Below are 57,671 nucleotides of genomic sequence, written 5' to 3'. Positions count from 1 at the left end.
CGATCCTCATGAGTGCCATTTCCGGGATCGATCAGGCGCTCTGGGATATCAAGGGGAAGCGCTTCGGCGCGCCGGTCTACGAACTCCTCGGTGGCCGCGCCCGCGATCGGATTCGCGTGTATCAGTGGATCGGCGGCGACCGACCGTCGGAGGTCGGCGACGCGGCGGCCGAAAAAGTCGAGAACGGATTCACTGCGCTGAAAATGAACGCCACCTCGGAACTCCGCCGGGTGGACAATCCGGCGGCGATCGAGAACGCAGTGAATCGCCTCCGCGAGGTTCGAGAGCGCGTCGGGCCCGAAATTGATATCGGCGTCGACTTCCACGGCCGCGTATCCAAACCGATGGCCAAGCGACTCGCCAAAGCGCTCGAGCCGTACGAGCCGATGTTCATCGAGGAGCCGGTTCTATCCGAGCACAATGACGAACTGAAAGATATCGCCGATCACACGACGATCCCGATCGCGACTGGAGAGCGGATGTACTCCCGATGGGATTTCAAGGAAATCTTCGAAAGCGGTGCGGTGGACGTGATCCAACCGGATCTCTCCCACGCGGGTGGAATCACGGAGGTCAAGAAAATCGCGGCGATGGCAGAAGCCTACGACGTCGCGCTTGCCCCACACTGCCCGCTCGGACCCATCGCCCTCGCGTCCTGCGTTCACGTCGACATGATCTCGCCGAACGCGCTGATTCAAGAACAGAGTCTGAACATCCACTACAACGAAACGAGCGACATTCTGGATTACCTCGAGAACCAGAACGTCTTCCAGTACGACGACGGATACATCGAGGTCCCCACCGATCCGGGGTTAGGGATCAGCATCAACGAGGAGTACGTTAAACAGCAGTCGGAAAAGACCGTCAATTGGCACAACCCGGTGTGGCGAAACGAGGACGGTAGCGTCGCGGAGTGGTAAGCGATGACGGAGACGAATCATCCCGCGATAACGGGACCGTGACGAACGGAACACCATCCCGTCTCGTCGACCGGACTGCGATCATCACCGGTTCTACGCGAGGAATCGGAGCGGGAATCGCACGCCGATTCGCCAGCGAAGGGGCGAACGTAGTCATCAACGGTCGAAGCGAAGCCGCGGGTGAAGCGGTTGCTCGGGAGATAACGAACGCGTCGACTCCCGGTGAGGCAGCGTTCATCGAGGCGGATATGGGCGATCCCGAACGGATCACGGAGTTGATTACCAGCGCTGTCGACCGTTTCGGTGAAATCGATATGCTGGTCAACAACGCCGCGGTGCAGCCGGAAACGGGCGTTCGCGACGCGACGCTCAAGGACTGGAACGCCGTCATGGATATCAACTTTCGCGGCTACTGGCTGCTCGTGCGCGACGCGATCGAGTACATGCCGGAGGGAAGCAGTATCGTCAATATTTCCTCGAACCACTCCCGATCGACGCTTCCCGAGACGTTTCCGTATAACGCCGTAAAAGCGGGGATCGACGGAATGACGCGCGCGATGGCGATCGAACTCGGTCCGCTCGGCATCCGGGCCAACACCATCAACCCCGGCTGGATAGAGGTCGATCGGACGCGCGAAGAATTGGCTGACGGCCGGTACGATGAGGTCGAAGCGCTACATCCGGTCGATCGTATCGGGCAACCGGCCGACGTCGCGGGCGTTGCGGCGTTTCTCGCCAGTGACGACGCGGCGTTCGTGACCGGCTCGTCAATCCTCGTCGACGGCGGTCGGTCGGCCGTGATGCAGGACGACAATCTCGTCGCGTACAAAGACGGGATCGAATAGCGAACTCGTTTTCGACGCTTCCGCTCGAGCATCGGCGATACTCAGCGTCACCGATCGGCTGTCGGGTTCCCGCTGAAACGAGAACCCACTGTTACGCTTCCGATAGTTGGTCCAGTAATTTCCTCGTGGGAAAAATACGGGTTTCGGCCATCGATTCCGGTCCACAACGCCGTCAGGAACTCCCGATTATTTCCCATCGGGAAACAATTCGGACTCGCGGCAGTAGTATCGGTTACCGGCGGATCCGCGCTCCAGACGGTACCTGACCTCACAATATATTACACATGTACTATTGTAATTCAGATCTTGTCACTAGCACTCCGATTTCTCAATAAGAAATTATTTTCGGCGACCGAGGCCAGCGGAATGGGAACGCGTATATATCCGCACCAAAAACGAACGAACAGATGTCATCATTGGTCACGTTCGGCGAAACGATGCTTCGCCTCTCTCCGGCGGCCGGCAACCGAATCGAGACGGCGACGCAACTGAACTTCCGCACGGCCGGCGCCGAGAGCAACGTCGCCATCGCCGCCTCGAATCTCGGCTGTGAGGCGACGTGGACTTCGAAACTCCCGGACTCGCCACTCGGTCGGCGCGTCACGCGTGAGATACGGAGTCACGACGTCGAGACGAGCGTCACCTGGACGGACGAGGGACGACAGGGAACCTATTACATCGAGAAGGGAGGCGAACCCCGCGGAACGAACGTCATCTACGACCGCTCCGATGCGGCGATCAGAACTGCGACGCCGGACGAACTGACCGACGGCATCGACCTCGCCGCGACCGACGCCGTCTACACCAGCGGGATCACGCCCGCTCTCTCCGAGCAACTGGCAGAAACCACCACTGCGATGCTCGAGCGTAGCCGAGACGCCGGGGCAACGACGGTCTTCGACCTCAACTACCGCGCCAAACTGTGGTCGCCGGCGGCGGCCAGAGCCCGTTGTACCTCGCTCCTCGAGACGGTCGATATCGCAGTGATCGCCGCACGCGACGCCCGGACCGTCCTCGAGCGGACGGGGAGCGACGAGGCGATCGCTCGCGATATTTCGTCGACGTACGATCCGGCGGTCGTCGTCCTGACCCAGGGCGACGAGGGTGCGATCGCCGTCGATACCGACGGCACGCTGCACGATCAGCGCGCATTCCCCGCGGAAACGACCGATCCCATCGGCACCGGCGACGCCTTCGTCGGCGGCTTCCTCGCGCACTATCTCGAGAACGGCGACGTTTCGGGGGCGCTGGAATACGGATCGGCAACGGCAGCATTGAAACGGACGCTCGAGGGGGATCTCGCCATTCTCACGCCCGGAGAGGTCGAAGCGGTGATCGACGATCCCGACGGCGGGATCGCCAGATAGGAAACGATTCCAGCCCGTTTGCTTTCGTTACTGGGACCGAGCCGATTCGACGGCGTCGACGAACGTAGCGGCCGTCTCGCGGACCTGCGCCATATCGTCAGCCGCGATGGCGTCGTAGTCGACGATCGCGCTTCCGGCACCGACGGCAACGGCGCCGCCCTCGAAGAAGTCACCGACGTTGTCGGACGAAACGCCGCCGGTCGGCATGATATCTATATCACCGAGCGGGCCCTGTAGCGCGCCGATGTGATCGGGCCCGACCGTCGTCGCCGGGAACATCTTGAGCATGTCCGCGCCGGCCTCCATGGCCGTGACGGCCTCCGTCGGCGTCATCACGCCCGGAATCGAGACGACACCCTGTCGGTTACAGGTGCGGACCACCTCGGGATTGCAGTCCGGCGCGAGGACGAACTCCGCACCGGCGTCGATGACCGACTGGGCCGTCGGCGCGTCGAGCACCGTCCCCGCCCCGACGACGGCGTCGGTATCCGCGAGCTCTCGGTCCACCGCGGCGATCTTCTCGCTCGCGCGCTTCCCGTCGGCGGTTACTTCGATCGCGGTGACGCCCGCCTCGTGAATCGCTCGAGCGACCGACGCGATCTGTGCGTCGTCGATTCCGCGGAGGACTGCCACAACACCGCTATCGATGATTCGGTCGTGAACGTCGTTTTCGTTCGCCATACCGTCGTTTAGTGTATCGGTCTCTTTAAGCTACTGGCTTCTTCGACCGACGTGCCGTTCCGGTGACCGTCCCAAGGCAGCGACGTCTTCCTCGTTTCACGTCTGCTGCTGGCACCTCGAGCCTTGTGCGTGGAAGCGATTGGTCAGCGTCTACCCGGGAGCCAAAAGAGACGACGGTAAGTATCGCAGCATCGTGCGAATCGCCGTTCACACCGACAAATACGCCGATTAACGGCAGCGACGAGCTTGTGTTATTGTCCCAGATAGTACATGTTTAACGCACGCTTTTACTGTCGACGGCTTGGTGTGGTAGAGATGATTGGGGACAGAGAGCTGTGATATTTTATCATGTGGAAGTATATTCAGTAGCGTTCTAATTTCCACGTTTTTCGTATCGAAACCGGAGCCCACGTCGACGGGGTGCGGTCTGGACATGTTTTGCTCCATCGGCGAGAAACACGACATCACCGTGATCGTATCTCTCAGAGAGTTCTCGGAAGAATCGCTTCGCTAAAGCGGTCAGGATAGTCGATTACAGCCGCCTACGGAGTATTTTATTCGTTTTTGGATCAACAACAGTGTACAACTAATAGCGAGGCTCGTCAAATTCAATTCCAATTCATCAGACGTGGTTCAATTCGGAATTGTGTCAACTGCCGGCTGTAGATCGTATCTGTAAATCCAGTAGCGGATCGATTTTCAATTCTATTTGACACTGATATCTCTATCTTTCGATTAGTATCTAACGGCGATAGGACGACAAACCACGGTCGAATATCGAGTTCCAGCTATTGGCACGATGTCCGCTTGCATCGACTATCGTACCGAACGCGATTGACGTCAGGCGTGGGCGAGTCAGAGAGGGGGAACTGACTGAATACCGAGCGATTCGAACAATCGACCGTCCCATCCCGCAAATTAGAACCACTACTATCGAACAGCGGACTGCGTTGGCTGTCAACTCGACGGTGCTTGCACAAAAATCGACAGCAGAGGTCCGCAGGCGTCTCAAATAGTATACCGCTTTCATCCCTGATCGACAGCACGGCGACCGGAGAGAGGTTATTTGTGCCTTCACCGCCGGCCTCAGTACGGCGCGGTCACACTACCCAAGCGGCGGCCGTCGATGAATTCGAGTAGCCACCGAACTGTTCTTCTATACCTGTGGCGTAGTCGTCGTTATGGCGACCGACATCCTCGAGACTGTCGTCGAAATAGTCGCGTCCAACACCGATACTCGGATGCAAACCGAGACGGTACCGATTTCCCGAGTCAAACAGATCGCGAAATACGCGAATATTCCATCGGCCGATACTGAGGACGCGATCAAACGGGCGCTCGAGGACGGACGACTAGAGGAGATCGATGGGCAGTTAAAGCTCGTCGATTTCTAACCTTGTCATCCGAAACTGTGCCCAGCGGCGTCGATATGCGATCGCACACTGCAAACGGACTCATCCGTCGTAAGCGCTAGTTGAGTACAGCTACGTTCGTAAAGTCGTCCAATCACGCGCTTCAATTTTCCGTGTTGAATAGCCGCTGAGTCATACGTAGGGTGGTTCACGGAGCGACTCTATGTCGATGATGGCGGGTTTAAGGCGATTTCACGGAACTGGTAGTACCGTTCAACGTTCGCATGGCATCGCCGAGCGAGCGCTTGGTCGTCGAGGAGGATATCCCGGTCGTCCAACGCTGTGAGTAGTCTACGTGGTTCTACCGTTTCCGTAACCTGTCGGAGGTCCGATTATTTCGAGCCACTCACAACCCTTATGCAGATGACCGCCGTGTTTGACGTATGGTTCTCGATGCTGAACCGCCGAGTCCTCCGTCTCTGGCCGTCGAAGACGCCGAAGAATACGAAATCGACCGCTATCAGCACGAGAAGCTCGCCGAGTATCTCGAACAAGGAGCGTGGGAAGAGGGATTCAGCGAATGGATGCCCGGCACGGATCTCACCGCGACCGAGTACGCGATCGTTCGCGACCTCGACCTCGTCGACGACTTCGAGTTTATCTGGAACGACGACATCGACGAAGTCGATCATCTGGCACCAACTATCCCCGACGATTGGACCGACAGAAACGTCCACCCGGATCTCGATTCGACCGTGACGGTAGATCTGATAGAGACCGAGCTCGACGATCTCGGCGAGATCGTCGCCGACGTCCTTACTGACTACTACATCGATTGGGAGGACGAACAAGACGTCTTCGGACCGCAGTTCAATGCGCAAGACGATAGCCTCTCCGAAGCCGAATACAGCGATCGAGACGAGTTCTTCGAATAGCTCGATACACGTACTCTGTCGACGGCACGTCGAGATCGAAGCCCGTCTGTCGGACATCCAGTTTTCTTCGAGTGGCTCCGTTCGCCCACGCTCCGTTCATCGACATAGCACTGATCCGGAGGCTGCGTTCTTCCAAACTTCCGCGAGAAACGATCTTTCGGGTGCTGCGTTTCTCGCGATCAACTCGGCTATTGGATTTATCTCTCGCGAGTTGGGCTGAGTGAGCGGTTAATGATACCGACCGAAACCACATCGAAAAGTGGTTTCGTACCTTCAAAATACGAGTCGACTGCTTCCATAACTCGTGGATGGGAAGTCAGTCGAGTCTGTGAAGCTGTTGGATAACCCACTCATTGCTACAACCGTCACAGACCGTATCACGCTCTCGAGAGAAACACACCAACTGAAGAGTTCAGAACTAGACCGCGCCTACAGATCGATTACAGGACTATCGTTACAGAGACGATCGTTTTTGACAGAGGGCGATACGAAATCGCCCTCTCTCACTGTTCGGCCTTCACTAACCACGATCGATCAGGCTCCTTCTGACTGTGCTCGCTTCACTTCCTAGAAATACCGACAGACAGGCAATATTATTAGCGTCTAAACACGGCCCACGCCTTATATTCCGCACAGCCCCTAGGGCCTGTCATCGGCTGAGGTTTTTAACAGGACAGACCTTCGAAAAAATGAATTGCAGAACTCGCTTACTGGTTCGACTCATTAATGTTCGACTTTCGAATTCCTCGAGGCAGAACGACACCATAACTGACGCGACTACATATATGATTTTAACCTAAACTATGGTCTTTAGCCCGTATTTACATTCAATAGGCTTATAGCACTCTATTTATGGGGCCCGGCGTAGTTTTAGTGACCGAAAATAAACAATGCCTACCGAGGAACGACGCGGCGCAGAGCTCGATCAGGATGCTCAGACATTGCCGGATGAATTAGTGGCAATGGAGGCACCGGATATCAGCTACCTATCTCCTGAACAGGTTTGTGCACTGCTCGGCGATCTCTTTACACCGGATGTTGAGCCTGAACCGGTCGCCAGGGTTGATGAACGTAAAATACGGGCGGATGCACGGGATATCCGAGTACGAGTTTACGATAGTACGGTCTGGCACCGGTTATGCGACAGAACGAAGCCATTGTGCCGAACTCAAACTTTAGAGGAGTGTTAAATACATAGCATAGATAAATTAATTGATTCTACAATAATACTGATGGTAGAGTTATATACCTACACGTTGAGATTGACTTTGGTCAGTATGACTCGTATTGAAGTTGAAGAGGATGTGGAACTGTTCGTTCGAGACTGGGGGTCGGGTACTCCCGTCGTGTTTGTTCATGGTTGGCCATTGAGCCACATGATGTTCGAATACCAATTCACCCAGCTCCCGAGAGAGGATATTCGGTGTATCGGTATCGATCTCCGTGGCTATGGACAGTCGAGCAAACCGTGGGGGGAATACGATGTCGACGTTTTCGCTGACGATATCAAGTCGGTTCTCGACGAATTGGATGTCGACGATGTAACACTCGTGGGCTTTTCAATGGGCGGCGGGGTCGTCACCCGATATATGAGCCGACATAACGAAGATCACGTAGGGAAACTGGCGCTGCTTGGTGCTGCGAGTCCCGTTCTGACAGAACAGCCAGACTTTCCAGAAGGCATTGATAAAGATACATACGCGGACCTTGCAAAGGAATGCTACCACGACCGAGCAAAAGTAACCGGTGAGTTTACCGATTCGATATTTCATTCTGAGCCGAGCCCTGAGCTGAAAAACTGGGTCCAGAATATGTGTATGGAGTCATCGCCACAAGCGATGGCCGTTTCGATCGAATCGGTCGGTAACATGGATCTTCGTTCTGACCTCGAGGACATCTCCGTTCCGACACTCATCTGTCACGGTGTCCACGACGAGTCTTGTCCATTCGAGCTGACAGCGGAAAAACTCGATGAGGGAATTGCAAATACAGAGCTTGTTCGCTTTGATAAGAGTGGTCATGCACTCTTCTACGATGAGAAAGAGAAACTGAACCAGGAGTTGATGGAATTCAGCAATTGACAACCGCCTACAGGACAGCAATAGACTCACAATTTCCGTTTGAGTGCGCCTTGAAGCTCGAGACACCGTCTCGCGGTCGACATTCGTACCAGTTTGACCGAGATCGGCATCTGCGGGGTTGACGTCGTTCTCCCGGAGTTACCCGTTGATACTCTCCCCCTGATGTTGATTTCTCATCATTCATTTTTATTATCAGCTCTAAAAATTTGGAATGAATACTAATACGCTGCTAGCTGATAAGGATCTTGTATGGCAACCGATACCAACATCAGTGTCCAACTCGTCCGACACGCTACCGTTCTCGTGACCATTAACGATACGACAGTCCTCGTTGATCCGATGTTCGCACCACAAGACGAGATGCCGACTGTGACGGATAACCCCGCGGTTCCAGAATTCCTCACGACAGCGAACCAACGCCGGAATCCGCTCGTTCCGATGCCCGACGTCGATCTCTCCCACGACGCAGTCGCCGTCACCCATCGACATGCCGACCATTTCGACGAGGCGGCGAAATCGGAACTCGAGGCGGATGTTCCCCTCTTTTGCCAGCCTGAAGAGACGGAGGCCTTTACTGACGAGGGGTTCACTGACGTGCGGCCTGTCGACGATCAAATCTCTTTCGACGGCGTAACGATCCACCGGACGCCGGGACGTCACGGGCACGGCGAATTAGCCGAGGGAATGGGACCTGTTTCTGGATTCGTCTTCGAAGCGGATACGACGCTGTACACTGCCGGTGACACGATCTGGTACGACGCGGTCGAACGGACGCTCGACCAGTTTGATCCCGATATGGTCGTTCTCAACGGTGGCGAAGCACAGTTTGAGCAAGGCGACCCCATCACGATGGGCGTCGAAGACATCAACGCCGTCCGTAATGCGACTGACGCGACGGTCGCGGTCGTTCACATGGAGGCTATCAACCACTGTCTCCTCTCGCGCGACGAATTGCGATCGGGGACGGAGGACGTTCTCGTTCCCGAGGATGGTGAACAGTTGACCTCCTCCCGCGCCTAAAGTCGCGGGTGTGCGCTCGCACTATGTATCAACGAACGATGAGAACGTTATCGAGTCCTCGCTGATCTCGATGTGAAGTCCTTGCGCATCGCTCTCTCCATCAGACCATTCGTACGTGCTCTCTGGGCCGTCTTCTACACGAAGGCGAACCTCGACTTGGGAGCCACTAACGACTTCCTCGTACTCCTCGGTGTCTCCGGCAGTGATAGTTGCTGTTTCATCAAGCAACCGTGTGCCGGTAGGTAATCGTGCAACTCGAACGCTGGCGAGTACTGTATCCGATGTCTCGTTCGCGATAGTGATGTCCGTCGTCCCACCGGATCTTGTGCCTAAACACCCAGACAGACCGAGTACCGAAAACGAGAAACCGCCGACGAACGTTCGTCTTCCAGGTGCCACTGCCTAGGAATTTTGTCTCTACTGGAAAGTATTTTCGGGAACCTCACCCAATCGGTGTCTGCGTAGACCTACCCTGTGTTTCGTGGATATCCGCGCATGACGCCCATTTCTCAGGGCGTGATTCGAGGTCGGCGAGACGTGACTCGCAACCGGTGCCCGCCGGTTCGAGACACTTACAGCGCCGCGTACGCTCTTCGGGTGTAGCGCACGCGAGTAGATCGAACAGTTCGTGCATTACTACGACCATCAGAGTCCGCATCAATCACTCGGTGGAAGAACGCCACCTGCCGAAACGTTGGATAATAAATCTGAGGTTCAAAAACACAGGACTTGTTATAATATGGATTTGTGTTAGCAACATCGACGAGTCAAATCTCGCGCCGAAGACTGCTCCAGGGGGTAAGCGCAAGCACAGTTGCTGCAACGGGAATCGCTGGCTGTCTCGGTCGAGGTGGGGGATCACTCGATTCAGTGACTGTCGCGTACGTCCCGATTTATCCGAACATGCAACACTACGTGATGAGACAAGAGGGCTACTATGAGGACATCCCCACGGATGTCACTATCGAGCGGTTCAGTTCCGGGCCGAGCGTCGTCAAGGCGTTCGCTAGCGGAGACGTCAACGTTGCGCTGTTCGGAATCACCCCTGCGATGGTACTCATCGACAAGGGCACTGAGGCCGGTATTCTCGCGGCGAATTCGAAAAACGGCTTCAAGATCATGGCTACAACCGAACTCGTCGACCGATACGAACGGGAGGGACCGGCCACGTTCGAACGGTTCGAGCAGGAGCGCGGACGCAAGATACGATTCGGTGTCCCTCCGGACGGGAGCGTCCCCGATATCGTTCTACGGTACTGGATCCAGGAGGACCTCGACGTTGGTGAGATGGACTCCGTCATCAACAAGTCGAAGGTTCCACCGGCGAAGGCGGTCCAGACGATTCAGTCGGGCGATATCGACGCGACAATCATCCAAGAACCGTTCGCGACGATCATCGACCAGAATGACGGTTTCGGCGAACACGCCTGGTCCGGAGATATCCTGGAAAATCACCCCGTCACGGTACTGTTCGCGAACCAGCAGGTGATCGACGACAGTGAAGTCTCGGAATCGCTGGTCGAGCAACATATTGCGGCAACCGAGTTCACGGCAGCTTCGTCGGATGCGGCCGCTGCTCACGCCGCGTCGGTGATCGGCTCCGGGGTAAGCGAGGATCTCGCCGCGGCAGCGATGGACTCGCAGGCGTCGGATTTCCTCTCGGATCCACACGCGATCACCGACCAAGCCGCGACGATGGGTGAGTTCGTCTCGAACGTCAGAAACGTCGAGGAACCGATCGCGGCCGAGAGCCTGTTTGCGTTCGAACCCTACGACACTATCCGGGAATGAGCACGCGTACTGACACCAGTTCCAACACGGTGGTCGCCGGCAACTTCGAGGGTGACCTGCGGCGGTATCTACGCGGGCTGGGCGGGCTCCTCGCGTTCCTTCTCGTCTGGTGGGTCGGCGCGATGATGACTCAGCCGTCGTATCTGGTGCCGGGCCCCCTCGATTCGGTGCGCGCGTTTGTAGACCTGTTCGCAACCTCGACTGCGATTGTGGTCCCAGTTCTGGGATCGAGTCTGGTGCTGCCGACCGGCCTCGCACACCTGGCACAGACGTTGTTCCACTACGTCCCTGGCCTCCTTCTCGGTGCGAGCTGTGGGATCGGTCTCGGACTGGCGATGGGCTGGAACGGAGCCCTTGACGACTGGCTTCGGCCGCTCGTCCGGGTGCTGCGGCCGATCCCACCGCTGGCATGGATCGTCTTTGCAATCGTCTGGTTCGGCATCCATCACGCCGGCGCGGCGTTCATCGTCTTCGTCGGCGCGTTCTGGATCAACTTCTATGGAGCCTACGGTGGCGTCGAAGGCGTCTCGAGCGAGCTGACCGATGCCGCGTCGACGCTCGGGGTGGAACGCGACCTCGCGATGCTGAAGCTCGTCGCGCTCCCAAGCGCGGCTCCCCAGGTGTTGACGGGGTTCCGGACGAGCATCGGGCGGTGCTGGATGATCGTCGTCGGTGCCGAGTTGTTCGGCGCACCCGGCGTTGGCTACGAGATCATCAACGCCTCGAACAACCTCGCGATGGCGACCAGCGTCGCGTACATGTTCCTGATCAGTCTCGCGTTCCTCTGTATGGACGTCGGGTTTCGACTACTCGAACGGAGGGTCCTCGCGTGGCGATGAGTGAAATATCGTCCGACGAACAGGAGTCCAGCGAGAAGATAACGGTTCGAAGCCTCAGCAAGGCGTACGAATCGACGCAAGCGCTCGAAGACGTCTCCTTTTCGGTTGTAGAGGGCGAGTTCTGCTGTGTCGTCGGTCCGTCCGGCTGTGGGAAGACCACTCTGTTGCGGGCGATCGCCGGTCTCGACGATCCGGACAGTGGCTCGGTTCTCGTTGGCGGGGAGCCGGTCACCGATCCAGGTCTGGATCGAGGAATGGTCTTCCAGGAGTACGCACTGTTCCCCTGGCGAACCGTCCGCGGAAATATTCGATTCGGGCTTGACCGTCCCGCATGTGAGTGCGCGGACTGCGAGGCACGGGTCCGAGAGTTGATCGACCTCGTCGGGCTCGATGGCTTCGAGGACGCCTATCCGAAGGAACTGTCGGGAGGGATGAAACAGCGTGTCGGGATCGCTCGCGCCCTCGCCGTCGATCCAGAGATCCTGTTGATGGACGAACCGTTCGGCAGTGTCGATGCTCGGACGCGCGACCGCCTGCACGCCGAACTACTCGATATCTGGACACAGACCGGTCAGACCGTCGTGTTCGTCACGCATGACATCGACGAAGCGGTGACGCTGGCTGATCGCGTGGTCATCATGGATTCCGACCCTGGAACCGTTCGGACGACCGTCTCTATCGACTTAGAGCGCCCGCGCGAACGGACAGATCACGACTTCGTCGATTACGTCGCAAGAATCAGAAATAGTTTCAGCCGGCTCTATTAAACCTCGAGACGGTGACGGGATTCAACGCGGAGTCGTCCAGTTGATGTTGTAGACGGAGGCGACGAGGACTCGCTGATTGTAGCGATCAGCGTCTCGTTTACCACTGTGCACGTAATCGGTCGGCGGTATTCGCAACCGAAACGGATTACTGACGTTCATCGTCCGTTTCTTTCCAATGGCCAGGCTCCACGTCGTGGATCTCTCCCTTCGCCTCGCGTTTGCGAGGCCAGAACGCAACTAAAAGGACTGCGATATAAAACAAAGCTATCACTATTGCGACGGCCAGGCCAGGGATTCCCGGGAGCTCCGCGGCTTCAGTCCACTGTGCTTCGGGGGTAAAGAGAGTGATCTTGGAGACCCAGGCGACCCCGACGACGATAAAGAGTAACGCGTACACCCGACGGACCCGACGAGACAGGGCTTCGAGGTACGAAACCTTGAACGTCGGTTGACGGAGGTCGTCGGCGATCTCTTCTCTCCAGTTCGGATGGTGTTCGACGCCCGCGGGATCGAAGGCGTTTGCGAAGGTGTTCTCCTGGACGAACCGGACTCGAGACCGCCACACGTCATAGAATCGATAGCGTCGGACTTCGAAAAAGAGGAACATAGCCAGCAGTATCAGCCCGATTAGCAGGAGGTACGCTGGCATGTCCTCACTTGCGAACACGACCGAGAGCAAGGCGGCGATAAGGGTGATCGCCCAGTCGGTTGTTCGGTCGAGGCGATCCTGTGCGCTTACCGCCTGACTCACACTGCCTCGATAAAAATGCGGGAGGAGCGAGAGGAACGTTTCCGGATCAGTGCCGGCATCGGCCGCAACCTCCTCGTCTTGCGTCTCGAGGCGATCAGATGTATCGTCCATGTCAGTTCCACGCTTCCGACCGGGATAACGTGCTCTATACACTCGGTAGAGTTAACAAAGTATCATCTTTTCTGTGATAAGTTTCAGCGTTCAGTACGCGGGCTCTATCGTGAATAGGACTAATCTGCGTGAGGGTTCAAGTCGTCGATGAACGATAGCACTGCGGCAACGAAGAGGTCAGGCGCGGTGTTCATGGCGACGTGTTCCTGGCCCTCCAGGACGACGATTCGGCTGTCCGAGAGTGCGTCGGCGACCATCTCTACCGCGTCCTTGAACCAGCGTGGGCTCTCTCCACCCATCAGCAACAGCGTCGGCGCCGTCATCTGCTCGAACCGGGCGGGATCGAAGTGATAATTGTCGGGCGCCCGCGTCTCGCGAGACGCGGTGTGGGCGGCGTCTACACGGTCTTGCCAATTCGGCGCCGCCCGAAGCGCGTCGATCTGTGCCGATGGGATGTCAGCGATTTCGTTCAAGAAGAGGACGAGTGCCTGTTCGTCTTCGCCCCCGTCAAGCAACGACGCCATCTCCGCGAGTTCGTCTTCCTGGGAGATCTCGTGGCCGCCGACCGGAATCGGTGGCTCGTACAGGACGAGCGCCCGAAGGTTGTCAGTCCGCAGGGACGCCTCTAGGGAACAGAGCGCCCCGTAGGAGTGCCCAAGCAGGACGACGGTTTCGTCGATCGAATCGACGACTGCAGCTACGTCTTCGAACTCGCGTTTCAGGTCGTACTTCGCGGCGTCACCGCTCTCACCGCGGCCACGCCGGTCGAGTGCGTAGACGGTGAAGTATTCTTCAAAAGCGGAAAGAACTGGTTCCCATCGGGTGTGGTCCGCGGTCGTTCCGTGGACGAGCACGAACGGAGGCCCACTTCCCGATCGTTCGAACGCGATCGATGTGCCATCCGCTGACGTGACTGTTTCCATCTTTCCTCGGTTCCGGTACGTTAGCAAACTATGTGGCTCTTCCGCACACGTGGGTGAACAGGTTCGGCAGAGAAAATCCATCAGTAACGTTACCGGAACTCCTGTACGAACGCAAACACCTCCTCGACGAAGCGGTTTGGCGCAGTATTCATAGCCACGTGTCCCTGTCCCTCTAGCACCGAAATTCGGCTATTCGGGAGCGTTTCGTGAAACTGTTCTGCCACGTCTTTACTCCATTGTGGGCTCTCACCACCGACTAACAATAACGTCGGTGTGGTCATGTCTACAAACCGTTCAGGCTCGAACGCGTAGGATACGGGTGCCCGGTATTCTCGGGGCAATGTAGGGGCCTCCTCCACCCGGGCTGCCCAGTTCGGCGCTGCCCTGAGGTCATTGATCCGTGACTCCGGCAGATTGACGACCTCACGCAGAAACAGTAGGAGTGCCTGTTCGTTCTCGCCGTTCGCTACCAGCGCCTCCAACTCTTCATTCATCTCCTCGGAGTAGAGATGTTCTTCTTCCCAGGGCCCGGCAGGTTCGTATATGATGAGACTACGCAAATTGTCGGTTCTCAGGGCCGCCTCCAGCACGCAGAGCCCGCCGTGAGAATGCCCGAAGAGGTGTACTGGCTCGTCGATAGCGTTCACAACTGCGGCTACGTCCTCGAACTCTCGTTCAAGCGCGTACTCTTCGATGTCGCCACTCTCGCCGTGTCCACGGCGATCCATGGCATAGACGGTTGTGTGTTCTGCGAGCCTAGGCCGGACATCAAACAGTTCCCATCGTGCGTGATTGCTGGCCATCCCATGCACCAATACCAGGGGAGGCCCGCTTCCCGTTCGTTCAAAGGCAACCGGTGTTCCATCTGCTGAGGTGACTGTTTCCATGCTAATCGGAGAGCGTATGTACGCTCCGAGAGGCGTTAACTCCCCACATGCAAAAGAACAAAATTTGTGCGATATGAGTTATGAATTCAGCACGATTGTCGAAACCCATAACCGTTTGAGGGTTTCAGCAAGGCCATCAATTTCAAAAGAGTATTCCCTCCTAACGCGGGACGGAAGCTCTTGTGGTCACGTCTAGGTGGATGTCACAGAGAACCCCAACTGCAATTCGGGATTATACATTTTTCGTCCCGTTATTTCAGTTCCCTGAGTGGATGTGAACCGAACGCTTAAGAATCTGTCAAAGGTGTGTGTTAACATGGCAATGTATCGGTTCCGCGGAAACAGTCGATGGGTTCGATCGCAGCCACTCGAGCACGAGGCTCCGGGAGGGACACCGGCTCCCAACACGTTCCCGGGACAGCGAGCGGGTGACGCCTGTGAGCGGTATTCGTCGCACGGAGATCGGCAAACGCCGATAATTCGACACAGACGAGGGACCGAACCGTGAGCCTCATTTCGGATATCAGTATCGATCATCCGGATCTCGCGTTGGCGCCGACGATTCGCGAGTATCCGGACGCACGAATCGAAGTCGTGAGCCATTCGACGACGGACCCTGAGACGGGGCGGTTCTTTTTCGTCGTCAGCGGCGTCGACGAAACGTTCGATCGGGCGCTCGAGCAGGACCACACGGTCGCGTGGTGGACGCTCGTCGACGAGTCCGGTTCGAATCGGATCTATCAACTGCGCCACACCGAGCGGACGAAGCTGATTTCGACCAAGACGATCGAACTCAACGGCATTCTCCTCGAGTGCGTGAGCAACAGCCGCGGGTGGGACGTCCGGCTTCACTTGCCGGATCGGAACGCGCTGGCCGACCTCTGTGCGTACTGCGAGCGGGAAGGATACGCGTTCGAGCTTCATCGCATGTTTCGACAGGACGAGTGGACGAGGGGCGTCGCCGCGGAACTCACCGACGAACAGTACGACGCGATCATGGCGGCGTACGAGGAGGGATACTTCGAGGAGCCGCGCGAGATATCGCTCGAGGACCTCGCCGCCCGGCTCGATATCTCGCCTACCGCCGCCGGCGGTCGAATCCGTCGCGGCACCGAACAACTGATTCGGGCGACGCTCGCTCGAGAACACCAGTGACGGCAAAACGGGCTCGAACACGCCAGCGACGGCGGAACGGGGTTGACGGCGAGCGGTCACACGACTGCGACGTGATCGTCCCGCGGTTCGTAGAGCGCGCCGGTGAGACGCACGTCCCGGATCGATTCGAGGGTCTCACCGATGGTGGCTCCCCGATCGCTCATCGCGGCGGCGACGATCCCGACCGGGACGCCCTCGTCGTAGTGGGTCTCGAGTTTGACGACGACGCACTCGAGGTCGTCCGCGGCGGGAAGCTCGAACGCGACGTCGGCTCGCGTCCAGACGAGTTCGTGGCTCGTGTGTCGACTGTGGCGGCGGTAGAATTCGATCAGTTCGTTCGGTGATTCGGCCGCTTTCGTGACGCCACAGTCCGAACAGGTGGCTTCGAACGCGTGCGAGTGGTGTCGGCTCATGACTCAGAAGCGGTCGATCGCGGTCACGCCTCGTAGGCCTCCTGTGCGAGCAAGTGCAGCCTGTGGACGGTGTGTTCGTTCGGCCCGAGCTGTGCCTGTGCGATGGCGCCCGACTCGAGTCCGCGTTGCTGTCGTTCGACCAGTTCGAAGTCTTCTTCCTGGAGCTGTCGGCTCGTTCGGACGAACTCCGCCTCCTCGTCGCTCAGCTCCGAATCCTGGAAGTAGTAGTCGGCGACGAGCTGGAACCGGTTTTCGTCGATCGGGTCGATGATGTAGGTGCCGTACCCGTTGGCGGTGCCGTACATATTGACGGTGAAGTTTGGCCAGAAGTAGTAGAACTTCGCCTCGTGCTCGTCGTGGATGCGCACCTCGTCGTCGACGTCCTCTTTGTGTTTGTAGTGGAGCACCCAGTGGTAGTCGTCGACCTCGAGTTCCGAATCCATCAGTTCGAGGCCCTCGACCCACTCCTGGTGGTTCGCTTGACAGTGATCGCACTCCGAGTAGTTCCCGCCGAAGACCTTCCAGTTACACTCGACCTCGGAGACGTATCGCCTCGCGAGTTGGTACTCGCCCAGCGGAAGCGCCTCGAGTTCGTCTTTCATCGCTCCGGCCTGTTCCTCGAGCGACAGCGGCGGATCATCGTGGAGATTGACGAAGACGAACGGGCCGATTCGGTCGGAGCGAACTTCCAGAAGGGCGTTTCGATCGGCATCGAGTTCGGCGACCTCCCCGTCCTCGAGATCCGGGTTCAACCGGGCGTCTTCGAAGCTCTTGGGCGTATTCGTGAGCGATCCGTCGAGGTCGTACGTCCAGAGGTGGTAAGGACAGCGGATGCGTCGCGCGTTGCCGGGGTCGGTCATCGGCGTCTCCTCGACCATCGCGGAGCCGCGGTGGGCGCAGACGTTGTAGTACGCCCGAACCTCGCCCTCGTGGTCGCGAACGACGATGAGTTCGCTGTCGCCGATGGTTCGGGTGAAGTGGTCGCCCGGTTCGGGCACGCAGTTCGCGTGACCAGCGTAGATCCAGTACCGTCCGAACACCTTCTCTTTTTCCATCTCATGGACCTCGCGATCGGTGAAGTACTGCGCCGGGAGTGCGTTCGTCTCGTCGGTGATATCTTCGCTGACGCGTTCGACTTCGTCGAGACCGTTGTTCCACCTGGTCATGAGTATATGCCATGTGTTGTCGTACCAGTCAATAAGGCTTGATCGCAGGTAGTGAGGACGTATAAGTACCGTTTGTCGGACCGAACGGAACGGGGATACGGGAGGATGGCGACCACCAAGGAGGGGGTTCTGCGAGTACTACTTGAGTATCGCAGGTGACACGGGCAAACCATCAAGGGGGCCGTTATCGAACCCGTGTGGAGTATGGGAACACCTGACGATCAATACGACGTGATCGTGATCGGCGTCGGTGGGATGGGAAGCGCGACGACCGCCCATCTGGCTCGACGCGGACTCGACGTGCTGGGGCTCGAGCGGTACGATATTCCCCACACGAGCGGTTCGTCCCACGGCATCACGCGGATCATTCGACGTGCTTACTACGAACACCCCTCCTACATTCCGCTCGTCGAACGAGCCTACGAACTCTGGGACGACCTCGCCGAACGAACGGGACGAGACGTTATCCACCGAACGGGATCGATCGACGCCGGGGCCGAGGACGACATCGTCTTCGGGGGCTCGCTCGAATCGTGCGAGCGGTACGATATCCCGCACGAAGTGCTCACGAGCCGCGAGGTGACCGAACGCTTTCCGGGCTATCAGTTACCCGAGGACCACCTGGCGGTCTATCAGCCCGACGGCGGGTTCGTCGTCCCGGAACAGGCGATCGTCGCACACGTCGAGCAAGCGCAGGCAGCCGGCGGCGAGATCCGCGCCCGCGAACGGGTCGACGGGTGGACGGACACGGCTGACGGCGGCGTCCGCGTCGAGACGGATAGGGGAACCTACGAAGCCGCAAAGCTCGTGCTCGCCGCCGGCGCGTGGAACGCCAAATTCGCGGACGCGCTCGAGGGGCTCGCCGTCCCCGAGCGCCAGGTGCTCGCGTGGTTCCAGCCGGAGACGCCGTCGCGGTTCGAACCGGATCAGTTCCCGGTGTGGAACCTGAGCGTTCCCGAGGGCCGGTTCTACGGGCTGCCGATCTACGACGTACCGGGGATGAAACTCGGCCGCTACCACCACCGCGACGAGCGGGTCGATCCCGACGACTACGAGACCGACCCCCAGCCCGAGGACGAGCGCATCCTCCGGGAGTTCGCCGAGAACTACTTCCCCGAGGGCGCCGGGCCGACGATGCGCCTCGCCACCTGCATGTTCACGAACTCGCCGGACGAACACTTCATACTCGATACGCTTCCCGACTACCCGCAAGTGGTCGTCGGCGCCGGCTTCTCCGGGCACGGGTTCAAGTTCGCCAGCGCGATCGGTGAAGTGCTCGCGGACCTCGCGACGGAGAGAGAGACCGAGCATTCCATCGAGATGTTCTCGCTCGAGCGCTTCGACGAGTAGTCGTCTCGGCAAAGACGCTGATCCGGAGCGACGCTGGCTGATCGATGTGATTACGAACTCAGCGCAGTGACGACGTCTTCGACGGCGAACAATCGCAGATCGTCCCGTTCTTCAGCGGCCTCCTCGACGGCCGGCGTGAAGCCGCTTCGGGAGAACAACGCGTATTCGTGCGTCCGTTCTCCGCCTCCGGTCGGCGTCCAGCGAAGCTCTTCGACGTGGGATTTGAGTTTCGAGAACGCATCGTAGCCAAGCGATGACCGCTGGAATGTACACTCACCGGTGATCGAGACGTGTTGATCGATCAGTCGCAATCGGGAAAGCCGGTTCAAGCACTTTGAGAGTTGGTTGTAATGGCTCTGTTGAAACCATCTGCCGCTGATAGGAAGTAGTGTGATAGGTATGAGTGCATATTGACATCAAAAGCTCATTCTGACATTTCTGCGTCGTGTCGGCGGACGAGACTCCCGACATACCAGAATTTCAGTACCATAGAAGCTACCCCGCTCAGCGTTGCTCGAATCGGCTTTTTCCGATAGGCGGAGACGAATGCGTATCCCGTTACAGGGATGTTGATCAAGTTGAGAACGTTCGGATACGATAATCCGAGAACACGCTGTTCTTGCTCTTCTGTCCACCATTCTTCGGCAAGCACTACTCGAGTCATCCACGCATCGTTGCTCTCTGATGGTGAGAACAGCAACGGGTTGATGGCTGTGAATACCATCGCGGTACCCGCGAGTTTTCAATTCCGATGATATACCGCGTAAAGAAGGACGGGAAGCACGAGTACGCGACTCCAGCCGCTTTTTGGGTTCGAGTGTCTCTCCCAGAAGGTTTGCTCAAACTCTTCAAGCGAGGGCATACCTACAGAGTAAGGTGCTGGCTGCAAATAGATTCGGCATCGTATCATCGCCTTGGGAGATGTGTGAGCGTTCTGTATTGATCACTGGTGGTTCGCTCCTGTCTTTTTCTAATGATTTCAGCAAGGCCTCTGAGAGTACCGGATCTACAAAACAGGTTTAGGTCTCCCGAAAATGTGTGCCTCCTGAAAGATATATGGTTGTGGAGCACTACCCCTCATTCGATGAGTACTCAAGAGACGACCGTCCGTCAACAGGCCGGCACCGTCGACGAAAACGCGCTCCGGCTCGATCAGGACAAAGCCGGACAGATCGTCGAGACACTGAACTCCGAACTGGCGAACTCGTACGTCCTCTACCACCAGCTCAAAAAGCACCACTGGGTCGTCGAGGGCGCCGAGTTCCTATCGCTGCACGAGTTCCTCGAGGAGGCCTACGAGCACGTCGAAGAGGGTGCCGACGAGATCGCCGAGCGCGCGCAGGCGCTGGGCGGCGTCCCCGTCTCGGGTCCGTCGAACCTCGAGGAGCGCGCGACCGTCGAGTTCGAGGGCGAAGACGTCTACGACGCCCGCACCATGTTCGAGAACGACCTCGAGACGTACGGCGAGATCATCGAGTCGATGCGCGGCAGCATCGACCTCGCCGAGAACCTCGGTGACCCCGCGACCGGCGAGATACTGCGCGAGATCCTCGTCGACCTCGAAGAAGACGCTCACCACTTCGAACACTACCTCGAAGACGACACGCTCGTCCTCGAGGATGCCACTCACTGAACTGGTGACCCGAATGGCACAAAAACAAGGCAGGCTCGTTCGGGAGCCCGATACGGGCGAGCGCCGTCAAGAGTGGGGCACCATCGCGGAGAACGCACTCCGGGTCGACCGCGCCGACGCTGAAGTAATCATTGACGCCCTGAGCGTCGACCACGCGGGATCGTTCAACCTGTTCTACCTGCTTCGCAAGCATTACTGGACCGCTGCAGGTGCCGAACACGAGGAGGTCGCTAACTTCCTCGAGGATGCCTACAAACGCGTGCGCGAGGTTACCGACGACCTCGCGATTCGAATCGTCGAACTCGGAGGGGTCCCGCCAAATACGCCGCCGACGATTCAGGAACGGGCCGAAGTTCATCTCGAGGCCGAGGATCTATACGATCTTCGTACCTCCCTGGACGGTGATCTCGAGGGGTATGCGACCCTGATCGTCAGTATGCGGGAACACATCGCTCTCGCAGAAAAGAGGGGCGATCCGGGCACGGCCGAACTGCTCCGTGACCACCTCGAAGACCTCGAAGCGGACGCCCACGTCATCGAGCAGTTACTCGAAGACGATACGCTCGTTCGCGCGGCGGTGTTGGAGGAACGATGACGAGTACACCACACCTCAGACGACCCGACCCGTCTCACGTCCGTCAGGAGTGGGAGACGGTCGACGATAGTGCGCTCCGTCTCGAACGGGACGTGGCTGAACAGCTGGTCACAGCCTTGAACAGCGAAGTATCGGGGCTGTATATCCTCTTCAATCAGGTGCGCAAGCATTACTGGCTCGTCGAGGGGGCCGAGTCGGGGCCACTCGGTGACTTCCTCGAGGATGCTGCCGACCGGCTCACGGAGATGACCGACGACATCGCTATTCGGATCACCGCGCTCGGCGGTGTGCCGGCCTGTGGGCCGATGGGCATCCGCCAACACGCGCCAATATTCATCGAAGACGCCCATCACTACGATGTCCGCTCGTCGCTCGAGCGTGACCTCGACGGGTACGCAACGCTCGCGGTGCAGTGGCGCGACCATATCGAACTGGCGGACCGGTTCGGCGATGTGGCGACGAGCGAACTCCTGCGCCGCCATCTGAAGACGCTCGAGGAGGACGCACACGTCCTCGATCGATACCTTGCAGACGATACGCTCGCGCTGCGCGACGCGACCAGGTGAATCGTTTCGGGGCAACCCGTAGGATTCGTTCCATCAGCGTATATACGTCCCAGATTATTCACCCGGAGAGCTATGCGATCTCGTGGGGCACGACAGTATGTTATATGAGTACAGGGAACACGATCCCCGACACCGCGGGAACCGTAATCGTCGGTGCCGGCTGCGTCGGTTGCAGCGCAGCCTACCACCTGACTCGCCTCGGACGCGAAGACGTCGTCGTGGTCGATCAGGGTCCGCTGTTCGAGACCGGCGGCTCCACCTCGCACGCGCCCGGACTGGTCTTTCAGACCTCGAGTTCCAAGCTCATGACGCGACTCGCCGCCTACACGCGTGATCTCTACTCGGAACTCGGCGACTTTCGCACGAGCGGCGGTATCGAGGTCGCCTCCACCGACGACCGGTGGCAGTACCTGAAACGGAAGCTCGAGTGGGGCCGCGCCTACGGACTCGAGGGCGGCGAACTCCTCTCGCCCGATGCGGTTGCCGACCGCGTCCCGCAGGTGAACGAGGAGACCATCCTGGGCGGCTACTACCAGCCGACGGACGGCAAAGCCCACGCCGTCGACGCCTCGGCGACGATGGCGAAACGAGCCCGAGATTCGGGAGCGAGTTTCCACGGCGAGACCACGGTGACCGACCTCGAGGTCGCCGACGGGAGTATCGAGGCCGTCGTCACCGATCGAGGTCGCATCGAGGCCGACGAGGTGCTCGTCGCGACCAACATCTGGGGACCGCTGTTCGGCGACATGGTCGGCGTCGACGTTCCGCTGGTTCCCTGCGCCCACCAGTACCTCGTCACCGACGAATTACCCGAACTCGACGGCGCGAGTCGGGAGATCGAACAGCCCGTATTGCGCCACCAGGACGCCTCGCTGTACTTCCGCCAACACGGCGAGCGCTACGGCATCGGCTCGTACAATCACGAGCCGCTGCTCGTCGATCCGGCGGACATCTACGGGCCGGAGCAACTCGAGGATCTCGGCCTCGAGTACCCGTCGCTGCGCGAGTTCACGGCAGCGCACTTCCACGAGAACACGCACCCCGACCACGAGAGGACGGCCGCCGAAGCGGCCGGCGAACTCGTCCCGTCGATCCGGGACGCCGAGTTCGAATCGGGGATCAACGGCATGTTCTGTTTCACGCCCGACGGCAACCCGATTCTCGGACCGACGGAGGAGATCGACGGCCTCTGGTGGGCGCTCGCGATCTGGGTGACTCAGTCGGGCGGCGCGGGGAGCGTGATCGCCCACTGGATGGAAGACGGAATTCCCCGTCTCGACGGGGACCGCGTGGACGCCTCGGGAGCGCACATCTCTCGGTTCCAGCCCCACGCGGGCTCGCGCGAGTACACCTGGGGACGCGGCGCTCAGCAATATCAGGAGGTCTACCAGTTGATCCACCCCCGCGAGCAGCCCCAGGGGCAGCGCGGACTCCGGCGGAGCCCGTTCTACGACCGGCAGGCGGAACTCGGTGCGGAGTTCTACGATTCGGGCGGCTGGGAAGTACCCCAGTGGTACGCGTCGAACGAGACGTTGCTCGAGGAGTACGACGTCCCCGACAGGCCGGACTGGCTCGACCTCGGCTGGTCGAAAGCGCAGGGCGTCGAGCACCAGGCCGTCCGCGACCGGGTCGCGATGGTCGACATGACCACCTACACCGGGATCGAGGTGACCGGCAACGGCGCGACCGACCTCCTCCAGGGGCTCCTGACGAACGACGTCGACGTTTCGCTGGGTCGGATCCGCTACGCGGCGATGTGCAACGAGGACGGCGGGATCCTCGCGGACGTGACGGTCGCCAGGTTCGCGGACGACCGATACGTGCTGTTCACCGGCGGCGGGAACTCCGCGACGCTGCACTCGCGGTGGATCCGCGAGCGCGCCCCGGACGACGGCTCCGTCTCGATCACGGTCCACGACTCGAGTCGCTGTGGCATCGGCGTCTTCGGCCCCGAAGCGCGAACCGTCCTCGAGCCGCTGGTGGAGGCGGACCTCTCGAACGACGCGTTCCCGTTCTACACCGCCCGAGAGACGTCCCTCGGGAGCATCCCCGTGACGATGCTCCGGCTCTCCTACGCCGGCGAACTGGGCTGGGAGCTGTACGCCCCCACGGAGTACGGCGCGCAGTTGTGGGAGACGATCGAGGACGCCGGCGAGGAACACGGCATCGTCCCGATGGGCTGGGCCGCCCTCGAGTCGACGAGCCTCGAGAAGGGGTTCCGGCTGTGGGGGTCCGACATCACCCCCGAGTACAACCCGTACGAGGCGGGGATCGGCTTCGCGGTCGACCTCGAGACCGACTTCGTCGGGAAAGAGGCGCTGATGCGGGCGCGCGAGTCGGGGCTCGAGCGCGAGATCGCGCCGATCACGCTCGACGAACCGGGTGCGCTCGTCGACTGCGGCCACCCCGTGATCGACCCGGACGACGGCGCGGTCCTCGGTCCCGTAGAGCGGGCGGGCTACGGCTACACGATCGATTCGGGGATCGCGTACGCTTACCTCCCGCCGGCGTACGCGGAGGCGGGTCGCGACGTCGAGATCGAGTACGAGAACGAGCGCTATCCGGCGACCGTCCGGGACGAACCGCTGTTCGATCCGGATCGCGAGAAGATGCTCCGGTGATCGCATGACCCGGCAGTTCGAATCCGTCACGTTCGCCGACATCGAGGCTGCTCGCGACCGGCTCGACGACGAGTCGATCATCAAACGCACGCCGGTCGAGCGGAGCACGTCGCTCGACGACCTGACCGGCGGCGAGGTCCACCTCAAGATGGAACACCTCCAGTGGACGGGTTCGTTCAAAACGCGCGGCGCGTACAACAAGATCGAACGGTGTCTCGAGGACGGCGGCGTCGATCGGGTCGTCGCGGCCAGTGCGGGTAATCACGCGCAGGGAGTCGCGCTCGCGGCGACCACGCTCGGCGTCGGATCGACGATCGTCATGCCGAAGGGTGCCCCACAGGCGAAAGTCGATGCGACTCGCGGCTACGGCGCGGACGTCGAACTCGTCGGAACGGACTTTCAGGCGGCGATGGACCACGCGACGGGTCTCGTCGGCGACGAGGGTACGGAGTTCGTCCACGCGTACGACGATCCCGCGATCGTTGCCGGACAGGGAACGCTCGGGCTCGAGATGTACGAGGACCTCCCGGCGGTGGACACAGTCGTCGTGCCGATCGGCGGCGGCGGTCTCATCTCGGGGATCGCGACCGCGTTCGCCGAACTGGCTCCGGAAATACGGATCGTCGGGGTCCAGGCCGCCGACGCCGCGACGGTCCCGGAGAGCCTCGAGAAGGGCGATCCGGTCACGCTCGATTCGGTGAACACGATCGCCGACGGCATCGCGACGGGCGGCGTCTCGGAGTTGACGCTCTCGCTCATCGAGTCGCACGTCGACGAGGTGGTGACCGTTACGGACGGCGAAATCGCCCGCGCGATTCTGCTACTGTTAGAGCGTGCGAAACAGGTCGTCGAGGGAGCGGGCGCGGCCTCGGTCGCCGCGATTCTCAGCGACGATCTGGACGTAACCGGCGAGACGGTAATGCCGTTGCTGTGCGGCGGCAACCTCGACATGACGATGCTCCAGACGGTTCTCGTTCACGCGCTGACCGACCGCGAGCAACTGTTACGGCTGCGCGTTCGGATCACCGACCGTCCCGGAAAGATGGAGGAGGTATCGGGGATCATCGCTGGACACGGCGCGAACATTCAGGCCGTCCGTCACGACCGCTCCGCTCCCGAACTCGACGTCGGTGAGGCGACGCTCGTCTTTCAGGTCGAGACGAGCGGCTCGGCCCAGTCGCGGGCGATCATCCGGTCGATCCGCGACAGCGGGTACGAGGTGACACACGTCAACGCCTGACGGACGTTCTATCCGGAACCGGTGCTGTTTTGTTTCGCTTTCACCACCTCCTACTCCGATAGCCAGACGCGCGTCCGCAGAATTGATTATAAACAGCACAGGTGATACAGACGAATCTTGATAATGGTTATTGGTATCTAACAGCATGATGTGCTATGGCGAGACACACAACGCTACCCGACGGACGAAACACCGCCGATCAGCGGTCAGTGGACCGCGTGAAACGACATAGGTTGGCGATTCCCGAAACGGGGTAACTCGCGATGAGCGAACGCGACGAAGGCACGTCGATTCGAACGTTCCTCGACGAGCTCGATTACACCGTTTTCGGTGTCGGGTTCGTCGCAACCGCAATCGTCGTGGCCGCGTTTCTCCTCCGGCCCGACGCGGCGTTCGATCGCATGGAGGGGACGAACGCGTTCCTCTGGGAGTCACTCGGCTGGGCCTACCTCGTCTCGATGTTCCTGCTGGTGGTGTTCGTCCTGTATCTGATCTTCGGGCCGTGGGGCAACATCAAACTCGGTGCCGAAGACGAAGCGCCGGCGTTTCGCTTCTCCGCGTACTTCGCGATGTTGTACTCCGCGGGAATCGCCGCCGGAATCGTGTTCTGGGGTCCGGCGGAAGCGATCTTTCACTACTCCTCGCCCTCGCCGCTATCGGGCGCAGAAGCGGAGTCGACGAGCGCTGCCGTCGCCGCCCTCCAGTACACGTTCTTCCACTGGGGCCTGTCGGCGTGGTCGGCGTACGTGATCGTGGCGATTCCGATCGCGTACTTCGCCTATCGGCGGGACGCGCCGATGCGGATTTCGACGATTATCGGCCCGATCGTCGGCTTCGACAACCTCGACGGCCCGTGGGCGAAAGCGGTCGACATCCTGGCGGTGTTCGCGACCATTGGCGGCATCGCGACCACGCTCGGGCTGGTCGGCAACCAGTTTCTCGTCGGTCTCGAGTACAGCGCCGGCGTCGGGCTGGGAGACACCGGAACGGTGCTCGTCATCACTGGCCTGACAATCGCGTTCACCCTCTCCGTCGCACTCGGCGTCGAACGGGGCATTCTTCGAATTTCGATCTTCAACATGAGCCTGTTCGCCATCCTGACCGCGGCGGCGTTCATCCTCGGACCGACGATCTACATCGTGACCGTCGGGACCCAGGCCCTCGGCGGCTACATCAACGAGTTCGTCACGATGAGCCTCTACCTCGGTGCCGGCGAAACCGGCGGGGTCGGGGCCGACGGCGACTTCGTCGGCGCCTGGACTATCTTCTACTGGGCGTGGTGGTTCTCGTGGGCACCGTTCGTCGGACTGTTCATTGCCCGCATCTCCCGCGGACGGACCGTCCGCCAGGTCGCCGCGACGGGCGTTCTCGCCTCGACGGGCGTCACGATCCCGTGGTTCGCCACGATGGGCGGCACGTCGATCTACATGCAGTCTTCCGGACAGACCGATATCCTCGGAACGCTCGAGGCGTGGGGCTTCGACGAGGCCGTCGCCGGGTATCCGCTATTCGAAGCGCTTCCGGCCGGAGAGCTCCTGACGGTTCTGTTCTTGGTACTGGTGACGACCTTCTTCATCACCTCAGCGGACTCATCGACGCTCGCACTCGCCATGCTCACCACCGGCGGGAAGGAAGAGCCGTCGACGATCAATCGCGTCATCTGGGGCGGACTGATGGGTGCACTCGCCTCGCTGCTGATGGTCGGCGGCGGCACCGAGGCGCTCCAGCAGGCCGCCATCATCGCCGGCGGCCCCTTCGCGATCATCACGCTGCTCGCCGTCGCAGTAATGATACTGACGTTCGGCGGTCAGCGGGCGGTCTTCCTCGAGGAGACCGAGTCGACGTCGGCGTCGACCGGGGTGTCGGCGTCCGAGGACGATTGAACCTCGAGGTCCTCCCCATCGCTTGTCGTCGACCACGATCGTCGTTCCCGACGGAAACTACGCCGCTGCTGTCACGGAATTCTTCGCGCGGCAAAAGACAGCCGAGGGCGGAGCAGCTATATGAATTCCCGCTGGAAACGATACCCGTGCAACCACTTTCAGTATCGGGACCGTGGGATCTTCGGCTCGATCCCGAGCGCGACGGATATGTCGAAGAGCCGTCCGATGACGATGTCGACGGGACCATTTTCCTCCCCGGGACGACTGACGAGTACGGCTACGGGAACGAAGTCGATGATCAACCGCGCGATCACCTCCAGCGGACTCACCGGTACGAGGGGGCAGCGTGGTACCGCCGCACCGTCTCTCTCCCTGATTCTTGGGCGGACAAACGCGTGACGCTCTCGCTCGAGCGAACCAGACCGACGGCGATCTGGGTCGACGGGGAACACATCGGCTCACGAGAGTGTCTGAGTACCCCGCACGTCTACGACCTCACTGGGGCGATCGGGCCCGGCGAGCACGAACTCGCCATCCGAGTCGACAACGCTGACGATTCGATGGATCGTCCGGGCGTTCGCCGATCGCACGCGAGCACCGAACACACACAGACCAACTGGAACGGCGTCGTCGGTGACCTCCGATTGGACGCGACACCACCAGTCTGGATCGAAAGCGTCCGAACGAACCCGGACCCGAGCGAGAACGCGGTCGACCTCACGGTACGCCTCAATAACGTCACGGAGACCGCTCAGCAGGGAACGCTCACGGCCGCTGCCCGGAGCGTGACCACCGGTGAGACCCACGTCGTAGACGCCGTCGACCGGTCCGTCTCGGTCGATGCCGGTGACGGATCGGAGCCGGGTCGAACGACTCTCGAGTTCACGTACGACCTCGGGCCCGACGCGCTCACGTGGGACGAGTTCTCGCCGGCGGTCTACGACCTGACCGTTTCGCTCGAGACAGCGGGGAGCGGGAACGCCTACGTCAGCGAGTTCGAGACCACGTTCGGCCTCCGCGAGTTCGAAGCCGACGGGACGCAGTTTGCGATCAACGGAACGACGATCTTCCTGCGCGGTCGGACGGATTGCTGTGTCTTCCCCGACACCGCGTATCCGCCGACGACGACCGCCGAATGGATCGACCACATGGAGACCGCCAAAGAGTACGGCATCAACCACTACCGCTTTCACAGCTGGTGTCCGCCGGAGGCCGCCTTCGAGGCGGCAGACCGGGTCGGGATCTATCTGCAACCGGAGTGCTCCCAGTGGAACTTCGGCACCTCGCTCGACGACGATGACGGTTACGCATACTACAGGCGAGAGGCCGAGCGCATTCTCGAGGCCTACGGCAACCACCCCTCGTTCGTCTGTTTCACACTCGGCAACGAAAACAAGGGCGACGAAGATCGGATGGCCGAACTCGTCCGCCACTGTCGAGCGCTCGACGACCGCCGGCTGTACGCCTACGGGGCGAACAACTTCCTCACCTCGCCACACCCCGGAGCGGCTGACAACTTCTTTATCACCGCCAACGTTCCCGAGGATCCCGCGGCCAGCCACTGGGACGTCGACCGAACGCCCATCCGCGGAACCGGACACGTTAACGATTCCCCGCCGTCGACGACCGTCGACTACGAGAAAAAACTCGAGCCCTACGACCTCCCCGTCGTGGGTCACGAAATCGGCCAGTACCAGATCTACCCCGACTACGATGAGAGACGGAAGTATCGCGGGGTGCTTCGGGCCCGGAATCTCGAGCGATTCGAGCGCTCACTTGCCGACCGCTACATGGACGGTTCCGATACGGATTTTCAGGCCGCGTCCGGGGCGCTTTCGGTCGCGTGCTATCGCGAAGATATCGAAGCCGCGTTCCGGACGGACGGCTTCGGCGGCTTCCAGCTGCTCGGCCTCGACGACTTCCCGGGCCAAGGAACTGCGATGATCGGTATTCTCGACTCGTTCATGGAGTCGAAGGGGCTGATCGAGCCCCACGAATGGCGTCGTTTTTGTGACGCGCGCGTCCCCCTTCTCTCGTTCGACCGGTACGCCGTCACAACTGACGACAACTTCACGGCCGAGGCGATGCTCGCTAACTACGGTCCCGGAACGATCGCGGACGCGAACGCAACCTGGTCGATCGCGACGCGTGACGGGACGAAAATCGCCACCGGCGACCTCAAACGGAGTGACGTCGAACAGGGCAGTCTAGCGACCCTCGGGACGATCGATGCCTCGCTCGATGCCGTCGACGCGCCCGCTCGGGCCGAGATAACCCTCACGATCGAGGGCGAAGAACTCGAGGACGGTTCCGCTGTCGACCTGCGAACAGCTTATCCGATCTGGGTCTATCCCGAGACCCCTGAGGCTACAGTTGACGCCGACGAAATCGGCGTTTCTCGGCGCTTCGACGAGGCGACTCGAGCGCGACTGGAGGACGGGGAGACGATCCTCTTGCTCCCGGAGTCGAGCGCGCTCCGATACAGTCTCGAGGGGGCGTTCCAGCCGGATTTCTGGAACTACGAGATCTTCAAACGAAACGGCAAGCCGGGAACCCTCGGGATGACGACGGATGCGGATCATCCGCTGTTCAACGCCTTTCCTACCGAGGGTCACACGAACTGGCAGTGGTGGCCCCTCCTGCGGCGCTCGCGACCGATCGTTCTCGACGATGCACCCGCCGAATTCGAGCCCACCGTACAGATCATCGATACGATCTACCGAAACCACAAGCTAGGCGTCTACTTCGAAACCGCCGTTGGCGACGGCAAACTCGCGGTCTGTACGCTGGATCTCTCCGGAGACGATCCCGTGGTCCGGCAGTTCCGACAGAGCCTCGAGTCCTACCTCGTGTCCGAATCGTTCGACCCGGATCCCACGCTCTCAACCGGCGTTCTCGACAGCCTTCTCGATGCTGGACAGGACGAAGAACGCGTCTACGGCGACGACGCTGGCGCGTGGGTGGACCACGACTGATCTGTCCACGGATCAAGACTCGTGGCGGACTCGAACGAACGATGGATCGTTCCCGGTGGACGACCGTGATGGCGATCAAACTCAGAACGGTTCTCACTGTCTTCAGCTTCTGGTTGAAAGGGATCTGAAGCCTGATCTCGACGCAACCTCGAGAGCGTACTCTGGGAGCCGACTGTCGTGATAGTTCAACCGTCGGTGTAAATCATTTAACATCTCGGCCGAGGTACGTCTATGCAGATGATCACGCTGTTTGCACTCACGTTCGATTTCGGAGACGGCACGAAGAACGTCCGTGATGAACGCTACGACTGCCAGGAACACGAATTTCGACGGTTCGATGACGCAACGGTCGTCGTCCGAACCGAAGACGGAGATCACGTATCGTCCGGTCCGGAAGCAATCCCGACGAACCTCTTCTCTGAGGGAGGCGCCAGGCGAGAGACAGTCGTGGCTGAAGGGGTCGTTGCCTGATGTGTACTCGCTTAGTCTACCTCGGCCGCGACGGCCGTGTGATCACGGGCCGCTCGATGGACTGGAAAGAGGATATCGGCACCAATATCTGGGCACTACCCCGCGGCAGTGAACGCAGCGGAGAGGTCGGTCCGGCTTCGATGACCTGGACGGCTGAATACGGGAGCGTGGTTGCTACCGCCTACGACATCGCCACGACCGACGGCATGAACGAAGCGGGCCTCATGGCCAATTTGCTGTGGCTGCCCGAATCGGCGTATTCGGACTGGGACGGCGAAACGCCCGCCATGTCGATCTCGCTGTGGGCGCAGTACATGCTCGACAACTTCGCCACCGTCGCCGAGGCCGTAGAGCATGCCCGCAACGAAGATTTCGCGATCGTAACCGAACAGGTCCCGGGCGACGATCGGCTGGCGGCGCTGCACCTATCCCTGTCGGACGCGACCGGTGACAGCGCGATCATGGAGTACATCGACGGCGAACTGGTCGTTCACCACGGCCGCGACTATCAGGTGATGACCAACTCGCCGACGTTCGACAAGCAACTCGCACTGGTCGAGTACTGGGACGAGATCGGTGGAACGGTCATGTTACCCGGCACGAACCGGCCGGCCGACCGGTTCGCGAGGGCACGCTTCTACGTCGATGCGGTTCCACAGGTCGCGGACCGCGCCACCGCGACCGCCAGCGTGTTCAGCGTGATCCGCAACGTGTCCGTCCCCCACGGTATCAGCACGCCGGATGCGCCGCATATCTCCTCGACGCGCTGGCGAACCGTTGCGGATCACAAAGATCGGATCTACTACTTCGAGTCGGCCCTCATGCCCAACGCGTTCTGGCTGGAACTCGACGAGATCGATTTCTCGCCCGAATCCGACGCTCAGGTGCTGCGACTGGGACCGGAGCAGTCCAACGTTTTTGCTGGCGACGCGTCCGATCAGATGGCCACCGCTGAACCCTTCTCGTTTCTCGGTCCACAAACCGCGTAGCGCTCGTTCGTACGATCTCTCGAGGCCATCACGGGGCTTCGATCGCCTGCTGCCTTCGGTTCCGATTGTCTCGTCGAAGGCGGCCTCGAACGCGTCGAAATCGCCTCCGAGGACCGTTCGTGCGCCGCCCCCTCACTCCGTTTTGAGGAGGCACTCTCGGACGTATCGCTCGAACGCGCTACGCGCCGCTTCGAGTACGTCGTCGTTACTGGTTACGCGTTGGGTCATCGTACCGGCGAACACGATCTGGAAGAACGCCGCCGTTTCCTGGGGATCGATGTCCTGGAAGAGGCCCTGTTCTATACCCGACCGGATCGTGTGTGCGACGTGTTTTCGGACGAACTGATCGCTTCGAGTGAAATACTCTCGGTAGTCCTCGTCGTGAGCAGCCTGCGCGCGCAACTCGACGAACGCTCGCGTAAAATCGGTGCTCGTCTCCAGATCTCCGAACCCGAACGTTTGATCGACGATCTCCTCGACGTGCTCGTCGGCTCCCCCGTCTCGATATGTCGGCATCTGTCCCTCGAGTTGATCCAGCATAAATTCGAGAAAATCCAGGAGCAGTTCGTCTTTGCTATCGTAGTGGTGATACAACAGCGATTTGCTCTTCGGGAACTCGTCCCCGATCCGCTGGATCGTCAGTTCGCTGTAGCCGTGCTCACAGAGCGCGTCGTACGTCGCTTTCATGATGGCGGCTCGAGTATCGTCCGGATCCTCGAAACACGATGGGAATTGCGTCATCGTGATCGCTTCCCGGCCGATCGAAAGTGCGGTCCGAAGGTCGTTCGTCGGAACGATACGCGACCGCCGTCCGAACGAATAGTCGATAGCCATCCGTCTCGCACCGGTACTCCGCCGGCTATTTCGGCACTGGGCCGTCTCCGATTCGATTCTGTAACACCCTCCATTCTGACTACCGTATACTCTCACTACCTATAAAAGTTGATTGAACGGTCAACCACAAACGACGGCTGCGCGTCCTTCAATTCGGCCGACGGACGTTGACGGGACGGCCTGAAGTGAGAAAGTTCATAAGCACTGATTGAATATTCAGTCACTATATGATCGAGGAACCGAGACGGGCCACCGAAAGGGGGACGGTACCGATCGAAGCCACGGAATCCTTTCGCCCATCGCGGAGAACAGCGTCGAACCGGTCGCGAATTACGCTCCGGCAGCGTCGGTTCGAATACGGCTCTCGACGGAGCGTTCGGCAATGAATTCGATTCGGTTCCGACCGCTGACGGTCGCCGTATCGATCCCTCGAGGTCGCGATCGGCGCTCGTTCACTCCGAGTAACGTGAACAGCAACACGGTTCGCGGAGGCCGGTTCGACGTATGAGCTGGACCGACCGAGTCGCCGGGGTGGTCACGGATTACAGTCGACCCGTGATCGCCATCATGCTCATTCTCACGGTCGTCGCGGGTGCCGGTGCCGGCATGATCGAGCAGTCCTCGTCGCTCGATCAGTTCCAGAGCGACACCGAGGAAGCGCAGAAAATGGAGTACGTCGAGGAGAACTTCTCGACCGGTCCGGACAACACGTCGTCGGCGCAGGTGATCGTCAGGGGTGAGAACGTACTCTCCCAAGAATCGCTGCTCGAGACGCTCCGCTTGCAACAGTTGTTCCGGGAAAACGAAACGGTCAACCGGACGCTCGTCGACGACCAGCCGACGGTCGGCGTAGCGAACCTCGTCGCGATATCGTCGCTGACCGGCGATCAACAGCGCGAACTGGAGGCGACGGCGGCGGAGTTCGAACAGGTGAACGCGACCGTTCAGGAGGAACGCGCCGCGATAGAACGACGGAGCGACGAACTGAACGCCACCCAGCAGGAACTCCGCGCGGCGCTCGAGACGCTCCAGGAGGACCCGTCGGCATCGCCGCGTGCGCAGTTCGAAGCCGCCGACGAGAACTCGCCGGTCGACCTGAACGAGTCGCAGTACGCGACGTTCGACGAGGCGACACAGCTCCTCCGTGACGCCGAGAACGAGTCACAGGTCGAGGAGGCCTATCGACTCGGTACCCAGGGCGTCCTCGCCGACGAGTACGAGGCCCTCGAACAGCGCAGCGCCGACCTCGAGTCATCGGCCGATCGACTCGAGGAACTCGGCGCGCAACTCGAGGAACAGCAGGCGGCCATCGAGAACGCTTCGTCGGCGTCGCTCGACGAACAGATCGACGCGATCGATTCGATGAACGCCACGGAGTACGAACGCGCGCTCGGTGCCGTCCTGAGCGAGGACTCCGCCGGGCAGATGAACGGACTGGCGTTCATGCCGACGAGCTACGAGACGGGTTCGACGAGCGCGAACGCGACGATGTTACTGGTCACACACCAGACCGACGGTGGCGGCGGCCAGGAGGGGACGGCGTCCGACGCGCTCGTCGACGCGCAACTGGCTATGCAGTCCATCGCGAACGACGAACTCGAGTCCAGCGGGTCCGACGTCATCGTCTTCGGCGGCGGCATCATGGGCGAAGAGATCAACAACTCGATGGGCGACAGCTTAGCGATCGTCGGCCCGCTCGCGCTGTTGTTCGTCGTCGTCGCCCTGATCGTCGCCTACCGCGATCTGCTGGACATCCTGCTCGGCCTGTTCGGCATCGCCACCGTCCTCGTCTGGACGTTCGGCTTCATGGGCTGGGTCGGGATCGACTTCAACCAGATGTTCATCGCGGTCCCAGTACTGCTCATCGGGCTCTCGATCGACTACGCGATCCACATATTCATGCGCCACCGCGAACAGCGTCACGCGGGCGGTGCGTACGACAGCGACGACGCCCGCGGCTCGATGCGGGTGGCGCTGGCCGGCGTCGGTATCGCGCTCGTGTTGGTGACGGCGACGACGGCCATCGGATTCCTCTCGAACCTCACGAGTCCGGTACCGCCGATTCAGGACTTCGGCATCGTGAGCGCGGTCGGCATCACGGCCGCCCTGCTCGTGTTCGTGACCTTGATCCCGGCGCTCAAAATCGAACTCGACGGGTTCCTCGAGAACCGCGGGTTCGATCGGAGAAAGCGCGCGTTCGGAACGGGCGGTGGCCGATTCAGCCAGCTCTTGTCCACCGGTTCGACGGCGGCGCGACGGATTCCGATCGTCGTCATCCTCGTCGCGGTCCTCGTGAGTGCGGGCGGTGCGTACGGCGCGACGCAGGTCGACACCAGCTTCAATCAGGAGGACTTCATCGCGGAGGACCCGCCGGAGTGGACGAACAACCTCCCCGGACCGCTCCAGCCCGGCGACTACTCGATGAAGGAGAACCTCGAGTTCGTCAACCAGAACTTCGTCAGGGAGGACTCCCAGGCGCAGATTCTCGTCGAGGGGAACGTAACCGATCCGGAGACGTTACAGCGGCTCTCCCAGGCCGAGACCGAGGCCGCTGACAGCGACGTCGCCGTCACCCTCTCGAGCGGCGAGGCCGACGTCCAGAGTCCCCTCCGGACGATGCGACAGGTCGCAGCCGAGAACGACTCGTTCAACGAATCGTTCACCGCGGCCGACACCGACGGTGACGGGGTTCCCGACGAGAACGTCACGGCGCTGTACGACCAGCTGTACGAGACCGACGAAGAAGCCGCGAGTCAGGTGCTTCACCGGACCGACGACGGTGAGTACGAGGCCGTTCGGATGGTCGTCTCGACGAGCGGGACCGCGGCCATGAGCGACGTGACGAGCGAGATGGGATCCATCGCCAACGGCATCGACGGGAACGGACTCGAAGCCACCGCGACCGGACAGACGATCCTGTTCGATATCGTCCAAGAGCAGTTGATGGACACAGTCATCGAGAGCCTGCTGATCACGCTCGTGGCCGTCTTCGCCTTCCTGATGATCGCCTACCGAATCACGAAAGGAAGCGCGACCCTCGGCGTGGTGACGCTCCTCCCCGTCGTGTTCAGCGTCTCGTGGATTCTCGGGACGATGTACCTGCTCGAGATCCCGTTCAACGTCATGACGGGGATGATCACGAGCCTCACCGTCGGGCTCGGTGTCGCCTACAGCATCCACATGAGCGAGCGGTACAGTCTGGAACTGGAACGCACCGGATCGGTCTGGGAGGCGATGTCCCGAACCGTCACCGGAACCGGCGGCGCACTGCTGGGGAGCGCGGCGACGACCGTCGGCGGATTCGGCGTCCTCGCGTTCGCCATCCTCCCGCCGCTACAGCAGTTCGGTATCATCACCGGGATGACGATCATCTACGCGTTCCTCGCGAGCGTGCTTGTTCTCCCGAGCCTGCTCGTGGTCTGGACGAAGTATCTCGGTCCCGACGTCTCGTTCGACGCACCGAGCAGTTCGACCGCACCCACGGTCAGCGACGGCGGTCAGCCGGCGGATCAACCGAATAGCGAGGACTGAACTGGACCGCGGCGTCCAGACCGCTCTCGTGATCCCGTTCGAGAGGTGGTCGCCCGAACGAGTGGCGCCGTTCGTTCGTCGACGTGACACCCTTTCACGCGGATGGCGCAGCGTCTCGGCTCCCACAGCTTCGGCCGCTGCCGTACCCGCGAACCGCCTCGAGGCCAAGTGGCTCGAGACGAAATGGAGCAGTTGCCGATTCAGCGGTTGAACGCCGCGTTAGTAGTTGATATCTGAACGAACGCTGTTCTTGCTCTCCACATCACAACGATCCGAAACACGATACACAGATCGGCCCCTCGCTCATCGACCGTACATGATGTACGACAACACGACGAAGGCTACTGTTATTCCACCAAGGAACACGCTCAGTATAGCAATAGGTGATGGAGGCAGGACAAATCTGAACCCGAGCAACAGTACAGCGCCGGAAACGACGGAAAGAATGATCAGGAAGGCCCCGGTCTGCCACTCTTCGATAAAATCCACCACATTCTTTTCAGCCATACTCCACGTACGAACGGTCTCCCAATAACGATTCTGGTGATAGGTTGCAGTTGTAACGAGTCATAGTTTCATGCAAATTAATGTGCAAAAAAGATTGTCTCGACAGAACCGACGATTCAACAACTGAAGTCACATTGCTAGTCGATCCTGAGCGAAGGCTATCCTTGATCTCCACATCACAACGATTCGAGAACACGATACGCAGATCGAAACATCGCTGATAAGCTATTCCGCGTACACTGTGTTACAGGAGGGGTTGATGTGTACCGTCTCTTCGGACGTCAGGTAGACTTTAGCGCCACCCACTGACCATATGCCCCGCTCCTCTTTACAGTTAACATCCGGCCATGGGTACGTCGTCGGACTGCCATCGTTTACTGCCACGGAAACCGTCGTCGGAGTCCCGGTGAATGGGTCCGTTTTCTCTTCGGCGTGTTCACCCTCTACGTCAAATTCCCGTTGGTAGAGGACACCTTGACCGTCATCTGTGACTGTAACAGCGAGTGTGTGCGCTATATCGTCCCGATTGAAGACTTCGACATCGTGTGCGAGTTTCCTGGAATCGAGGAGCTCTATACACCCGGTGAGAGCGAGGGCCGAAACCGTTCCACAGGCTATGAGTAGCGAGCGACGAGTTCTGGAGAGCTCCATACTGAAACATGACAGTCATAGTGATATAGTCTCTTTGTTCGTCTGTCAGTATCCAAGTGGAGATCACCGCGTGAAACGAAGAATGCTGCCGGAGGGCAAGTGAACTGTATGAATCGTTGAAATGTTTGTTCCGCGCCTTCCGCGTCGAGTCCTTTCATTGTATCACTCATTTTCGAACGCCTCTGCAAGCCGTTCTCGCATGAACTCCCGCCGATACTTCCGCCGTTCGGCTTCCGAGAGGTAGTTTTTCAGTACCACCGACGCGTCGGAGCTTCCTTGCTCGCCTGCGATCACGTCCAGATTCTCGAGGAGATCCGTCATCGCCTGGTTGTACGTCGTATACCAGTACCGACGCCCCGTCTTCGACGTCGGCCGCTCGCCGCGAACCCGGACGTCGGCCCGGTCGGCCACGCGTTTGAATCGCGCCTGTATCGTCTCGCCCGTAACGTGACCGCTCGAGGACTTCCTCGAGGGGAACAGATAACCGTTCCACTCCCGATCGTCGCCGCCGAGAACGTCGATTCGATCGGCCAGTTCGGATACGCCGTAGATCAACGCGACCGTCCCCGGCCCGTTCTTTCGTTCTTCGAACGTGATGTGTGGATCCTCGCCCTCGAGTACCAGTTGGGAGACGTGGAGTGAGGCGACCTCGCTTCGGCGAAGTCCCCACGCACACAGCCCGAGCACGAGTAGCTGTTCGTCGGGACTCTCGATGGCGGTGTACAGCGTGGCGACCTGCTCGCTCGAGAGGGCCGGATTATCCCGGTTATCGGGTATCTGTTGCTCCCAAATCTCGCCGTGGTCGACGTTTTCCGTCGGGTTGAACGCCCCGGCGTGGCGCGTCTCGATGTGTCGATAGAACTGACGAATGTCGCTCAGATACCGGAGCTTCGATTCGGGACTCTCGAGTTCGTCGTCGAGTTCATAGAGAACGGCTTCGACGCGCCGGAGTTCGTCGTATTGGTTGTCGGCGTCTCGTACACGGTCGACGATCGACGCCGTCGCGTGGATCCGTTCGTACAGGCGGACGTACGTCGCGAGTCGATATCGTTTCGAGCGGGCCGTTGACTCGGCGCGCTTGTTTTCGATCCGTCGCAGGAACGCCTCGAGCGCGTCGATGGTGATTTCGTCGTCGATACCCCACTCGTAAGACTCGGTAGAATCGGGTTCCACGTAACCGACGGTCTCGAGAAACTCGGTCAGCGTCAGCTCGTGGTGTTCGCGAAGCGCGTAGGCGATGCCACCGTAGCCGGCGTCGGCGACCTCCTGGTACGTGGGTCGCTCGTCGAGATCGACGCCGCCACGCTGGAGGGCTGGTTCGACTTCGGTGTTCCACGTCATCTGAAGTTCCTCGAGTGACATTCGCGACCAGTTGATTTGCTCGCTACTCATCGCCCACCCGCTCGAGAAGACCGTTTCCTCGGTGTTGTGGTGATTCTAAGACCGTCATTCTCGTACGCCTCACTACAATTGACAGTAACGTAAAACTACTGTTTACTAGGGTGTCGTTGCACGGACACACGAGCTAAACAATATGCAGCCAACTCCGGTGCGATGTTGGATAAAGTATATAATGCTATATCAAATGGAGACGATAGCTCAATCCACAGTTTCGAAGGATGAATAGTTTTGAGTCGAATCTCAGTTGACTCGTGGTTATTTTCATCAACCAAGCGTCGATATCGAACCCACAGAACGTGACTGTCGAATGGATGTGGAAGATTGCGTGGATTCTTGCGCTACGAAACAGCGTTACCTCTCTCGAGCGGCGGACTCAGCAAGGGATGACACTCTGGATAGCCGTTCTCAAACGTTTCGATTTGAAGTCTGAGATCGGTGAGTGCGGTACACAAGTCCGTCCCTTCAGGAGGTGTTTACGGAACTCGAGAGCAGCGACGAACGCGTCGGTCAATCGGTGGCCTCATTGTATCATCAGTTTGTCCTGTGGTTAAATGGCAAATTAGAAAACTATTGATTTACTTCAGGTGAACGATCCTCTCCATACGTCTCTCGGAACTCCTGAATTAGTTGTCCAGTGGTGGCGTACCACTCATTGAGCATTCGTTGAAGTTCATCCGCAATCTCGTCGGGGTCGGAGACCCGATACACGTGGTGATATCCCCCCTTCGGGCAACTTTCCTGCTCTTCCACGGCCACTCCTGCTTCTTGAAGCCGTTTGACCGAACGGTATGCAGTCGTCCGTTCGCGATCGATAAACTTCGCGACCTGATCTATGGTAATTGGCTCGGAGCATTCCACCATTAGTCTGAATACACGTCTGTCCATCTCATTCAGCCCTAACATACAGTCGAGGAGACCCTCACACTCCCGTTCTTCTTCGAGTTGCTTTTGCACAGCGTCTGGCATTGTTACCGGTTTTTGGTGCTCCGACCAGATAAAGCTTGCAGTCTAAGTGCACATGTCCTGTGCGCTCGGATCGACTACCGAAGATCGAGCTGAATCTGGACGGTATCTCCAAATGTATAGAAATCGCCGCTTAAAGCAGTATGTATGTTTTCAATTGTATCTGTCCGCTCTTATCCCCCGGGACCGACAGCCTTATGCTTACTTTCCTATTTGCACTATCTATGCAAACAACTGGTGGCGGCGATTTGGAATATGACGTTCTCATCATCGGCGGCGGGCCTGCAGGCTTGAGTGCAGCCCTCCAGTTAGGACGCTCGCTCCGTAGCGTCTTGGTCTGCGATAACGGTGAACCCCGTAACGGTCCGGCAGATGAAGCCCACGGTTACCTGACGAGAGACGGTATTTCGCCGGAGGAACTCCGCCATCTCGGTCGTGAGGAAGTAGTGAAGTACGGAGGCGAGTTCCGCGACACGAAAATAACGGATGTCAGCCGAGACAACAACGGATTCACCAGCACCCTCGATTCCGGCGAGACCATCACGAGTCGGAAGGTAGTATTAGCGACTGGTGTCAGGGATGATCTTCCAGATACCGACGGCTTTGAGGAGTTCTGGGGGAGTGGCGTACATCACTGCCCCTACTGTCACGGCTACGAAGTCCGTGGTGAGTCCCTCGGCGTGATGGTTACGAACCAACACACGGTCGACTACGCGAAGCTCATCTACAACCTGAGTGAGGACCTCCTCGTATTTACCAACGGGCAGGACGTCTTCGATGACGAATCGCGGTCGATGTTCGTCGAACGTGGAATCGAAATCGAGGACGAACCGATTACTGCACTCAACGGCTCCGACGGTGAACTCGAAAGCGTCTCCCTCGCGGATGGCCGCGACGTAGCTCGCCACGCTCTGTTCTACCCTCCGCCGATGGAGCAACACAGCGAGATACCAGAACAGCTCGGTCTCGAAGTGAATGAGGCTGGACTCGTCGATGCAACGCGCTCCCAGCGTGGAATCGGGTTCACATCGGTCGAGGGGCTGTTCATTGCTGGCGATGCCTCGAGCGGGGGTCCGCCGTCCATCCCATCCGCCGTCGCCGATGGATACGCAGTCGGAACGACCGTGAATGGGGAACTGTCCATGGAAGACTTCGAAGGGGGGTTGCAATAATGGAGGAGTCCTTCGAGGACCTCGCCGATCGCTTCTCGCAGATTGCCGATCAGTACGACGACAAACACGGCAGCGACGAAAAGCCGATCTACAACGCGTGCGCCTCACTTGTTATTGAACACGCAGACCCTCGCCCCGACGACGTCGTCCTCGACCTCGGAACGGGGACAGGCCTAATTGCGCTCGCGCTGACCGAGGATGCTGGCCACGTCGTCGGTCGGGATATCAGTGAGGGAATGATAGAGCAGGCCCGGTCGAAAGCTACCGACAGCGGTCTCGAGAACGTGGAGTTCGGCTATGGCGAGTTCCGCGACCCGCACTACGACGGCGAAGTAGACACCGTGGTCTCGAATTTCGCGCTGCACCACCTCCCCGATGAGGAGAAACGCGAGGCTATCGAGGCCATCGCCGATCTCGGTCCACGCCGATTCGTCCTCGGTGACGCGATGTTCTTCGGATCGCCCGATCCTGACGAACCGCTATTCGGCCACGGAGTTGATGGGGCTACCGTCGGGATGCTCGTGGACAGACTTACTGACGTCGGATTCGTGGTCACGGCAGTCGAGCGCGTGCACGATCAAGTAGGTGTCCTTGTCGCTGAAACTCCCGACGATGAGGGACTAGAGTAACTACTGAAATAATTTACACGCCCATCGCAGAGTCCGCGGTTCTCGCTCACTCCGTTCGCTCCGAACCGCACTGTGGTCATTCGACGAAGGAGCACGTGAACCACCGAGGAATCGAGTGGCACCGATCTCGCTGGACTATCGGGTGCAGGTACGACGTTACCTTCCGCTGAGGGATCGACACCGGCACTCACGTCCGGAGAAGGGTTATAGACGCGAGACGCCTTTCTTGAACCATGGATCCGATATTCTTTGACTCTCGCGACGAGTTCCGCAACTGGCTGGAGGAGCACCACGCCACGGCCGAGGAGCTGTGGGTCGGATACTACAAAGTCGACGCCGAGCGATCAGGCATCGAATACGGCGAATCGGTCGAGGAAGCCCTCTGCTTCGGGTGGATCGACGGCCTGATCAAGGGCATCGACGACGAGACGTACACGCGTCGATTCACGCCCCGGAAGCCCGACAGCAAGTGGTCGAAGGCGAACAAGGAGCGAGTCGAATCGATGACCGAGACGGGGAAAATGACCCCGGTCGGGATGAAACTCGTCGAAGCGGCCAGGGAATCGGGCGAGTGGGACGCGGCGTACCGGTTGGCCGATGATCACGAAATTCCGACCGAACTCGAAGCGGCACTGCGGGAGAACGAGACCGCGTGGGAGAACTTCCAGAACTTCTCGAACACGGATCAGCACGCGTTCATCGCGCTATTTGAGGAGGCTAAGACGGACGAGACGAAGCGAAAGCGTATCGACCGAACGATCGAACTCGCGGAGCAGGACCTTCGAGCGTACGACGAGGACAACAAGCGGCGGCTGTGATGGGGTCCCATCACTCTTCGAAACGACGATTCGCCATCTACCGGACCACGAGGACGGGAATCGGTGACCGGCGAACGACCTTTTCCGCGACGCTCCCGAGCAGAACGCGCGAAACTCCCTTCTGCCCGTGGCTTCCGATGACGATCAGGTCGACCGATTCTTCCTCCGCCTGCGCAACGATGCGGTGATCGGGCTCGCCCGTGACGACGTCCGTTTCGAGACTGCGGCCGTGCTCAGTTGCGATTTCCGTCGCGGGCTCGAGGATGTCAGCTGCGTACTCCTGTGCTCGCTCGGTAACGGGTATCTGTAGTTCGGGACCCACGATCTGTGCCCAGCGACCATCCGGTACCTCGATGACGTACAGCGCTATAACAGTCGCATCTGGAAACGTCTCGAAGGCAAACTCGAGGGCGTCCGTCGCCTGTGGCGAGCCATCGTATGGAACGAGAATTCGGTCGGCCATGACGAACGGACTCGACCAGCCGGTATAAACTTGTCACGCGGATTCGAAGGGCGAAAAACGGGGTTCCGATACTGTAGAGGCCAACCGTACACCGTCCCGTGAAATCGGTCAGTTCCGGAAACGCCGATCGGTGAAAAGATGGCCCCCTGTCCGAACGTGAGACTGTGCACGCGCTCATCTGCGAGTTAGACCGCGCGGACACAGACGGGTGGCGGACCACAACCCGAGAACGGATGGTTGCGGGACTGACTCGCGAGACGGTGCTTACGTCGCGTCACTGAGAACGATCCGATGAGTAGCGTCGTCTCTGTCCGCTGGCGAAGAACGAAGAGCGTGGGAGTCGAAGATTCGGGCATGTACGACCGAATTTTGATCGCCGTCGACGGAAGCGACGAGGCCGAGCGGGCGGCGAAACGTGGACTCGAGTTCGCTCGCGTCTTCGACGCGACCGTCGACATTTTGCACGTCGTCGAGCGGAAGGCGCTCCGACTCGCGAGATCCGCCGACCAAAAGGCGCGACTCCGTGAGCGCGGTGAAGCCGTCCTCGAAGAAATCGAGGGTCTCGCGTCCGATATCGATCAGCCAGTGACGACGGAACTGATGGAGGGGAGGGCCGCGATCCGGATCGCCGAATACGCGGCCGAACGAGACGTGACACTGATCGTCGTCGGACGACAGGGGCTAACGGGGGTCGGAAAGCGACTCCTCGGCGGCGTCACGGAACGGCTCCTCCACCGAAGCGACGTCCCCGTCTTCGTCGTTCCGAAAGGCGCTCCCGACGCGACGACCGACTACTCCGACCTGCTCGTTTCAACGGACGGAAGCGAAATCGCCGCCGACGCCGCCCGACACGGTGCCGCGGTCGCACGGCGATACGATTCGGCAGTCCACGTGCTCAACGTCGTCGATCTGCAGGCTGCAGGAGGGGCCTTCAACGCGGGTGGCCTCGAGCACGAGTTCGTCGATCGACTCGAGGCCGACGGCGAAGAGATCGTCGAGGACGTGGCGATGGAGATCGGAGACGAGGTCCCAACCGTCACGACTGCCGTCGTGCGGACGACGTCGTTCGACGGTGTCGCCGCCGGGATTCGCGAGTACATCGACGATGCCGATATCGACCTCGTCATCGTGGGGGCACGCGGTCGGTCGAATCTGGGTCGCCGAGTCCTTGGTAGCGTCACCTCGGCCCTCCTGCGGACGATCGACGTTCCCGTATTGGTCGTGACGCGATCGTCGTGATCGGATCGCTGTCGTCCGATACTCGTGAGCGCCATCAGCACCGTCGGGACGGTATCGATCCGACGAATTTCTCCAGGAACGCATTCGACGAACGCGCCTCGGATACGTCTGGACGGCCGGATTCCCCTCTCGAGTTCACTATCGAGGCTTCCGATTGTTCGTCTCGCCTGTCGGAGAAGTTACGGACGAGGTCGAGGCGTTCGCCGCCCACGTGGCCGCTTTCGTTGAAAAACGGCTGGGCGTCAAGCCGCCGGCTACGAACCGGCAGACCGGATCGGAGTGATCGAATTCGGTACCGACGGCCATCAGCGACCGGATCTATCTACGTACTATGGAGAAACGCAGTTGCTCGATCGATGCCGTGCTGACCGAGTAACGTGGCAGTAAGAAATAACATAATTTCGACGTTTATTACAATATATAGCCAGCACTATTCGTCATTGATGAGACTTCTGCCAGGATAAACGGTAACTGGTATTGTACAAATAATGCAATAGACTCGGCTCAACGCTCGTTCTCAGTCTCGCAGTCTTCGGACAGTGAGGCATCGATCTAGTCGCTGTATTCCTACGTCAACTGACCAGGAAACGCGATCTCTTCGAGACGGTGTTTCTCGTCGATGGCTACGAACATCTGACTGCACTCTCTCGATCAACGCTGTACGGTCAGGTCGACTATACCGACCGGAACCACGTCGAAAAGTGGTTTCACACCCTCAAAATTGTGGGTCGACCGCGTTCATAATTCGTGGGTCGGCAGTCGGGCGAAGATCCGCGAGTGTCTTGGGTGGGTCGTGCATTGCTACAACCAGTAGAAGCCGAATCAAGCACTCGAGAGGACAATACCTACTGAGATAGTTCTGAGCTAGACATGTCGTGTGGAGGGGCGACACTAACTGTCATTGAGAATCTGTGTGAGATCCCACTATCGCTCGTGATTACGCCGGTCCAACGTGAACAGATCTCTGCCGTCCGCAACGGATAACCGTTCAGGAAGCTGGGGACCTGCCATTCAACGATCTTGAACACTATCTGCGTACCGCCATTGCTATCGGTACGCTACCGGTAATAATGGGGTTTTGTACGCCGAAATAAGATCACCCTTATGTGAAATACTACGGCTAAGCCGTTAATAGGGATCCCGTGAACAGACGAATTACAGACATACGACTGTAATGTGCTGGTCGCTATCCCCGCGGACGTGTTAACTCTCTAGACGGACGATCAACACTCGTTCAACGATATTGCACAGACCGAATCGAACCGGACATCCTTCAAACGGAGGTCGCTCGAGATCAATAGTGAGAGTAGCGAAGTTCGATAACGTTCGCCGTTTTCTTTACTGCACTAACGAGTTCTTCGAACCGTTCCTGATCGTCCAGATGGCTCTTCGGTCCCGAAACCGAGACGGCACTGATAACGGTGTCCGCGCTTCGATCCGTAATCGGTGCGCCAATCGTGAGCACGCCTTGTCTTCTATCCTGGTCCTCGACGGAATAGCCGCGCTCGCGGATGTGCTCGAGTTCCGTGACGAGTTCGTCGGCGTCCGTGATCGTGTGTTCGTTCGCACGGGGCAACCCGTGGGTTTCGATGATAGACTCGACACGGCTCGTCGGATAGTGAGCTAACATCGCCTTTCCGAGCGCCGTCCAATGCATATGCGCATACTCTCCGATCGGAGCGTTGTCGTGGATGGCCTCCGGTCCGTCCGATTTGTAGAGGAGGACTCGCAGGCCGTTTTCTTCGATTCCGAGGTTCGCGACTTCACCGGTTTCGGACGCGAGTTTGTCTACTTCCGGTTTCGCGACTTGGTAGAGTCGCGACTCGTTTCTGTAATCGCCACCGTACTCCAGAAACCGATAGCTGAGCGCGTATTCGCCGTCGTCCTGTACCACGAAACCCTCGCTCTGTAACGTCTGAAGATAGATGTGAACGGTGCTTTTGGGTAGGTCCAGTTGCTTCGCCAGTTCGGAGACCCCCGTTTTCCGCATCTGTCTGAGCTGTTCGAGAACGGTGAAGGCTTTCTCGACCGATCCGAGCGTCTTGTTCGCCTCCGTCCCTCCCGTGTTATTGATCATATCGACGTCATCGACTCGTACTCCTTTAACGATATCTCTCTCCTCGACGACCCGCTGAATCGACGTCTCCTCGATGAACGCAATTCCTCGAAGAAGGGTGATTCCGCGTGAACACGGCTCAGTCGAGCGGTTCGTCGTTCCGGAGGTCGGAGTCGAAAGGACGTTCGAAAACCGGATGGAGCGCTCTCGGTTTTTGATCTCCGTTCAGACTAAATTCGTGAGATTTTCGACGTCGCCCGTTCGGGACAGTTCCGCAACGTTGTCGGCAACGATAGCGGCTAATCGATCCCAGTGTTTCGGGCTGTGACCGGCATTATGGGGGGTGATAATGACGTTCTCGAACCGCCACAGCGGGTGGTCTGCGGGGAGCGGTTCGGGATCGGTTACGTCGAGTGCGGCCCCATCGATCTGGTTCGTTTGAATCGCGGAAACGAGCGCGTCGGTATCGATGATCCGTCCTCGACCGACGTTGATCACCTTCGCGTTCGGGGGAAGCGTCTCGAACTCGGAACTGGAAAGCAGTTCCCGCGTCGTATCCGTCAGCGGTGCGGCGATAATCAGGTACTCAGTTCGTGCCAGAGCGTCGTGGACGGCCTCACGTTCGAATCCGACGACCTCGTCCGTCGGCCCTCCCTTCTCTGGCGTGTACCTGATCCCGATCGTATCAACGTCGAATCCGGAGAGTCGTTCGACGACGGCCGTTCCGATCGCGCCGAGACCGACGACGGTGACCGTACTCCCCATCAGTTCGTCGCCCTGATAATGGCGCCATTCGTGGCGGTTCTTTCGTCTCCGTCCCTCTTGGAGCCGTCGCGAGAAGGTCAACACGTATCCGACAACTTGCTCCGCGATGTTCGGCGCGTGGATACCGGAGGCGTTGGTAACGGCGACGTCCATCTCTCTGAGGGTCTCGAGAGGCAAGTGATTGTAGCCCGCAGCGACGCCCGCGAACAGCTGGAGGTCCTCCGCGTGCTTCAACAGATCCTCATCGATGTCGACGCCGGAGACGACGGTGGCGTGCTCGATGAGTTCGCGCTCCTCGGAGGGCGTCCTGGCGAGTCGGACGTCGTAGTCCGATAGTCGTTCGTCGAGTAGATCGGCGTACTCGCGCGCTGGCAATCCGTGAGTATCAGAGCGTAGGACGAGGACGTCCGGTGTATCGTTACTCATTGGTAGATTCCGTCAACGGGGGTGAACGTACCGCTCCCGTGACAGTGCCCTAACGAAATTGCGGTAGGGTTATTAATCCTGTCCAACCGGCATGGGACGGGTTTCTCATACCTTATGAACATTTATGATATCACCAGAATGTTTATCACGGATGGTATATATGTGCCTGTATGGCAAGCCAGATGCGAAGACGCCAGTATATCGCAGCTGCTGGAATGACCGGAGTTGCCGGGTCTGCAGGCTGCCTTAGTGGTATTATCGACAGATCGAGCGGATCAGATAGCTCCGACGAATACTGGGAATACTTTCACTCGCAATCGGAAGTCGCTGCGGAGTTGATGGAGACCGCAATCGAGGAGTTCCGGCGCGAGCAGGACGCACAAATCCAGATGAACTGGTCGAACTGGGACGACATCAACGGCGGCAAGTGGAAAAACAACATCCAAAACGGGAATCGGCCGCTGCTCTACGACTCGACGAACTCGCTTACCGGTCAGTTCATCGAACCCGGCTGGGTCAAGCCCGTCAGCGAGTACGAGGACAGACTCGACGACGGGGCCCTCGAGCACGTCGAGTGGGCGATGGAGATGGCCCAGAGCTGCTATCGCGGATTCGACGAGGACCTGTACGAAATTCCCATCGGTCTCGAGGTCGGCGCGCCGTTTATCGCGCGGGCGGATCACTTCGAAGCGGCCGGCCTCTCGATCGAAGACGATTTTCCACCCAGAGACTACGAACACCTCGTCCAGGTAGCGACGCAACTCCAGGAGGACGGCCCCGGAACGTATGGGTTCCAGATTTACGGCGAACACGGCGACGTCACCGACGAGGCGCTCGTGACGTGGACCGCTTCGAAGGGAGGGTACGACGGTATGTACCTCAACGAGGACTGGTCGGACGTCAACTACGACAACGACATCTGGAAGGAAGCGACCAAACAGTACGTCGATCTCTACCGGGAACACGGCCTCTCCTCGGAGAAGGCGGCGACGGCATCGAACGAAGGTGCCGCCCAGATGCTTATTCAGGGGGAGGTGAGTATGTATCAGGGAAGCACGAAGGGCTTCGGCCAATTCATGAGCCGAGCGGAGGACATGATCGGGGACGGAACCATCGTGTTCGGGCCGCCCTGGGAGGGCGACGCGGGCAATCGCGGCGACTTCTTCACGCAGTGCATCGCGCTCATGCGAAAGCCCGACGGCGTCTCGGCGGACGTCTGGGAGGAGCGCGAGGAGATGGCGATCCAGTGGATCAACAAACTGCTCTCGGCGGACTTCCAGCGGGAGGTTCCGAAGTCGCTGGCGACGCTCCCGGTCCGAAAGGACGTGTGGCCGGACCTCGCGGACGACGAGGCGCTCTCCCGGAGTAACTATCTCTCGACGCTCGAGACCACCGTCGAAGGGATGGAACACGGCTGGTCGAGCCACCCCGAGATGAACGCGATCCAGTACAATATCGCCGGACCGCGGTTCCAGGAGGCCGTTCGCGGGAAGATCAGCCCTGAAGAGGCCTGTACCCGGACCGCCGAAGAGATACGCAACCAGGTGGATATCTAACATGTCGACACGAGACCTCTTCGACGTCGGCGGCAGAACCGAACGCTATCGGACCGTGCTCTCCGAGAACTGGTTCGCGTACCTGCTGATCATGCCGGTGTTGCTGTTTCTGGTCGTGCTCATGTGGCTCCCCTTCATGCAGGGGATCTACATGAGTTTCAACGAGTGGCCCTTCGGCGGCGACCCGACGTGGGTCGGGCTAGCGAATTACGAGTTCCTGTTGAACTGGGAACCGTTCTACACGTCCCTGAAGGCGACCGTGATCTTCTCGCTCACGACGCTATTCCAGCTGGTCGTCGCGCTCGCAGCGGCGCTCGCCGTCCGGGAACTCCGCCGCGGAAAGAGCTTCGTCAGCGCGGCGTTTCTGCTCTCCTATACGATGCCGCCGCTGGTGATCGGGACCATCTGGGCATATCTGCTCGAGCCCGACTTTGGCCCCGTCTTCGGCTATCTCACCCAGTGGAACGTCCTCGAGGAGACGATCTACTGGGGTAGCAGCGGGTCCATGTCGCTGGCAGTCGTAATATTCGTGACGACGTGGACGTTCTGGCCGTTCATGTTCCTCATCATCTCGGCTAGCCTCGAGAGTATCCCGGAGGAACTGTACGAGAGCGCCCGCATGTACGGGGCGAACCCGCTCCAGACGTTCCTCCGCGTTACGCTACCCCAACTGAAAAGTGCCATCCTGGTCGCGCTGAGCATCCGGATTATCTGGAACATGACGAAAATTTCGCAAGTGCTCCAGCTCACGAACGGCGGTCCGGGATACGACACATCCATTCTGGCCGTGTTGCTGTACCAGTTCGCCTACGAACGGGGCCAGATGGGCGTCTCGTACGCCATCGGGATCGTCCTGCTCCTGATGACCCTCGGCTTCGTCTTCGTGTTCATCCGCGAGTTCGAGCGCGCGAGTGAGGGGGCGGGAGCATGAGTGCGACCGGCTACGACGCGACCGCCGTGACGCTGAAGACGGCCGCGTACGGCGTCGTCGCGTTCCTCGTGCTCGCGAACCTCATTCCGCTCCTGTTCATCCTCTCGGTGTCGTTCATGCCGCCGAGCGAGTTCTTTACCGACCCGCACCTCGTGCCGTACGAGCCGACGTTGGAGGCGTGGTCGACCGGGTTCGAGGACCTGCGGGAGAACCTCCTCAACAGCTTCCTGATTGGCGCGGGCACCGCGTTGCTGGCGCTGACTATCACGATCCCGGGCGCTTACGCGTTCGCCCGGAAGGAGTTCTACGGGAAAACGGCCGGCTTCTACGCGATCATCTCGGCGATGATGTTCCCGTACATCCTCCTGGTCATCCCGATCATGGACCTGTGGACCGCGCTGGGGCTATACAATACCGTCTTCGGGATGATCCTGGCGTACCAGGTGTTCGTCACTCCGTTTTCCATCTGGATCCTCCGGGATTTCTTCGAGAACCTCCCGACGGATATCGAAGAGGCCGCGCAGGTGTACGGCTGTACGCAGTTCACGGCGTTCCTTCGCGTCATCCTCCCGTTGGCGGCACCCGGAATCGTCGCCGTCGGCTTCCTCGCGTTCCTGACGGGATGGAACGACTTCCTCTTCGCCAACCTGCTGACTACCGGCACGGGGCCGGTTCCGGCCGTGCCGGTCCTGTACGGAACCATCGGCGGCGGGTCAGGTGAACGCGTCTACTGGGGGAAACTGATGGCCGAAACGCTCATCATCGGAATCCCACCGACGATCATCTACCTCGCCGCGCGCAGTCACCTGGAAAGTGCGTTCAACGTATAATTAAAGAATCCATGAAACAAACAGAAGACAACAGTTCGGGCGACCGAACGGAACGATCCGGAGCATCGAGTCGTAACCAAGATACCGTTACCGGGAGTGTCGCGGGAAACCGCGTTCGGATCGACGGCGTTCGAAAGACGTTCAACGAAGGTTCGGTCGTCGCCTGCGACGACGTGAACATCGCGATCGACGAGGGCGAGTTCGTCGTCCTCGTCGGGCCCTCCGGCTGCGGAAAGACGACGACGCTCCGGTGTATCGCCGGGCTGGAGGAGCCGGACAGGGGTGCCATCACCCTCGACGGCGAAGACATCACCGGACTAAAATCGAAAGACAGGAACCTCGCGTTCGTTTTCCAGAGCATCGCGTTGTTCCCGCACATGAGCGTTCGAAAGAACATCCGCTTCGGATTGGACATGAATACCGACCTCTCGAGCGAAGAGAAGCGACGCCGCGTCGAGGACGTCGCGGAAACCCTCGATCTCTCCGAGACCCTCGATCGGAAACCGTCGGCGCTCTCGGGCGGCCAACAACAGCGCGTCTCGCTCGGCCGCGCGATGGTGATGGAGCCCGCGGCGTTCCTGCTCGACGAGCCGTTCTCGGCGCTCGATGCGAACCTCCGCGACCACATGCGAGTCGAGGTCAAGAAGATCCAGCGGGAGCTGAACACGGCGATGATCTTCGTTACGCACGATCAGGAGGAGGCGATGACGCTCGGAGACAAGATCGTCGTGATGAACGAGGGGTACGTCCAGCAGATCGGCACGCCGTACGACATCTATAACGAACCGACGAACCGCTTCGTCGCGGGGTTCATCGGCTCGCCGTCACCCAACCTCCTCGAGTGCACCGTCGAGCGGACGGCCGACGGGTTCGCCCTCGAGTCCGACTTCCACTCGATCCCGGCCACGGAGACGCAGGCCGAACACCTCGAGCAGTACGTGGGGGAGACGGTTATCTACGGGATCCGACCGGAGTATCTGGACCTCGAAAACGACCGGGGCGCGTTCGTCGCCGACCTCGACGTCGTCGAACCGCTCGGTGATCGGGATGCCGTCCACCTGTCCGCGAACGGTACCGATCTATCGGCGGTCACCTCGCAGGGCGAAATCTCGAGGGAGACCGATCAGATTCACGTCGACATCCAGACCGGGGAATCGTGGCTGTTCGAGAAGAACGGGTCGCGAATCGTCTAATCGCCCTCGGAGGACCCCTCCGATGAAGGCTTACAACTAACGGTCACGAACTATCCACGATCCCAATGACACGACTCGACACGGCGTACGAAGCGGCGGTTGACGGAGCCGAGATCGCACGCGGTCTGTTCCGCACTGAACTGGACGTAGAGACCAAGGACTCGAAGATGGATCTCGTCACCAGAGCGGATACCGAGACGCAACAACGCGTTATCGAGACCATTCGCGATGCGTATCCGAACGCGACTATCGTCGGTGAAGAGGAAGACGAACTGAAGTCCGTTCCCGAGGACGGAAACGCTTGGGTGATCGACCCGATCGACGGAACGACGAACTTCGTCCGCGGGATACAGCTGTGGACGACGACCGTCGCAGCCGTCCGCGACCACGAGACCGTCGCAGCGGTGACCGTCGCTCCGGCTCTCGATGACACGTTTGTAGCGGATTCCACCGGCGTAACGCTGAACGATGAACCGATCTCCGTCAGTACTCGAACGGATCTCGATCGGTTTACCGTCGCGCCGATCCTTCGATACGGTCCCGAACGCGACCGGAAGTTCGGTACCCTCCTCCGGGAGTTGATACTGCAGTTTGGCGACTTGCGTCGCTTTGGATGCGCCCAGGCGACGCTCGGCATGGTCGCCTCCGGCGCGCTCGATGCGGCGGTTTCCGCACAACCGGATCCAAACCCGTGGGATACTATCGCCGGGATCCACATGGTCGAACGGGCTGGTGGCTCGGTGACGGATCTCGCAGGGCGGCCCTGGGAACCAGGTTGTGAAGGGGTCATCGCGTCGAACGGAAACGCCCACGATGAGGTCGTCGAAAATGTGAGGCGAACAGTGGAGTAGTCGACTGACCGTTCTCACGGGGTCCTTTCAAACATAGATCCTCGGTAGGGCACAATCTCGGAGGATGGATCTGATGCGTACCTTTCGTTCTAGTATTGTTCAGGGATACATTCTAGTTATCGCTTAAATCTCCCCGAGAACACCCTCTAAGCTGTCTACCTCTAATTCGTAATATTTTGAGTACAGAGTTCACCGTTTCGCTCTGGCTCCGTTGCGGGTTAGTCAGTGAAGTGGGATCGGTCGACCGAGACCGAGCGGTCGCCGAGTGCGAACGTTTCGATTGTGCTCCGCACCGACTTCGAATGCGGGACTATCAACGGTGCCGTCTTCGCCATTCCTCGAGCGAGCCTTGGGGGGACGTAGCCACCGTAATCGAGCCAGTAAGCGAGATTGGCTGCACCACGTCGTTGACGCGAAATGATCTGTTCGACGTGTGGGCGTCGTCGTGCCCCGAATTCACCGATGCGTTCGAGGATTTCCTCCGTGATAGTGAGTTCCTCGACGAGAAGGCTGTGAGCAATGACGGCGTCCTCGACGGCGAGCGGGTTTCCCTGTGCGCCGATGGGACTTGCAGTATGTGCGGCGTCACCGATGAGAAGAAGTCCGTCACTGGACCAGGTGTCCGCGATTCCCGGAGCAACATCGAGGAGCGTGGTGTCCCGAAATCCGTCCAACTGTGCAGCCATCGCTGAGGCGACTTGCGGGTCGATCTCGGCGATCCGCTCCCGGAACGCGTCGAACCCGGCTTGCTTGATCGAGGGCCACTCGCCGCTTCGGACGAGGTAACCGATTTGGAGGTCATCACCACCGAGACCGAAGTACAGAAGAACGCCGTCGCGGTCGATTCGACCTTGCGTAGTCGCATCGATATCGCCGCGGGGGAGCTTGAACCAGACGAGATCGACCGGCGATTCGAACAGTCCCGGGTCGATGCCAGCGCTGGTTCGAACCGTCGAGTATCGACCATCGGCGCCGACAACGCACTGCGTTTCGAACGCGACGTCCTCGCCGGCGTCCCGGTCTCGGGCTTCGATCCCCTGAATCCTACCTGCGGTGTCCGTGCGGACGTCCCTGACAGTGGTCGAGGGGTGAAACGTGAAGTTGTCGTAGGAACTGGCACGGTCGACGAGGCATTCGAGCAGCGCTGGCTGCTCCATCATCAGCGCGTACGGATAGTCGGTGTCGAGCAGGTCGAAATCGAGAACCGAGATCTCCTCGCCGTACAGCGAGAACGCACCATCGGTGACAGTCTCGTGAGCCAGATCAAGAACGTCGTCGAGGAGATCCATCTCGTCGAAGAGACGAACCACACCAGGGTTCCAACCGAACCCCCGATACTCGCGCTCGAACGTGGCGGCACGCTCAACGAGCGCGACGTCGATCCCACTCCGAGCCAGAAGGTAGGCGAGGACTGCGCCACCTGGACCGCAGCCGACGACGACGACCTCCGCGGTTTCAGTTCTCTCTCGCATTGTTCGTTATACGTCCAGTCCTAGCTTAAAATGTCCTATTCCGTACGGTGACGTCGAAGGGATGTCGATGGTCAGCGGCACGAAAGACATGGAGCGCCGGACGTTCAAATCCGCGACGATATCCATCGTCGGGCAGAACGTCCCGCTAATACTCGATGGAGAGCCGATTCGGGAAAGTTCAGAGTGGGACAAAAATCCGCCGAACCAGATTCACCGTGTCGTTCGACGCCTGGTGAAACGAGCACAGGAACACGTCCCCATCGAAATCGTGCTGTGCGACCATGAATTCGACTCCCAGCAGGTATTTCAGACCTTGTCGAACCTTGACGTGAACTCATCCCGAAGCGAATCAACAGTCCGGAGCGGGAGATTATCGAGGTGATGGGCGACGACGAACAGGAAGTCGCCGTGGAATCAGCTTCCGTCCACGTCGAAGCAGGAAGCCAATCGATGGGTTCTTGTACGTGCCGTCGACGGAAGGTGAGGGAACGGCAGTCTTCGCGACGAATCATATGGTTGGACCGGACGAGGCAGAGCCCTTCTGTCGATGGTACAGCTGCCGTTGGGGGATCGAAAACGAATACAAGTCGATCAAGAACGGCTTCCTCGCGAAGACGTCCTTGAAAGACTACCGCGTCCGGTTGTTCTACTTCGTGTTTGCCGTGTTGTTGTACAACATCTGGCGACTCACCGACTTCCTGTTGAAAGCTGGCGTCGACGGTGAGATCGACTACGCGCCAGTTTGACAGCTGGCGAGTGTACGAGCTAATCACCTCAGCGTTGATTCCGCCCAACTAACTGCGTAGCTCGCACTGAGTCCGCCACTCTCGAGTGGCAATACCGTTTAGCAGGGCCAGTACCCATGTGATTTCTCATGATCGTCGGATAGTTCCGGAAATTGGATTCGAAATCGATGCCAGATAGTGAGGACCAACGCGAATTAACGGAAATCAGTCCCCAAAACTATCCTATCCTCCGAAACTGTGGAGTAGGGAGAGGCGCATTGATATCGTCATATTGAGTTTATGTATGGGCCGGGCGAAGCTCTGTCCTAAAACGGGAGGATATCAACTTCACGCAGGTGCAACTCGCCGAATATACGCCGATCGTTCCCGTATGTACAGTACTACCGGCCTCACCACAACCCTCGAGGCAGCGTTCGACGGAAACAAGATTCCTACACCTCCCGATCGCGCGTTCCGAGAACGTCATCCGGTCGGTGAGCGTCTCGCGACCGTAGATCAATGCAATCTGTTCAGGTCCGATCTTCGGTCGGCTCTCGGTTGTAACGGTGCGCCGGACGGCGAAAGCTTGGAACCGCGTTCAATCGCTGTTGGTTTTGTGCGAGTAAAATATTTGAAAGAGATCCGGTTGGCCATCATATCATATATCAAACTATTACTCCAGCGTTTCATTTCCAGTTTTCGAATCGAAATCAGGATCTCGTCGACGGAGTGCTGACTAAGGTCGTCGGCTCTATCGACGAGAAACGCACCGGTCTCGAGATCGCGCCTCCGATTAGCTCTCGTAGAAATAGTGCTTCGAAGACGATCGAATCCGTCGGAGTCAGCCGTATCTGGCACAATCTACTCGATTCCGGATTGATGGAAACATATCCGTCCTATTAATAGCCGTTCTAAATCGGAGTCAGTTAGTGGCAACGTAACTCGGAGAGGAACCATTGAGCGGCTATCGTTTGTATCTGTGACGCACTTATAAACAGTTTTCTACGATAGTCAGGACGGACCTCTCGGTTCTCCAAACTGTATTTGAAACAGGTGATTTTGCGAGACAGCGGTGGATCTTCGACGCCGTGACGACGGTTGAGAACGGAGATTCCAGTAATCGCCTCGATAAGGGAGGCCCCTATCTCGCACGACGGGCCGGCGAGCCGGAGGCCGAACGCGTCGTTACGGTTGAACCGGGGCCCTACGAGTAGAAGACCAGGGGGCAGTAGCCGCCGTTTCCTCGTTTCAAAAGAACCAACTCGACCTATCGCGTTCGACCTGAACGACCTCTTCTTTGTCGGCCACCCCAGCGTCGACGATAATCTCGCGTTCGTAGCGCTGTCCGAGCATCCACGCGAAAAGAATTGCGACCGCGAGTATCCCCCTCCATCGCGGTAACGCTTCCTGAAGTGGTTCTACTAGTGCGATTAGAATGAAAACACTGAGAATTCCCATATGCACAACGCGACTCTGTAACAGTGATCTCTGCGTCATTGTACTCTGTAGAACGCCTGAAACCCATAAACCGTTCGTACCTGTTCGATCTCCGATCGTTCAACGAAACAATAGTGCGGAGTCCCCTTCTGCTCACGGCTTCGCCGTTCGCATGGTCAGCGGAACCAAAGGTTCCGCGCTATCCTCAAACACGAGCGAAACGAGCGGGAAAGGAAGAGAGCGTGGCCGACTCCACCGTTCTACCGTCCCGATTCTCGCCGTTCCTCGAGTATGAGTTCGGCGATTCGTTCGGGCTGTTCGCTTGCGAGACGGAGGACCGCATCGTGAATCTCGCGGGTTTCCTCGTCGAGTATCTCCGCTTCGGCGAGCGTTGGAACGATCGTCGTCCGGATCTTGTTCTCGAATTCGTTTACCGTCTCGGTCCGAGCGTAGAACGGCTTCTGTTGAACCTGGCTGTATTCGAACGCCGGACCCGCTTCTGCGGCCGACAGTGGCTCGTCGGTTTTCTCGTCGGATTCGTCACGATGTTCCGGCTGTTCCGTGGCCGATTCATCGCTCGTCTCTGCATCCGTTATCGACGGCTCGTCGGGAGCCTGGTCCGAATCCGTCTCTGGCTCGCTCTCGAGCGCATCCGCCGATTCGGTCGAATCCGCGTCGTCCTCTTTGAGATCGTCGAACGGATTGCTCATCGTTTCCCACCCTCAGTTGCGACGATCTCGGCGAGTTCCTCGTAGTAGGGGATCTGGTCGTTTTCGGGGTCGTAGTCCTGTAACGGTTGATTGTGCTGCAGCGACCGCGATAGCGCAGACCGGTGCCGGATCCCCGGTTTCGGTGGCGACGTGTCACCGGCATCGATCGCATCGAACTCGGCGG

51 protein-coding genes and 2 pseudogenes (2 of these 53 running past the window's edge) are annotated in these 57,671 nt (G+C 59.4%); 33 read left to right on the top strand and 20 right to left on the bottom strand.

From position 1 onward, the window contains the following. The 3 genes from dgoD to kdgK1 all read left to right on the top strand — a co-directional run. A protein-coding gene (gene dgoD, locus DWB23_RS14775; protein ID WP_121743562.1) for a galactonate dehydratase crosses the window boundary here: on the top strand, positions 1 to 920 show its 3' portion. The gene continues 235 nt to the left of window position 1, outside the view; the window shows 920 of its 1,155 coding nt (coding positions 236-1,155); the start codon falls outside the window, past its left edge; its stop codon occupies positions 918 to 920. A 38-nt stretch (positions 921 to 958) separates the two neighbouring features. Further along, positions 959 to 1,765 (top strand): SDR family NAD(P)-dependent oxidoreductase, encoded by an 807-nt coding sequence (locus DWB23_RS14770; RefSeq protein WP_121743691.1) that lies wholly within the window; start codon positions 959 to 961, stop codon positions 1,763 to 1,765. A 407-nt stretch (positions 1,766 to 2,172) separates the two neighbouring features. Then, entirely contained in the window at positions 2,173 to 3,132 is a 960-nt protein-coding gene (gene kdgK1, locus DWB23_RS14765) for a bifunctional 2-dehydro-3-deoxygluconokinase/2-dehydro-3-deoxygalactonokinase (RefSeq protein ID WP_121743561.1), read from the top strand. Between the two features lie 27 nt (positions 3,133 to 3,159). Here the strand turns inward: kdgK1 and DWB23_RS14760 are convergent, their stop codons facing one another. Beyond that, positions 3,160 to 3,813, bottom strand: a complete 654-nt coding sequence (locus DWB23_RS14760; protein WP_121743560.1) for a bifunctional 4-hydroxy-2-oxoglutarate aldolase/2-dehydro-3-deoxy-phosphogluconate aldolase — start codon at positions 3,811 to 3,813, stop codon at positions 3,160 to 3,162. A 1,181-nt stretch (positions 3,814 to 4,994) separates the two neighbouring features. Here DWB23_RS14760 and DWB23_RS14750 point away from each other — a divergent pair. The 7 genes from DWB23_RS14750 to DWB23_RS14715 all read left to right on the top strand — a co-directional run bounded on the left by DWB23_RS14750 (position 4,995) and on the right by DWB23_RS14715 (position 12,598). Beyond that, positions 4,995 to 5,207, top strand: coding sequence for a hypothetical protein (locus DWB23_RS14750; protein WP_121743558.1), 213 nt, complete (start codon positions 4,995 to 4,997; stop codon positions 5,205 to 5,207). Between the two features lie 401 nt (positions 5,208 to 5,608). Then, the gene (locus DWB23_RS14745; protein ID WP_121743557.1) at positions 5,609 to 6,100 is read left to right on the top strand and encodes a hypothetical protein; all 492 of its coding nucleotides are present in this window, start codon (positions 5,609 to 5,611) and stop codon (positions 6,098 to 6,100) included. 1,277 nt (positions 6,101 to 7,377) lie between these two features. Next, positions 7,378 to 8,181, top strand: a complete 804-nt coding sequence (locus DWB23_RS14740) for an alpha/beta fold hydrolase (RefSeq protein WP_121743690.1) — start codon at positions 7,378 to 7,380, stop codon at positions 8,179 to 8,181. A gap of 249 nt (positions 8,182 to 8,430) precedes the next feature. Further along, positions 8,431 to 9,201, top strand: a complete 771-nt coding sequence (locus DWB23_RS14735) for an MBL fold metallo-hydrolase (protein ID WP_121743556.1) — start codon at positions 8,431 to 8,433, stop codon at positions 9,199 to 9,201. A gap of 870 nt (positions 9,202 to 10,071) precedes the next feature. Beyond that, complete coding sequence (locus DWB23_RS14725; RefSeq protein ID WP_121743554.1) at positions 10,072 to 10,992, top strand: ABC transporter substrate-binding protein; 921 nt, start codon at positions 10,072 to 10,074, stop codon at positions 10,990 to 10,992. Next, a complete protein-coding gene (locus tag DWB23_RS14720) occupies positions 10,989 to 11,831 on the top strand; it encodes an ABC transporter permease (protein WP_121743553.1) in 843 nt (280 codons plus the stop codon). Before DWB23_RS14725 ends, DWB23_RS14720 begins: the two co-directional genes overlap by 4 nt. After that, positions 11,822 to 12,598, top strand: a complete 777-nt coding sequence (locus DWB23_RS14715; RefSeq protein WP_121743552.1) for an ABC transporter ATP-binding protein — start codon at positions 11,822 to 11,824, stop codon at positions 12,596 to 12,598. Before DWB23_RS14720 ends, DWB23_RS14715 begins: the two co-directional genes overlap by 10 nt. Positions 12,599 to 12,743: 145 nt before the next feature. On the opposite strand, the gene DWB23_RS14710 is transcribed toward DWB23_RS14715, so the two are convergent. The 3 genes from DWB23_RS14710 to DWB23_RS14700 all read right to left on the bottom strand — a co-directional run bounded on the left by DWB23_RS14710 (position 12,744) and on the right by DWB23_RS14700 (position 15,270). Continuing rightward, on the bottom strand, positions 12,744 to 13,460 hold the full coding sequence (locus tag DWB23_RS14710; protein ID WP_121743551.1) for a DUF2270 domain-containing protein: 717 nt from the start codon (positions 13,458 to 13,460) through the stop codon (positions 12,744 to 12,746). Positions 13,461 to 13,579: 119 nt separating this feature from the next. Further along, entirely contained in the window at positions 13,580 to 14,383 is an 804-nt protein-coding gene (locus DWB23_RS14705; protein WP_121743550.1) for an alpha/beta fold hydrolase, read from the bottom strand. An 89-nt stretch (positions 14,384 to 14,472) separates the two neighbouring features. Continuing rightward, complete coding sequence (locus DWB23_RS14700; protein ID WP_121743549.1) at positions 14,473 to 15,270, bottom strand: alpha/beta fold hydrolase; 798 nt, start codon at positions 15,268 to 15,270, stop codon at positions 14,473 to 14,475. A gap of 504 nt (positions 15,271 to 15,774) precedes the next feature. On the opposite strand from DWB23_RS14700, the gene DWB23_RS14695 reads away from it, so the two are divergent. Beyond that, positions 15,775 to 16,425: a helix-turn-helix domain-containing protein gene (locus DWB23_RS14695; protein WP_121743548.1), complete on the top strand. Its 651-nt coding sequence runs from the start codon at positions 15,775 to 15,777 to the stop codon at positions 16,423 to 16,425. A 56-nt stretch (positions 16,426 to 16,481) separates the two neighbouring features. Here the strand turns inward: DWB23_RS14695 and DWB23_RS14690 are convergent, their stop codons facing one another. Beyond that, a complete protein-coding gene (locus tag DWB23_RS14690; RefSeq protein WP_121743547.1) occupies positions 16,482 to 16,838 on the bottom strand; it encodes a hypothetical protein in 357 nt (118 codons plus the stop codon). A gap of 23 nt (positions 16,839 to 16,861) precedes the next feature. Further along, positions 16,862 to 18,004 carry an aromatic ring-hydroxylating oxygenase subunit alpha gene (locus DWB23_RS14685; RefSeq protein ID WP_121743546.1) on the bottom strand — a complete coding sequence of 381 codons (1,143 nt, stop codon included), beginning with the start codon at positions 18,002 to 18,004 and terminating at the stop codon, positions 16,862 to 16,864. A gap of 204 nt (positions 18,005 to 18,208) precedes the next feature. Between DWB23_RS14685 and solA the strand changes: the two genes are divergently transcribed. Then, on the top strand, positions 18,209 to 19,354 hold the full coding sequence (solA, locus tag DWB23_RS14680) for an N-methyl-L-tryptophan oxidase (protein ID WP_121743545.1): 1,146 nt from the start codon (positions 18,209 to 18,211) through the stop codon (positions 19,352 to 19,354). A gap of 50 nt (positions 19,355 to 19,404) precedes the next feature. On the opposite strand, the gene DWB23_RS14675 is transcribed toward solA, so the two are convergent. Both DWB23_RS14675 and DWB23_RS24030 read right to left on the bottom strand, forming a co-directional pair. Continuing rightward, positions 19,405 to 19,683 (bottom strand): hypothetical protein, encoded by a 279-nt coding sequence (locus DWB23_RS14675; protein WP_238717454.1) that lies wholly within the window; start codon positions 19,681 to 19,683, stop codon positions 19,405 to 19,407. A gap of 95 nt (positions 19,684 to 19,778) precedes the next feature. After that, positions 19,779 to 20,078, bottom strand: a complete 300-nt coding sequence (locus DWB23_RS24030) for a DUF6653 family protein (RefSeq protein WP_394341751.1) — start codon at positions 20,076 to 20,078, stop codon at positions 19,779 to 19,781. A 360-nt stretch (positions 20,079 to 20,438) separates the two neighbouring features. On the opposite strand from DWB23_RS24030, the gene dpsA (DWB23_RS14665) reads away from it, so the two are divergent. From dpsA (DWB23_RS14665) to DWB23_RS14625, 9 genes are all read left to right on the top strand, one after another. Then, complete coding sequence (gene dpsA, locus DWB23_RS14665; RefSeq protein ID WP_121743544.1) at positions 20,439 to 20,987, top strand: DNA starvation/stationary phase protection protein DpsA; 549 nt, start codon at positions 20,439 to 20,441, stop codon at positions 20,985 to 20,987. 13 nt (positions 20,988 to 21,000) lie between these two features. After that, the gene (gene dpsA / locus DWB23_RS14660; protein ID WP_121743689.1) at positions 21,001 to 21,582 is read left to right on the top strand and encodes a DNA starvation/stationary phase protection protein DpsA; all 582 of its coding nucleotides are present in this window, start codon (positions 21,001 to 21,003) and stop codon (positions 21,580 to 21,582) included. Further along, positions 21,579 to 22,148: a DNA starvation/stationary phase protection protein DpsA gene (dpsA, locus tag DWB23_RS14655; RefSeq protein ID WP_121743543.1), complete on the top strand. Its 570-nt coding sequence runs from the start codon at positions 21,579 to 21,581 to the stop codon at positions 22,146 to 22,148. Before dpsA (DWB23_RS14660) ends, dpsA (DWB23_RS14655) begins: the two co-directional genes overlap by 4 nt. Before the next feature lie 104 nt (positions 22,149 to 22,252). Then, positions 22,253 to 24,769, top strand: a complete 2,517-nt coding sequence (locus DWB23_RS14650; protein ID WP_121743542.1) for a GcvT family protein — start codon at positions 22,253 to 22,255, stop codon at positions 24,767 to 24,769. 4 nt (positions 24,770 to 24,773) lie between these two features. After that, positions 24,774 to 26,009, top strand: coding sequence for a threonine ammonia-lyase (gene ilvA, locus DWB23_RS14645; RefSeq protein ID WP_121743541.1), 1,236 nt, complete (start codon positions 24,774 to 24,776; stop codon positions 26,007 to 26,009). Positions 26,010 to 26,272: 263 nt separating this feature from the next. Continuing rightward, positions 26,273 to 27,892 (top strand): BCCT family transporter, encoded by a 1,620-nt coding sequence (locus tag DWB23_RS14640; RefSeq protein ID WP_121743540.1) that lies wholly within the window; start codon positions 26,273 to 26,275, stop codon positions 27,890 to 27,892. A gap of 146 nt (positions 27,893 to 28,038) precedes the next feature. Next, a complete protein-coding gene (locus DWB23_RS14635; protein ID WP_121743539.1) occupies positions 28,039 to 30,867 on the top strand; it encodes a sugar-binding domain-containing protein in 2,829 nt (942 codons plus the stop codon). A gap of 231 nt (positions 30,868 to 31,098) precedes the next feature. Next, positions 31,099 to 31,338: a hypothetical protein gene (locus DWB23_RS14630; protein ID WP_121743538.1), complete on the top strand. Its 240-nt coding sequence runs from the start codon at positions 31,099 to 31,101 to the stop codon at positions 31,336 to 31,338. Continuing rightward, the gene (locus DWB23_RS14625) at positions 31,338 to 32,327 is read left to right on the top strand and encodes a linear amide C-N hydrolase (protein ID WP_121743537.1); all 990 of its coding nucleotides are present in this window, start codon (positions 31,338 to 31,340) and stop codon (positions 32,325 to 32,327) included. The genes DWB23_RS14630 and DWB23_RS14625 overlap by 1 nt, the downstream gene beginning before the upstream one ends. A 132-nt stretch (positions 32,328 to 32,459) precedes the next feature. On the opposite strand, the gene DWB23_RS14620 is transcribed toward DWB23_RS14625, so the two are convergent. Then, positions 32,460 to 33,068, bottom strand: coding sequence for a TetR/AcrR family transcriptional regulator (locus DWB23_RS14620; protein WP_121743688.1), 609 nt, complete (start codon positions 33,066 to 33,068; stop codon positions 32,460 to 32,462). Positions 33,069 to 33,665: 597 nt separating this feature from the next. Between DWB23_RS14620 and DWB23_RS14615 the strand changes: the two genes are divergently transcribed. Further along, positions 33,666 to 36,692: an efflux RND transporter permease subunit gene (locus DWB23_RS14615; RefSeq protein ID WP_121743536.1), complete on the top strand. Its 3,027-nt coding sequence runs from the start codon at positions 33,666 to 33,668 to the stop codon at positions 36,690 to 36,692. 303 nt (positions 36,693 to 36,995) lie between these two features. On the opposite strand, the gene DWB23_RS14610 is transcribed toward DWB23_RS14615, so the two are convergent. Continuing rightward, positions 36,996 to 37,199 carry a hypothetical protein gene (locus DWB23_RS14610; protein WP_121743535.1) on the bottom strand — a complete coding sequence of 68 codons (204 nt, stop codon included), beginning with the start codon at positions 37,197 to 37,199 and terminating at the stop codon, positions 36,996 to 36,998. 105 nt (positions 37,200 to 37,304) lie between these two features. Here DWB23_RS14610 and DWB23_RS24025 point away from each other — a divergent pair. Continuing rightward, a pseudogene (locus DWB23_RS24025) lies at positions 37,305 to 37,422 on the top strand (IS5/IS1182 family transposase); the annotation flags it as partial. 2 nt (positions 37,423 to 37,424) lie between these two features. On the opposite strand, the gene DWB23_RS23055 reads toward DWB23_RS24025, so the two are convergent. The 3 genes from DWB23_RS23055 to DWB23_RS14595 form a co-directional block, all read right to left on the bottom strand. Continuing rightward, a complete protein-coding gene (locus tag DWB23_RS23055) occupies positions 37,425 to 37,850 on the bottom strand; it encodes a hypothetical protein (protein WP_162989836.1) in 426 nt (141 codons plus the stop codon). Between the two features lie 162 nt (positions 37,851 to 38,012). Then, positions 38,013 to 39,242, bottom strand: coding sequence for a tyrosine-type recombinase/integrase (locus DWB23_RS14600; protein WP_121743533.1), 1,230 nt, complete (start codon positions 39,240 to 39,242; stop codon positions 38,013 to 38,015). A gap of 576 nt (positions 39,243 to 39,818) precedes the next feature. Continuing rightward, positions 39,819 to 40,217 carry a helix-turn-helix domain-containing protein gene (locus tag DWB23_RS14595; protein ID WP_121743532.1) on the bottom strand — a complete coding sequence of 133 codons (399 nt, stop codon included), beginning with the start codon at positions 40,215 to 40,217 and terminating at the stop codon, positions 39,819 to 39,821. Between the two features lie 221 nt (positions 40,218 to 40,438). Between DWB23_RS14595 and DWB23_RS14590 the strand changes: the two genes are divergently transcribed. The 3 genes from DWB23_RS14590 to DWB23_RS14580 all read left to right on the top strand — a co-directional run bounded on the left by DWB23_RS14590 (position 40,439) and on the right by DWB23_RS14580 (position 42,833). Further along, positions 40,439 to 41,386 (top strand): NAD(P)/FAD-dependent oxidoreductase, encoded by a 948-nt coding sequence (locus DWB23_RS14590; protein WP_121743531.1) that lies wholly within the window; start codon positions 40,439 to 40,441, stop codon positions 41,384 to 41,386. Further along, entirely contained in the window at positions 41,386 to 42,015 is a 630-nt protein-coding gene (locus DWB23_RS14585; protein WP_121743530.1) for a class I SAM-dependent methyltransferase, read from the top strand. The genes DWB23_RS14590 and DWB23_RS14585 overlap by 1 nt, the downstream gene beginning before the upstream one ends. A gap of 233 nt (positions 42,016 to 42,248) precedes the next feature. Further along, entirely contained in the window at positions 42,249 to 42,833 is a 585-nt protein-coding gene (locus DWB23_RS14580) for a YdeI/OmpD-associated family protein (protein ID WP_238717453.1), read from the top strand. A gap of 37 nt (positions 42,834 to 42,870) precedes the next feature. Here the strand turns inward: DWB23_RS14580 and DWB23_RS14575 are convergent, their stop codons facing one another. Beyond that, positions 42,871 to 43,296, bottom strand: a complete 426-nt coding sequence (locus DWB23_RS14575; protein WP_121743529.1) for a universal stress protein — start codon at positions 43,294 to 43,296, stop codon at positions 42,871 to 42,873. A 354-nt stretch (positions 43,297 to 43,650) separates the two neighbouring features. Between DWB23_RS14575 and DWB23_RS14570 the strand changes: the two genes are divergently transcribed. Next, on the top strand, positions 43,651 to 44,535 hold the full coding sequence (locus DWB23_RS14570; RefSeq protein ID WP_121743686.1) for a universal stress protein: 885 nt from the start codon (positions 43,651 to 43,653) through the stop codon (positions 44,533 to 44,535). A 1,294-nt stretch (positions 44,536 to 45,829) separates the two neighbouring features. Here DWB23_RS14570 and DWB23_RS14560 read toward each other — a convergent pair. Then, on the bottom strand, positions 45,830 to 46,612 hold the full coding sequence (locus DWB23_RS14560; RefSeq protein WP_121743528.1) for an IclR family transcriptional regulator: 783 nt from the start codon (positions 46,610 to 46,612) through the stop codon (positions 45,830 to 45,832). A gap of 204 nt (positions 46,613 to 46,816) precedes the next feature. Further along, entirely contained in the window at positions 46,817 to 47,782 is a 966-nt protein-coding gene (locus DWB23_RS14555) for a D-2-hydroxyacid dehydrogenase (RefSeq protein ID WP_121743527.1), read from the bottom strand. A 338-nt stretch (positions 47,783 to 48,120) separates the two neighbouring features. Between DWB23_RS14555 and DWB23_RS14550 the strand changes: the two genes are divergently transcribed. The 5 genes from DWB23_RS14550 to DWB23_RS14530 all read left to right on the top strand — a co-directional run bounded on the left by DWB23_RS14550 (position 48,121) and on the right by DWB23_RS14530 (position 53,143). Then, complete coding sequence (locus tag DWB23_RS14550; protein ID WP_238717452.1) at positions 48,121 to 49,338, top strand: ABC transporter substrate-binding protein; 1,218 nt, start codon at positions 48,121 to 48,123, stop codon at positions 49,336 to 49,338. 1 nt (position 49,339) lies between these two features. Then, on the top strand, positions 49,340 to 50,269 hold the full coding sequence (locus tag DWB23_RS14545; protein WP_121743525.1) for a carbohydrate ABC transporter permease: 930 nt from the start codon (positions 49,340 to 49,342) through the stop codon (positions 50,267 to 50,269). After that, positions 50,266 to 51,099 carry a carbohydrate ABC transporter permease gene (locus DWB23_RS14540; protein ID WP_121743524.1) on the top strand — a complete coding sequence of 278 codons (834 nt, stop codon included), beginning with the start codon at positions 50,266 to 50,268 and terminating at the stop codon, positions 51,097 to 51,099. Before DWB23_RS14545 ends, DWB23_RS14540 begins: the two co-directional genes overlap by 4 nt. An 11-nt stretch (positions 51,100 to 51,110) precedes the next feature. Further along, the gene (locus DWB23_RS14535; RefSeq protein WP_121743523.1) at positions 51,111 to 52,292 is read left to right on the top strand and encodes an ABC transporter ATP-binding protein; all 1,182 of its coding nucleotides are present in this window, start codon (positions 51,111 to 51,113) and stop codon (positions 52,290 to 52,292) included. A gap of 65 nt (positions 52,293 to 52,357) precedes the next feature. Next, a complete protein-coding gene (locus DWB23_RS14530; RefSeq protein ID WP_121743522.1) occupies positions 52,358 to 53,143 on the top strand; it encodes an inositol monophosphatase family protein in 786 nt (261 codons plus the stop codon). A gap of 218 nt (positions 53,144 to 53,361) precedes the next feature. Here DWB23_RS14530 and DWB23_RS14525 read toward each other — a convergent pair whose 3' ends face one another. Continuing rightward, positions 53,362 to 54,615 (bottom strand): FAD-dependent monooxygenase, encoded by a 1,254-nt coding sequence (locus DWB23_RS14525; RefSeq protein ID WP_121743521.1) that lies wholly within the window; start codon positions 54,613 to 54,615, stop codon positions 53,362 to 53,364. 43 nt (positions 54,616 to 54,658) lie between these two features. Here DWB23_RS14525 and DWB23_RS24020 point away from each other — a divergent pair. Then, a pseudogene (locus DWB23_RS24020) lies at positions 54,659 to 55,413 on the top strand (transposase); the annotation flags it as partial. Between the two features lie 1,175 nt (positions 55,414 to 56,588). On the opposite strand, the gene DWB23_RS14515 reads toward DWB23_RS24020, so the two are convergent. The 3 genes from DWB23_RS14515 to DWB23_RS14505 all read right to left on the bottom strand — a co-directional run. Further along, the gene (locus DWB23_RS14515) at positions 56,589 to 56,837 is read right to left on the bottom strand and encodes a hypothetical protein (protein WP_121743520.1); all 249 of its coding nucleotides are present in this window, start codon (positions 56,835 to 56,837) and stop codon (positions 56,589 to 56,591) included. Positions 56,838 to 57,037: 200 nt separating this feature from the next. Then, positions 57,038 to 57,487 carry a hypothetical protein gene (locus DWB23_RS14510; protein ID WP_121743519.1) on the bottom strand — a complete coding sequence of 150 codons (450 nt, stop codon included), beginning with the start codon at positions 57,485 to 57,487 and terminating at the stop codon, positions 57,038 to 57,040. Beyond that, on the bottom strand, positions 57,484 to 57,671 hold the final stretch of the coding sequence (locus tag DWB23_RS14505) for a ParA family protein (protein ID WP_238717451.1). 703 nt of this gene lie beyond the right edge of the window; 188 of the gene's 891 nt are visible here — the last part of the coding sequence; its start codon lies beyond the right edge, outside the window; its stop codon occupies positions 57,484 to 57,486. Before DWB23_RS14505 ends, DWB23_RS14510 begins: the two co-directional genes overlap by 4 nt.

Source organism: Natronorubrum halophilum (assembly GCF_003670115.1).
In the GTDB taxonomy this organism is placed as follows: domain Archaea; phylum Halobacteriota; class Halobacteria; order Halobacteriales; family Natrialbaceae; genus Natronorubrum; species Natronorubrum halophilum.
Note: the sequence above shows the minus strand (reverse complement) of the source record. Positions and strands in the feature narration are given on the sequence as shown.

What these genes read in the sequence shown, in the direction of transcription:
- kdgK1 (WP_121743561.1), top strand. Translation starts at nt 2,173, where the DNA reads ATGTCATCATTGGTCACGTTCGGCGAAACGATGCTTCGCCTCTCTCCG.
- DWB23_RS14760 (WP_121743560.1), bottom strand. Translation starts at nt 3,813, where the DNA reads ATGGCGAACGAAAACGACGTTCACGACCGAATCATCGATAGCGGTGTT.
- DWB23_RS14750 (WP_121743558.1), top strand. Translation starts at nt 4,995, where the DNA reads ATGGCGACCGACATCCTCGAGACTGTCGTCGAAATAGTCGCGTCCAAC.
- DWB23_RS14745 (WP_121743557.1), top strand. Translation starts at nt 5,609, where the DNA reads ATGGTTCTCGATGCTGAACCGCCGAGTCCTCCGTCTCTGGCCGTCGAA.
- DWB23_RS14740 (WP_121743690.1), top strand. Translation starts at nt 7,378, where the DNA reads ATGACTCGTATTGAAGTTGAAGAGGATGTGGAACTGTTCGTTCGAGAC.
- DWB23_RS14735 (WP_121743556.1), top strand. Translation starts at nt 8,431, where the DNA reads ATGGCAACCGATACCAACATCAGTGTCCAACTCGTCCGACACGCTACC.
- DWB23_RS14720 (WP_121743553.1), top strand. Translation starts at nt 10,989, where the DNA reads ATGAGCACGCGTACTGACACCAGTTCCAACACGGTGGTCGCCGGCAAC.
- DWB23_RS14710 (WP_121743551.1), bottom strand. Translation starts at nt 13,460, where the DNA reads ATGGACGATACATCTGATCGCCTCGAGACGCAAGACGAGGAGGTTGCG.
- DWB23_RS14705 (WP_121743550.1), bottom strand. Translation starts at nt 14,383, where the DNA reads ATGGAAACAGTCACGTCAGCGGATGGCACATCGATCGCGTTCGAACGA.
- DWB23_RS14700 (WP_121743549.1), bottom strand. Translation starts at nt 15,270, where the DNA reads ATGGAAACAGTCACCTCAGCAGATGGAACACCGGTTGCCTTTGAACGA.
- DWB23_RS14690 (WP_121743547.1), bottom strand. Translation starts at nt 16,838, where the DNA reads ATGAGCCGACACCACTCGCACGCGTTCGAAGCCACCTGTTCGGACTGT.
- DWB23_RS14685 (WP_121743546.1), bottom strand. Translation starts at nt 18,004, where the DNA reads ATGACCAGGTGGAACAACGGTCTCGACGAAGTCGAACGCGTCAGCGAA.
- solA (WP_121743545.1), top strand. Translation starts at nt 18,209, where the DNA reads ATGGGAACACCTGACGATCAATACGACGTGATCGTGATCGGCGTCGGT.
- DWB23_RS24030 (WP_394341751.1), bottom strand. Translation starts at nt 20,078, where the DNA reads ATGGTATTCACAGCCATCAACCCGTTGCTGTTCTCACCATCAGAGAGC.
- dpsA (WP_121743544.1), top strand. Translation starts at nt 20,439, where the DNA reads ATGAGTACTCAAGAGACGACCGTCCGTCAACAGGCCGGCACCGTCGAC.
- dpsA (WP_121743689.1), top strand. Translation starts at nt 21,001, where the DNA reads ATGGCACAAAAACAAGGCAGGCTCGTTCGGGAGCCCGATACGGGCGAG.
- dpsA (WP_121743543.1), top strand. Translation starts at nt 21,579, where the DNA reads ATGACGAGTACACCACACCTCAGACGACCCGACCCGTCTCACGTCCGT.
- DWB23_RS14650 (WP_121743542.1), top strand. Translation starts at nt 22,253, where the DNA reads ATGAGTACAGGGAACACGATCCCCGACACCGCGGGAACCGTAATCGTC.
- ilvA (WP_121743541.1), top strand. Translation starts at nt 24,774, where the DNA reads ATGACCCGGCAGTTCGAATCCGTCACGTTCGCCGACATCGAGGCTGCT.
- DWB23_RS14640 (WP_121743540.1), top strand. Translation starts at nt 26,273, where the DNA reads ATGAGCGAACGCGACGAAGGCACGTCGATTCGAACGTTCCTCGACGAG.
- DWB23_RS14630 (WP_121743538.1), top strand. Translation starts at nt 31,099, where the DNA reads ATGCAGATGATCACGCTGTTTGCACTCACGTTCGATTTCGGAGACGGC.
- DWB23_RS14625 (WP_121743537.1), top strand. Translation starts at nt 31,338, where the DNA reads ATGTGTACTCGCTTAGTCTACCTCGGCCGCGACGGCCGTGTGATCACG.
- DWB23_RS14620 (WP_121743688.1), bottom strand. Translation starts at nt 33,068, where the DNA reads ATGACGCAATTCCCATCGTGTTTCGAGGATCCGGACGATACTCGAGCC.
- DWB23_RS14615 (WP_121743536.1), top strand. Translation starts at nt 33,666, where the DNA reads ATGAGCTGGACCGACCGAGTCGCCGGGGTGGTCACGGATTACAGTCGA.
- DWB23_RS14610 (WP_121743535.1), bottom strand. Translation starts at nt 37,199, where the DNA reads ATGGCTGAAAAGAATGTGGTGGATTTTATCGAAGAGTGGCAGACCGGG.
- DWB23_RS23055 (WP_162989836.1), bottom strand. Translation starts at nt 37,850, where the DNA reads ATGGAGCTCTCCAGAACTCGTCGCTCGCTACTCATAGCCTGTGGAACG.
- DWB23_RS14600 (WP_121743533.1), bottom strand. Translation starts at nt 39,242, where the DNA reads ATGAGTAGCGAGCAAATCAACTGGTCGCGAATGTCACTCGAGGAACTT.
- DWB23_RS14595 (WP_121743532.1), bottom strand. Translation starts at nt 40,217, where the DNA reads ATGCCAGACGCTGTGCAAAAGCAACTCGAAGAAGAACGGGAGTGTGAG.
- DWB23_RS14590 (WP_121743531.1), top strand. Translation starts at nt 40,439, where the DNA reads ATGCAAACAACTGGTGGCGGCGATTTGGAATATGACGTTCTCATCATC.
- DWB23_RS14585 (WP_121743530.1), top strand. Translation starts at nt 41,386, where the DNA reads ATGGAGGAGTCCTTCGAGGACCTCGCCGATCGCTTCTCGCAGATTGCC.
- DWB23_RS14580 (WP_238717453.1), top strand. Translation starts at nt 42,249, where the DNA reads ATGGATCCGATATTCTTTGACTCTCGCGACGAGTTCCGCAACTGGCTG.
- DWB23_RS14575 (WP_121743529.1), bottom strand. Translation starts at nt 43,296, where the DNA reads ATGGCCGACCGAATTCTCGTTCCATACGATGGCTCGCCACAGGCGACG.
- DWB23_RS14570 (WP_121743686.1), top strand. Translation starts at nt 43,651, where the DNA reads ATGTACGACCGAATTTTGATCGCCGTCGACGGAAGCGACGAGGCCGAG.
- DWB23_RS14560 (WP_121743528.1), bottom strand. Translation starts at nt 46,612, where the DNA reads ATGATCAATAACACGGGAGGGACGGAGGCGAACAAGACGCTCGGATCG.
- DWB23_RS14555 (WP_121743527.1), bottom strand. Translation starts at nt 47,782, where the DNA reads ATGAGTAACGATACACCGGACGTCCTCGTCCTACGCTCTGATACTCAC.
- DWB23_RS14550 (WP_238717452.1), top strand. Translation starts at nt 48,121, where the DNA reads ATGGAGACCGCAATCGAGGAGTTCCGGCGCGAGCAGGACGCACAAATC.
- DWB23_RS14545 (WP_121743525.1), top strand. Translation starts at nt 49,340, where the DNA reads ATGTCGACACGAGACCTCTTCGACGTCGGCGGCAGAACCGAACGCTAT.
- DWB23_RS14540 (WP_121743524.1), top strand. Translation starts at nt 50,266, where the DNA reads ATGAGTGCGACCGGCTACGACGCGACCGCCGTGACGCTGAAGACGGCC.
- DWB23_RS14535 (WP_121743523.1), top strand. Translation starts at nt 51,111, where the DNA reads ATGAAACAAACAGAAGACAACAGTTCGGGCGACCGAACGGAACGATCC.
- DWB23_RS14530 (WP_121743522.1), top strand. Translation starts at nt 52,358, where the DNA reads ATGACACGACTCGACACGGCGTACGAAGCGGCGGTTGACGGAGCCGAG.
- DWB23_RS14525 (WP_121743521.1), bottom strand. Translation starts at nt 54,615, where the DNA reads ATGCGAGAGAGAACTGAAACCGCGGAGGTCGTCGTCGTCGGCTGCGGT.
- DWB23_RS14515 (WP_121743520.1), bottom strand. Translation starts at nt 56,837, where the DNA reads ATGACGCAGAGATCACTGTTACAGAGTCGCGTTGTGCATATGGGAATT.
- DWB23_RS14510 (WP_121743519.1), bottom strand. Translation starts at nt 57,487, where the DNA reads ATGAGCAATCCGTTCGACGATCTCAAAGAGGACGACGCGGATTCGACC.